The following is a 48396-nucleotide window of genomic DNA, read 5'->3' on the forward strand; positions in this document are numbered from 1 at the left end:
AACGGACGCTTCCTTTGTACTCACCCTCTCGGGCTTTCCTCCGGGCGCTTCCCTTCGGTCTTGCGTTTCCGACTCTATCAGACCGTTTCCGTATCTGATTTCCTCGGCGCTTTCCAGGTTTCCGCTTTCGCGTTTCCCTTTCCGGCGGTTCCGACTCTACCAGATCCTTTCGGGCCTGATTCCCAGTCAGCGGGTTTGTCTTTCGGCTTTGAATTCTTTCGCTTCTCGGCCTTTCGACATTCACTACGCTAGCCGATTCCCTCCGCAACTCATAATCGAGCATCGCGAGTTTGAATTCAGGCATGCGGACACGCCGAATCCGCCCCCGCTGAGGGGAGGTTGTAGGTAGTGGGTTGGCCACTTCCGGCTGCAGGCTGAACGCCGTACCCGGGTCAAGCGGCTCGGGCTACATTACGGACCCCCCAGAGGCGAGTCAAGTTGAGCGGCGGCGGGAGGTTTGGGCGCGACAAAGGCTCACGGAGGGGTCGCCGGCGCCCCGGAAGCGCCACGGGTGGACGCCATCATCGGCGGACACCCGGCACGTGGACCGTTGCCTACCTGGTCGGAGCCGACGGGTGCCCCCGTCAGCATGGTCAGCGGACCCCCCTCGGGGCGCGGGTACCGGCGCCGTCGAGGGACCGGCCCACGTCCGGCGCCGTAGCCAGGCGAACCGGCCCTTTGGCCAGTTCCTTGTCATGCGGGGCCGAGAGTCGACGTTTCACAGCGGCTCAGGCTCCTGCGGACGGCTTGGCTCTCGGGCTCAGTCGGTACGCCGAGACCGTTGGATCACCGGCGAGGTAGAAGCGGTGCTGCCAGTCGTGGGCTTTGCTCACGCCTACCCGGGGACCAGCCCGGATGAGTGCGGCGGGTACCGGCTCTCCCTCGGACAGCGCGACCGGGGCGCCTGTCAGCAGGTCTGTGCCGTTGTGCTCTGCCGTGATGCCGAGCGCCTGGCAGAAGTTCCCCGGACCCCGCGCGAGACGTGGACTCTCGACCTTGCTCCCGCGCCGCTCGCGGGCCAGGTCTTCCCCTTCGATGACCCTGCCTGCCCGGATGAGGACAGCTGTAGCGACGCCGTCCGCCCCGGTGACGATGTTGGAGCACCAGTGGAGTCCGTGGGACCGGTAGACGTACAGGTGTCCCGCGGATCCGAACATGACGGCGTTTCGGGGTGTCCTGCCTCGGTAGGCGTGGGAGGCGGGGTCGGCCGAACCGGAGTACGCCTCGGTCTCCGTGATGATGATGCTCACGGTTCCCTCGGGGGTGTGGTGGGTGAGGACGGCACCGAGCAGCCTGGGGGCGACCTCCTCAGCGGGGTGCGCAAGATCCATGAGGTTCATGCCGACCGCCTTGACATGCCGTGGGTGAAGGAGACGTGCGGACAGGACATCACGCCGTTGCGGGCCGTGCGTCCGCGATACGCGTGGGGGCCGGGGCCGTCCGGGCCGTCGTAGGACTCGGCCTCCGTGAGGCGGAGCTCGATCGGACCGTCCGGTGTGGTGCGCGAGAGAACGCGCCCCAGGAGACCGGGGGCGACCTCCGGTGCGGGGCGGTCGAAGAACTCACGCGTCAGGGGCGTACGGTCAGGGGCCGCGATCATGGCGTACGAGCGTAGTCCGGCGACACGGGCACGTGGGTACGTGTGGGTGCCGACGGGTGGTCAAGGAGCGTTCCCCTTGCAAGGGTGAGAACGCGGAACCGGCCGCGGTCGGATCGCGTTGGTAGGGATCAGGAATCCAGAAGCAGTACTACGGAGCACAGGCGTTGCCTGGGGAGGTTTGAGACATGGGGTTCAAGCGACTGCTTGCGAGCCTGGGAGCCGGTGGGGCTTCGGTCGAGACGGTGCTGACCGAGGTCAACGTCGTTCCGGGCGGTGTCGTGCAGGGTGAGGTGCGGATCCAGGGCGGATCCGTGAACCAGGCCATCGAGGGGCTGTCGGTGGGGCTCCAGGCCAAGGTCGAGGTCGAGGGGCACGACGACCAGGAGTACAAGCAGGACATCGAGTTCGCGAAGCTGCGGCTCGGCGGGGCCTTCGAACTGCAGGCCGGTGCCGTGCACGCCGTTCCCTTCGGGCTCGACATTCCGTGGGAGACCCCGATCACCACGATCGACGGGCAGAGCCTGCGCGGTATGCACATCGGTGTGACCACGGAGCTGGAGATCGCGCGCGCCGTGGACTCCGGGGACCTCGACCCCATCAACGTGCACCCGCTCCCGGCGCAGCAGGCCATCCTGAACGCCTTCATCCAGCTCGGCTTCCGCTTCAAGAACGCGGACATGGAGCGCGGCCACATCCGGGGCAGCCGGCAGAAGCTGCCGTTCTACCAGGAGATCGAGTTCTTCCCGCCGTCGCAGTACCGCGGGCTGAACCAGGTGGAGCTGAGCTTCGTCGCGGACGACCGCGCGATGGACGTCATCCTGGAGATGGACAAGAAGCCGGGCCTCTTCAGCGAGGGCAGCGACTCGTACCGCTCCTTCCAGGTGGGCCTGCACGACTTCCAGGGCACGGACTGGGCCGGGTACCTGAACCAGTGGCTGTCCGAGGTCGGCAGCAAGCGCAGCTGGTTCTAGGGTCGGACCGAGAGATTCCGCCGTTCAGGAGGTACTGACGTGACCGAGCTCAAAAGGGCGCCGCTCCCGCACGACTTCCATCCGCCCGTGCCGGCTTTCACGGTCACCAGTGAGGACGTCGCGTCGGGCGCGGTATTGAAGGACGCCCAGGTCTACGCGGCCGGCAACACGTCGCCGCAGCTGAGCTGGGAGGGCTTCCCCGCCGGGGCCAAGAGCTTCGCCGTGACGTGCTTCGACCCGGACGCCCCGACGGGCAGCGGGTTCTGGCACTGGGTGGTGTTCGACATCCCGGCCTCCGTCACCGAGCTGGCGGCGGGAGCGGGCAGTGGCAAGTTCGAGGGCCTGCCGAAAGGTGCGGTCCAGGTGCGCAACGACTACGGGACCAAGGACTTCGGTGGCGCCGCGCCGCCGGCCGGGGACCCCGCGCACCGCTACCTCTTCACCGTGTACGCCGTGGATCAGGAGAAGCTCGGCCCGGACGCGGACGCGTCGCCGGCCTATGTCGGATTCAACCTGCGGTTCCACACGCTGGCCCGCGCCCATCTCATGGGCGAGTACGCGGCACCCGCGTAAAGCGTCGCAGACGGACGTTCACTGAACGTTTGCCCGCCTCTGGTCTTGGAAGTGATCAGAGGCGGGCATTTTTATTGCGTTGTCCATCTCGGCGTGCCCGGCCAGAGTTGATCCAAGCCCGCCAGGGGGTGGGCCGGTGCGTACGGGAGGTGGGCAGGATGCGGGACACGCTGGTTCTGAACGCGAGCTTTGAGCCACTGTCGACGGTGACGTTGAACCGAGCCGTCGTTCTGGTGCTCCAGGACAAGGCCGTCGTCGAGCAGGCCCACCCCGAACTGCGTATGCGCGGCGCCGCCCTCGACATACCCGTGCCGCGGGTGATCAGGTTGTGCAGATACGTCAGGGTGCCTTTCCGAAGACAAGCCCCGTGGTCGAGGCGCGGAGTCCTCGTGCGTGACCGCCACCGCTGCGCGTACTGCGGCAGGCGGGCCACGACGGTCGACCACGTGGTACCCCGCGCGCAGGGTGGCCAGGACTCCTGGCTGAACACGGTCGCGTCCTGCGCCGAGGACAACCACCGCAAGGCGGCCCGTACGCCGGAGGAGGCTGGGATGCCGCTGCTCAGGCAGCCGTTCGAGCCGACACCCGCCGACGCGATGCTGCTGACGCTGGACCGCGACGACCTCGACGCGCTGCCGGAGTGGCTGGTGCAGCCCGCGGCCTAGAGCTGGTCGCGTCGGGCAGGTCGTACGACGAGGGGGCCCGTCTCCGGTCGGAGACGGGCCCCCTCGTCGTACGTCGTCATCAGTCGGTGACGGACGGCTTCTCGCGACGCTCAGAGCCGCCGCCGCCCGAACCGCCGCCCATGGGCCCGAAGTTGCCCATGGCGCCGCTCAGTCCCTTGAGGGCGTCGCCGATCTCGCTGGGCACGATCCAGAGCTTGTTGGCGTCGCCCTCGGCGATCTTCGGGAGCATCTGGAGGTACTGGTAGGCGAGGAGTTTCTGGTCCGCGTCGCCGGCGTGGATGGACTCGAAGACCGTGCGGATCGCCTGGGCCTCGCCCTCGGCGCGCAGCGCGGCGGCCTTGGCCTCACCCTCGGCGCGCAGGATCGCGGACTGCTTCTCACCCTCGGCGGTGAGGATCTGGGACTGGCGGATGCCCTCGGCGGTGAGGATCGCGGCGCGCTTGTCGCGGTCGGCGCGCATCTGCTTCTCCATCGAGTCCTGGATGGAGGTGGGCGGCTCGATCGCCTTCAGTTCCACGCGGTTGACGCGGATGCCCCACTTGCCGGTCGCCTCGTCGAGGACACCGCGCAGGGCCGCGTTGATCTCCTCGCGGGAGGTGAGGGTCCGCTCCAGGTCCATGCCGCCGATGATGTTGCGCAGCGTGGTGACGGTGAGCTGTTCGATCGCCTGGATGTAACTGGCGACCTCGTAGGTCGCGGCGCGGGCGTCGGTGACCTGGTAGTAGATGACCGTGTCGATGTTGACGACCAGGTTGTCCTGGGTGATCACCGGCTGCGGCGGGAAGGGGACGACCTGTTCACGCAGGTCGATGCGGTTGCGGATCGAGTCGATGAACGGGACCACGATGTTCAGGCCCGCGTTGAGGGTCCGCGTGTACCGGCCGAAGCGTTCGACGATGGCCGCACTGGCCTGTGGGATGACCTGGATGGTCTTGATCAGGGCGATGAAAACCAGCACCACCAGAATGATCAGGACGATGATGATGGGTGCCATCGATTACTCCCCGTACCCTTCTCCGCCTCGGTGTTTCCGAAAGATCTTATGGTTGTTGAAGATCTTGCTGGACGAGTCTGACAGACCGTCGTCTGCCGCGTGGGGCGTTCGGTTCAGTTGGCGTCGCTCGAGGTCACATGACGATCGCCGTGGCTCCTTCGATGTCCACGACGTCCACCTCCTGGCCCACCTCGTAGGCCTGTCCGGCGTCCAGGGCGCGTGCCGACCAGATCTCTCCCGCGAGCTTGATCCGGCCGTCGCCCGAACCGTCGACCCGCTCCAGGACTACGGCTTGTCTGCCCTTCAACGCCTCGACGCCCGAGAGGAGTTGGGGCCGCTGGGAACGGTGCCGGGTCGCGATGGGGCGTACCACCGCGATGAGCGCGACGGAGACGGCGGCGAAGACGAGCACCTGGAGGACGACACCGCCGCCGAGGCCGGCCGTGACCGCGGCCGCCGCGGCGCCCGCGGCGAGCATGCCGAACTCCGGCATCGCGGTCACCACGAGCGGGATGCCCAGCGCGGCCGCGCCGACCAGCCACCACACCCATGCGTTGATGTCGTTCACGTGGTCATGGTAGGTCCGGGGTCCGTCCGGCGACAGGGCGCGGATCGGGCGGAGAAGGGGCTCGTACCGGGTCCCGCGGAGCGGATGCTTCCCACGGGGCGGTTCGGGCCGGCCGATCCGTGCGGGTCAGGCCATCGGGAGTCCGTGCGCGGTCCAACGCTCGCCGACCTGCTCGACGATGAGGGGGAGACCGAAGCAGCGGGAGAGGTTGCGGGAGGTGAGTTCGAGTTCCAGTGGGCCCGCCGCGAGCACCTTGCCCTGGCGGATCATCAGGACGTGGGTGAAGCCCGGGGCGATCTCCTCGACATGGTGCGTGACCATGATCATGGACGGGGCGATCGGGTCGCGGGCGAGGCGGCCGAGGCGGCGTACGAGGTCCTCGCGGCCGCCGAGGTCGAGGCCGGCGGCGGGCTCGTCGAGAAGGAGCAGCTCGGGGTCCGTCATCAGGGCGCGGGCGATCAGGGTGCGCTTGCGCTCACCCTCGGAGAGGGTGCCGAACCTGCGGTCGAGGTAGTCGCTCATGCCCAGGCGGTCGAGGAAGGCGCGGGCACGCTGCTCGTCGATGTCCTCGTAGTCCTCGTGCCAGCCCGCGGTCATGCCGTAGGCGGCGGTGAGGACGGTCTGCAGGACGGTCTGGCGCTTGGGGAGCTTCTCGGCCATGGCGATGCCGGCCACGCCGATGCGCGGACGCAGCTCGAAGACGTCGACCTTGCCGAGGGTCTCGCCGAGGATGGTGGCGGTGCCCTGGCTGGGGAAGAGGTAGCTGGAGGCGAGGTTCAGGAGGGTCGTCTTGCCGGCGCCGTTCGGGCCGAGGATGACCCAGCGTTCCCCCTCCTTGACCGACCAGGAGACCTGGTCCACCAGAGCCCGGCCCTCTCGGACCACGGACACGTCCTCCAGCTCCAGTACATCGCTCATGAGCGCGTTGTCTCCCATTGCAGTCTCGGCCGTCGCTTACGTCTGTGGACGCAGCCCCCAGGGAAAACCTACGCCACCGGTCGGGCGCTCCTGTCCATCGGCCGGTCCTTAGGGTGGAGGCATGCTCTCGGAACCACGCTCAGGACGCTTGGCCTCATGGGGAAATGCCCTTTTGGCCGGTTTTGTATCTCCGGATGACGCGGTCCTCGCCATCGTCGGCGAGGACGCGGTGCACCGGGTCGAGGGGCTGCCGGGCGAGGCGGGGCCCGTCGGGCTCACGCTCGCCCTCGGCCGACTGCGGGCGCTCGGGGTCACCGGGCTGCGGGTCGCGCTGCCCGCGCCGGGACACCCGCTCGGGCTCAGCGGGCCGCCGGACTTCAACGCGCGCGCCCTCGACGCCGAGGAGGCGGTCGTCTGCCACGGCGCCGCGCTGGGGCTCGTGCCGGAGGTGTCCGAGGCCGGGCCCGTCGGTGACGTCCATGTCGAGGTCGTCTGGCACTGCCTCCCGGTGCGGGAGGCGCCGCCCGCCGACGTGCCGTCCCTCGGTGAGGCCGAGCGGGAACTCGCCGAGGCGCTGCGCGAGGCGACGGAGGTGTTGTCGCGGCTGGACGTGGCCGGGTCGGGGCCGGTCGCGGAAGCGGCGATGGACGCGTACCGGGCGCGGGCCGAGCGGGGTCGCGAGGTGCTGGCGCCCGGGTATCCGCCGCGTGCGGTGCGGGTGCTGGAGCTCGCCCAGCGGGTGGGTCTGCTGGTCTCCGTCGCGTACGAGAACGGGCACGGCGGGGCGGTGAGCGCCTCGGAGATGGCGGCTCGGACCGAGGCGCTGCGGCCGGTGGAGCGGACGGCCCGGCGGGCGCAGGTGGCGGCGTACAACGCGTACGTGGAGGAGCGCGAGCGGGGCACGTGCTGAACGCGGCACGTGCTGAGCGGAGGGGAGTGGCGCGTCCGGAGGGGGCGCCTGTCCGGCGCGAGCCGACCGGCCGGGGCGTACGCCCGGTTCGGTGCGAACCGTCTGGTCGGCGCGAGCTCCCTGTTCCGCGCGGGCCGCGGCTTCGGCGCGTGCGCCGGGCGGCTCGGGTGGTACGGACGGCGCAGGGGCCCGCGGGTGTCCGCGGGGCCCTGCGTGGCGGGGTGCGTCAGCCGTTCGCGCCCCAGTTGCCGAACGCCGGGTTCAGGAGGCCGATCACGTTCACGCTGTCGCCCACGACCTTGACGGGGATGTGGACCGGGACCCGTACCACGTTGCCCGGGACGACGCCCGGCGACTGCACGACCGCGCCGGCCGAGGCTCACGCGGGCCGACAACACCTGACCGGCCCCTCAGAAGCGCCTGAGGGGCCGGTGGTCATGACGAGTGCGGCACGGACCTCAGTGGTTGAGGCCGAGGTTGCCGAAGGCCGGGTTCAGAACCCCGATCACGTTCACGCTGTTGCCGACCGCGTTCACGGGGATGTGGATCGGCGCCTGGATGACGTTCCCCGACACGACACCGGGCGAACCCGCGGCCTGGCCCCCCGCCCACGAGCCGTCCGTCGCGGAAGCCATACCGGCACCGGCGGCGACCAGGCCGCCCGCCACCATCGCGACAGCCGTGGCCTTCTTCAGGTTCTTCACTTCTGAGCCCTCCCTAGCGATCACCGCGGCAGATCACCGCGGCACGCACTGGAGAACGGCCGTGATCCCAGGAGGATGCGCCATCCGGGTGACATACACCCGACGGTATGAATCTCAGCCCGGAGCGGAACCTTTCGTATTGTCGTGCCCGGTCAGCCCGCCGCTCCATGCCGCACGGCCCACAGCGCGGCCTGCGTCCGGTCGGCGACGTCGAGCTTCATCAGGATGTTCGAGACATGTGTCTTGACGGTCTTCTCGGAGAGGACGAGCGCGCGGGCGATCTCCCGGTTGGACCGGCCGTCGGCGATCAGGCCCAGCACCTCGCGTTCCCGCTCGGTGAGCGAACCTCCCCTTCCCTGGCCCGAGCCGGCCTCCTCCTGGGACAGCAGGACGCCCGCCACCTCGGGCTGCAGCAGAATGTGCCCGGCGTGCACGGAGCGGATGGCTCCGGCGAGGGCGTCGGGATCCACGTCCTTGTAGACATAGCCCGCGGCGCCGGCGCGCAGGGCCGGGACCACCGTGCGCTGCTCGGTGAAGCTGGTGACGATCAGCACGCGCGCGGGGTTGGCGAGTTCACGGAGTCTGCGGAGCGCGTCGATGCCGTCCATGCCCGGCATCTTGACGTCCATGAGGACGACGTCGGGCTTCAACTCCTCGGCGCGGTCGACCCCTTCGGCGCCGTCGGACGCCTCTCCCACGACCTCGATGTCGTCCTGCACCTCGAGGAAGGTGCGCAGGCCCCGGCGGACCACCTGGTGGTCGTCGACGAGCAGCACCTTGATTGCCTCAGCCACCAGGGACCTCCATCTCGATCGTGGTGCCCTTTCCGGGCGCCGATTCCACGGTCAGCGTGCCGCCGACCCCGCTCGACCGGTCGCGCATGGAGACCAGGCCGAGGTGGCGTCCCGCGTTGCGTATCGCCGTCGGGTCGAAGCCGTCGCCGTCGTCGCTGACGCGGAGCACGGCGCCCGGTCCGCGTTTCTCCAGGAGGACGTCGACGCGGGCCGCCCCGGAGTGGCGCAGCGCGTTGTGGAGGGCCTCCTGGGAGACGCGCAGCATGGCCTCCTCCTGGGCGGCGGGCAGGGCGCGCACGCCCCTGCCGGTGAAGGTCACGCGCGCGGAGTGGGCGCGGTCGAGCACCTGGATCTGGGTGCGCAGCGTGGCCACGAGACCGTCCTCGTCGAGGGCGGCGGGGCGCAACTCGATGACGGCGGCGCGCAGTTCCTCGGTGGCCTCGGCGGCGAGCGCGGCCACCTGGTGCAGTTCGCCCTTGGCGCGTGTGGGGTCGCGGTCGACGAGGGCGGCGGCGGCCTGCGCCGTCAGGCGCAGGGAGAACAGCTTCTGGCTGACGGCATCGTGCAGTTCGTGCGCGAGCCGGGAGCGCTCCTCGGCGATGGTGAGTTCGCGGCTGCGCTCGTAGAGGCGGGCGTTGGTCAGGGCGATCGCCGCGTGCTGGGCGAGGATCGTGAGGAGTTCCTCGTCGTCCTCGGTGAAGCCGCAGGCGCCGTCGGGCCCGGTGCCGTTCTTGTTGGCGAGGAACAGGGCCGCGATGGTCTCGTCGCCGTCGCGGACGGGCAGGCCGAGGAAGTCGGACATGTCGGGGTGGGCGGCGGGCCAGCCCTCGAAGCGGGGGTCCCTGCGTACGTCGTCGAGTCGCTCGGGGCGGGCCTCGTGCAGCATCGCGGCGAGGATGCCGTGCTGGCGCGGGAGCGGGCCGATGGCCTTCCACTGGGCGTCGCTGACGCCGTCGACCACGAACTGGGCGAAGCCGCCGTGGTCGTCGGGGACGCCGAGCGCCGCGTACTGGGCGTCGAGCAGCTCGCGGGCCGAGGCGACGATCGTCTTGAGGACGTCGCGCACCTCCAGGTGCCTGCTCATGGCCAGCAGCGCGGAGCTCACCGCGTACAGACCGGACCGGGGACCTTGGCTCATGACCCCAACGTACCCGTGGGCTGTGACAGCGCGTATCCGACCTGCGGTGGCCCCCTCTGGGCCGGTGGGCCTAGGACGAAGGGCCCCCGGTCGCCGGGACCCGCGTACGAGGCGGCGGGAGCGGTCCGGTTCCTGGGTTGACGACGCCCGGCGGAAGCGGCGGGCCGGGACGAGGGGACGGACGTCATGCCGGTAGCGGTCATCACGGGGGCTTCGAAGGGGCTGGGGCGGGCGCTCGGCGCGGCCCTGGCGCGGCGCAGCCCTGGCGCGGCGCGGCTGGGATCTGGTGCTCGATGCCAGGACCGCCGGGGTTCTGGAGGAGACGGCGGAGTCGCTGTCCGACCCATGAACCGCCCTCCATGGAGTGGTACCAGGTGCCGGAGGCGTCGGCGCGGCTGATCAACGCGGCGAGGGCGGGCGGCGGGCGGATCGTCGCGGTCGGTACGACGGCGGTGCGGGCGGTCGAGTCGGCGGCGGGCCCCGACGGTGTGGTCCGCGCCGCCCGGGGGCGGACGGATCTCGTGGTGACCCCGCGGCGGGGCGTGCGGGTAATCGACGGGCTGCTGACCGGGCTGCACGAGCCGGAGGCCTCCCCTCTGCTGATGCTGGAGGCCGTCGCGGGAAGGGCCTCGGTCGAGTGCGCCTACGCCACGGCGGTGAGGGGGCCCTACCTGTGGCACGAGTTCGGGGATGCCCACCTCATCCTCCCGGAGGAGAACGCTCACCCTGGGAGTTGCTCCAGCAACTAGGGGTGAGAACGATCTAAGCGCCGTGTGAGCCCGCACATAGGGCGCACATCACGTACGAACGGACATAGGAGATAAACGGTGCCGTGATGAGCGGGGCAGACGTGCCACTATGTCCCGTTTTGCCCCTCCGGGATCTACTACTCGGCGTCGTACGTCACACCTTTGCCACACGATTTTGCGGCCGCTAACAATGGCTCCAGTCGCTCAACGCCGCAGGTTCCTACCCGCAGCGTTTGATCCGGAAACGAAGTGTCCCCACCGGACCGAGAGCGGCATCCGCGCTATTCGAAGAGGTCCATCAGTTATGCCCAAGAACATCATCACTCCTGGTCATAGTCCGAAGCTGACCAAGGTCCACAAGCTTTCGATCGCCGGTATCGCCACCCTCGGTGCAGCGGCCCTGGCGTTCACCGCGGCGCCCCACGGCGCCCAGACCACCACGAACGACGCCGCCGTCTCGCAGGCCCCGGTCGCCTTCGGTCAGCAGCCCATCAAGGACGTCAAGGCCAGCATCACCGACCAGATGGCCGGCGCCAGCCTGAAGGCCCAGAGCATCGCGGCGAAGAAGGCGGCCGACGCGGCCGTCACCAAGAAGAACGCCGAGCTCGCCAAGAAGACCGCCGCCGCGAAGGCCGCCCAGGACACGCGCACGAAGGAGCAGGCCGCGAGCCGCTCCGTGCAGCGCATCCAGGTCGAGACCGTCGCCGCGAAGACGTACACGAACAACGTCGACGGCTGGATCCACGAGTCGCTCGACATCATGAAGAAGCACAAGATCCCCGGCTCGTACCACGGGCTGTACAAGAACATCATGCGTGAGTCCTCGGGCAACCCCCAGGCCATCAACGACTGGGACATCAACGCCATCAACGGCATACCCTCGAAGGGCCTGCTCCAGGTCATCCCGCCGACCTTCAAGGCCTACCACGTGGCCGGTACCTCGTGGAACATCTACGACCCGGTCGCCAACATCACCGCCGCCTGCAACTACGCGGCCGACAAGTACGGCTCGATGGACAACGTGAACAGCGCGTACTGAGGCAGGGCGCGGACCTCTCCGCCGTACGCCGAAGGGCGGCACCCCCACCGGGGTGCCGCCCTTCGCGCACATCCGCGCGACTACTTGCGCATGACCTCGGGCTCGTGGCGGCGCAGGAAGCGGGCCACGAAGAACCCGCACAGCACGCCGAGGGCGATCAGGGCGACCATGTCGATGACCCAGGCCCCGGCCGTGTGGTTCCACAGCGGGTCCGTGCTGGTCGGATCGTCCTGGTTCGGGAAGATGTTGTTGAAGTCCAGCGTGGCACCGGACGCGGCGACGGCCCAGCGGGCCGGCATCAGGTACGAGAACTGGTTGACGCCGATCGTGCCGTTCAGGATGAAGAGGCAGCCGGTGAACACGACCTGGACGATCGCGAACATGACCAGCAGCGGCATCGTCTTCTCCGCGGTCTTCACCAGCGAGGAGATGACCAGGCCGAACATCATCGACGCGAAGCCCAGCGCCATGATCGGCAGGGTGAGCTCGACCTTGGGCAGGCTCTTGAGGATCAGGCCCTCGTCCGGAACCGTGCGGCTGCCGAAGCCGATCGCGCCGACCAGAGCACCCTGGAACAGGGTGACCACGCCGAGGACGATCACCTTGGACATCAGGTACGCGGAACGCGACAGCCCCGTCGCCCGTTCCCGCTCGTAGATCACCCGCTCCTTGATCAGCTCACGGACCGAGTTGGCGGCGCCCGCGAAGCACGCGCCGACCGCGAGGATCAGGAGCACCGTCGTCGCCGTGCCGTTCGCGACGTGCACGCCCGACTTGGTGATGATCGGGTTGACCAGCAGGGTCTTGTCCGAGTCGATGAGCAGGCTCACCGAGCCCAGCACCGCCGGCAGGATCACCGTCAGTGCCAGGAAGCCCTTGTCGGACGCGATCACCGAGACGTACCGGCGGACCAGGGTCGTCAGCTGGGAGCCCCAGCTCTGCGGCTTCGGTGGCTTCATCGCCTGCTGCGGCGGCACGTTCACCGACTGCGGGGCGACCGCGTCGATGTCCGCGGCGTACATCTGGTAGTGCTGCGAGCCCTTCCAGCGGCCCGCCCAGTCGTAGTCGCGGTAGTTCTCGAAGGCGGAGAAGACGTCGGCCCAGGTCTCGTAGCCGAAGAAGTTCAGCGCCTCCTCGGGCGGCCCGAAGTACGCCACCGAACCGCCGGGGGCCATCACGAGCAGTTTGTCGCAGATGGCCAGTTCCGCCACGGAGTGCGTGACCACCAGGACCGTACGGCCGTCGTCGGCGAGACCGCGCAGCAACTGCATGACGTCGCGGTCCATACCCGGGTCGAGGCCGGAGGTCGGCTCGTCCAGGAAGATCAGCGACGGCTTGGTCAGCAGTTCGAGGGCCACCGAGACGCGCTTGCGCTGGCCACCGGAGAGGGAGGTGACCTTCTTCTCCTTGTGGATGTCCAGCTTCAGCTCGCGCAGCACCTCGTTTATCCGTGCCTCGCGCTCCTCGCCCGTGGTGTCGGCGGGGAAGCGCAGCTTCGCAGCGTACTTGAGGGCCTTCTTGACGGTCAGTTCCTTGTGCAGGATGTCGTCCTGCGGGACCAGACCGATGCGCTGGCGCAGCTCGGCGAACTGCTTGTACAGGTTGCGGTTGTCGTAGAGGACGTCGCCCTGGTTGGCGGGGCGGTAGCCCGTGAGCGCCTTCAGGAGCGTCGACTTGCCGGAGCCGGACGGGCCGATGACCGCGATCAGCGACTTCTCGGGCACGCCGAAGGAGACGTCCTTGAGGATCTGCTTGCCGTCGTCGACCGTGACGGTCAGATGACGGGCGGAGAAGGACACCTCGCCGGTGTCGACGAACTCCTCGAGACGGTCGCCGACGAGACGGAACGTCGAGTGGCCGACGCCCACGATGTCGTTCGGGCCGAGCAGCGCCGAGCCGCCCTTGGCGATCGGCATGCCGTTGACGTACGTGCCGTTGTGCGAGCCCAGGTCGCGGATCTCGAAGCGGCCGTCCGGCGTCGCGTGGAACTCGGCGTGGTGGCGCGAGACCTGGAGGTCGGAGACGACCAGCTCGTTCTCCAGCGCACGGCCGATGCGCATCACCCGGCCGAGGTCCAGCTGGTGGAAGGTCGTCGGGCTGCGGTCTCCGTAGACCGGTGGCGCCCCCGCGGCTCCACCGGGTCCCTGCTGCCGCGGCACCTGCCCCGCGGGCCGCGGCGGCTGGTGACCCTGCTCGGGCCCCTGCTGCTGCGGTGCCGGCTGGGCCCAGCCGGGGCCCACGCCCTGCGCGGCGTACGGCTGTTGCTCGGGCTGTACGGCCGGGGCCGCGGCGCCGGACAGCTTCAGCCGCGGACCGTCGGTCGCGTTGCCGAGGTGCACGGCCGAACCGGGCCCGATCTCCAGCTGATGGATCCGCTGCCCCTGCACGAACGTGCCGTTGGTGCTGCCGTGGTCCTCGATGACCCAACTACGGCCGCTCCAGCTGATCGTGGCGTGACGCCAGGACACCCTGGCGTCGTCGAGCACGACGTCCCCCTGCGGATCTCGTCCGAGGGTGTATGGCCTGGCCGCATCGAGCGTCCAGGTCCGTCCGTTCAATTCCAGTACGAGTTCCGGCACTCCATGCCCCACTGAGTTGTCCCCCGAGTTACCCCCATCACAGGGAGTCTAGAGATGTCGAACATCGGGGGGAACTATTTCAGGAGCAGGCCCCTGACCGAAAGCCGGGCCCCGCGTGGACCGGGTACGGGTGGGTTGCCCGTTTCCGTTGACGGGGTTGATACCGGACCGGAGAGTGGTAATCCCACGCGAGGGGGACATCCATGGTGGTGGGATCGCGGCGCGGATCGGGGGGTCTGACGATGAGCATCGACACCGTGGGGCGCGGCAGGCGCGTGCCGTGGGGGGATGTGCTGCTGGCCGCGATCGCCTCGGTGAGCTGGGCGTTGATCGCGATGGCGGGCACGGCCGCGCTCGGCCTCCATCTGGTGGGCGCGGACGAGGCCGGCTCGCTCGGGCCGATGACCGCGGCCGTCGTGGCGCTGGGGGCGAACGGCGCGGTCGAACCGTCCGGCAACGTGTCGGCCTTCGGGCTGAAGGGCGCCGAGGCGCACACGGCCGTCCAGATCACGCCACTGGGTGTGGGACTGGTCGGCGCGCTCCTGCTCTCCTCCTTCTTCCTGCGCTCCCTGCGCGGAGCGGGAGTTGTGATCGCGCCGTCCGAACTCCTGGCGCGCGCGGGCGCGGTGGTCGTCCTGTTCGTGGCGACCCTGGGCGGACTCGCCTGGGCCGGTCACGACGTCATCACCCTCGACGGGAACAAGCTCGGACTCGACAGGGTGACGGGCGGCGGCGGGCTCGGGAAGATCACCGACAAGCTGCCTGGCGGGCTCGGTGACCTCGGTGGACTGCTGCCGGGCAGGATCGACGACCTCGTGGACGCGAAGGCGGCGGTGGGATTCACCGTGGACACGGTGCCCACACTGCTCGGCGGTGCCGCCTGGGCCGCCGGAGTCCTGGTGATCTCCCTGCTGGCCTCCCGGCGCGCTCCCCTGCCGCGTGGCTGGGAGGGGGTGCACCGGACGGTGCGGCCGGCCGCGTCCGCGCTGGTCACGGTGGCGCTGGTGGCGGTCGTCGCGGGGCTCGCGGCGGCGGCGTACGCGGCGATCGGTGACCCTCATCCCAAGCTGATCGCGGGCGCGGCGCTGCTCGGCGCGCCCAACGGGGTGTGGCTCGGTGTGCCGATCGGTCTCCTCGTCCCCTGGGACGGCAGGGCCACCGGCGAACTCGCCAAACTGCTCCCCGACCCCCTGGACAGGCTGCTGAGTGTCGACTCCGGCCGGCCCGTGACCCTGGGCCGTCTCGCCGAACTCGACGGGCGGGTATGGCTGTTGGGGGTGGCGGCCGCGCTCTTGATGCTCTTCGCGGGCGTCCTCGCCGCCGCGCGTACGCCTTTTGTACGGCGACGGGATGCCGCTTCCGGGGGGATCCCGGATGCCCCCGATGTACGAGGCGTGGGCGCCCTCGGGTTCGCCGGTCGCTGCGCTCTTCGGCTGGGGATCGTCACGGCGCCGGCACTGCCGCTGCTGGCGTGGCTGACGGACGTGTCCGTGGACGCCTCGCTGTCGGTGTTCGGCATCGACGCGTTCGGCGCCGGGATCCGGCTGCACGGCCGACTGGGCATCGCACTGCTGTTCGGCGCCGCGTGGGGCGCGGGCGCGGGGGCGGCCGGCGCACTGCTGGCGTACGCGAGCGGCGCCGCGGGACGGCGGGCCGCGCCCCTGGCACTGGGTGACGCCGGTGCCCCGGGGCCGCCGCCCCACGCCGGTCTCCCGCCGCGGTCGGGACCGTACGTGCCGAGCGCGCCGTACCGGCCCGCGAACCCCGACACCAATCCCTATCTGCGGCTGCCCGACGAGCTGCGGGAGCCGCGCGGGGGGCAGCCGCCCGAGCGCGGGCGGGCGCCCGACGACGTGTACGGCGCGCCGACGGTCGTCCGGCCGCTGCCACAGCCGCCGGGACCGCGCAGGCGGCCACCGGGGCAGAGCGTGCCCCCTCCCCCGCAGCCCCCGCCCGACCAGGGGCAGCCACCGCCGCCCGGCCCCCGGCGGCGTGACTGAGCCCCGCCGCCCACCGCGTGGCGGGGCTGGGCGTCGACTCGGGGAAACGCGCGCGACACCACTCCGACACCCAGAGTTCCCTGTCCGCTGGACGGACCGCGGGGGCGGAAGGCACTGGGTGCCGGATACGGTGGAAGCACCATGAGCGCTACGCAGACCCCCGATATCCCCACCCTCCTTGTCAAGATCTTCGGCAAGGACCGGCCGGGCATCACGGCCGGACTCTTCGACACCCTCGCCGCCTTCTCCGTCGACGTGGTCGACATCGAGCAGGTCGTCACCCGTGGCCGGATCGTGCTGTGCGCCCTCGTGACCGAGCCGCCCTCCGGTCTGGAGGGCGATCTGCGGGCCACCGTGCACAGCTGGGCGGACTCGATGAAGATGCAGGCGGAGATCATCTCCGGCCTCGGCGACAACCGGCCGCGCGGCATGGGGCGTTCGCACGTCACCGTGCTCGGGCATCCGCTCACCGCCGAGTCGACGGCCGCGATCGCCGCGCGGATCACCAAGACCGGCGGGAACATCGACCGTATCTTCCGGCTCGCCAAGTACCCGGTGACGGCGGTGGAGTTCGCCGTGTCCGGTGCGGAGACCGAGGCGCTGCGCACCACGCTGGTGACGGAGGCCTCGGCGCTCGGGGTGGACATCGCCGTGGTCGCGTCGGGGCTGCACCGGCGGGCCCAGCGGCTGGTCGTCATGGACGTGGACTCGACGCTGATCCAGGACGAGGTGATCGAGCTCTTCGCCGCGCACGCCGGGTGCGAGGACGAGGTCGCCGAGGTGACGGCCGCCGCGATGCGCGGGGAGCTGGACTTCGAGGAGTCGCTGCACGCGCGCGTGGCGCTGCTGAAGGGGCTGGACGCCTCGGTGGTGAAGAAGGTGCGCGAGGAGGTACGGCTGACGCCCGGCGCGCGCACCCTGATCCGTACGCTGAAGCGCCTCGGCTTCCAAGTCGGTGTCGTGTCGGGCGGATTCACCCAGGTCACGGACGACCTGAAGGAGCGGCTCGGGCTCGACTTCGCGCAGGCCAACACGCTGGAGATCGCCGACGGGAAGCTGACCGGCCGGGTCACCGGGGAGATCGTGGACCGCGCGGGCAAGGCGCGACTGCTGCGCCGGTTCGCGGCGGAGGCGGGGGTGCCGCTCGTCCAGACCGTGGCGATCGGCGACGGCGCCAACGACCTCGACATGCTCAACGCGGCGGGTCTCGGTGTCGCGTTCAACGCCAAGCCCGTCGTCCGGGAGGCCGCGCACACCGCGGTGAACTTCCCGTTCCTGGACACCGTGCTGTATCTGCTGGGAGTCACCCGCGAAGAGGTCGAGGCCGCGGACATGCATCTGGGCGACCACTGACCGCGCGTTCCTGACGCCCGCCGGACGCGCGCCGGGATCCTGGCCGGTATGACGGGGGCCCGGCACCGTCGAGACGGTGCCGGGCCCCCGTGCCGTCCGCACGTGGTGGGGTTACTCGCTCGGTGCCCAGTAGTCGATCAGCGTGGTCACGCCCGGCTCCAGTGATTTCCAGGAACCGTCGAAGGACAGCACGGCGAAGGCGGCGGTGGGGAAGCCGCGCTCGGTCATCCGGGCGCGGGCCTCGCCCTCGGCCTCGCCGGCCAGTACCTCGGCGAGGCCCTGGATGCTGGGATTGTGCCCGATCAGGAGCACGTCCTGCGCGTCGTCCGGGGTCTCGTTGAGGACGGCGATCAGCTCGCCCGGCGAGGCCTCGTAGAGCCGCTCCTCGTAGACCGTTTTCGGCCGGTGCGGGAACTCGTGGACGGCGAGCTTCCAGGTTTCACGGGTCCGGGCCGCGGTGGAGCAGAGGGCCAGATCGAAGGGGATGCCGGTGTCGGCCAGCCTGCGTCCGGCGACGGCGGCGTCCGTACGGCCCCGGTCAGCGAGCGGCCGCTCATGGTCGGACACCTGTGGCCAGTCGGCTTTCGCATGCCGGAAGAGGACGATCCTGCGAGGTTCTGCGACGCTCATGAGTCCCAGCTTCGCACGAAACACGCCATGTGGCTCAAGGAGTTGACGGGCTCCTTCACCAGGGCACACCCGACTTTCGGCACAGTGTGCGAGGGGTGCGGCACCGTGCGTGAAGGCGGCTCAGGAGGCCTGGTGCTGCACGGTCTGCTGGAGGCGCTCGAAGAGGTGGGTGAGCGCGGGGTCGCCGGCCGCGGCATGCGCGTCCGCCGGGTTCAGCAGCAGGAGCAGCAGCGTGGCGAAGGCGAGGGCCGGCAGGGCGACGGCCCACCAGGGCAGACGGATCTCGACGCGGCCCGGGGTCACCGGGTGGGGCCGGGTGTGCGTACGGGCCGACATGCCGCCTCCGTGGGTCTTCGCGTGGTCCGTGTTCCGCGTCCTCGCGGCCACACTTCGAAGTTACGGAATCCGGGGACGTCAACCCATCCGGTGATCCACCCACTTGACCCTGACACTCACCCCCTAGGGGACAGGGGGGCTAGCCCCACCATCGCCGTCCCCGGGGGGTCGCGGGCGGGGTCACGGCGAGGCGATGGTCGCGATGACGGCGATGATCACGGTGATGGCGAGGAACGTGCCGAAGATGACCAGCATCTTCTTCTGGCCGTTCTGGGGGTTCGGATCGAGCACTGGCATTCGCCCAGTCTCGCACCCTTCGCCCGGTCTCCGGCGGGTGGGGTCGGCCGTCCCGCCGCGTGTCGCCCGGCCGCCCCGCCACGCCCCACCGCCCGGGGTCCCGGTCGACCGCGCTCGCCGTCGGGCCGAGTCGGGCCGGGCCGGGCCGGGGGCGGCCGTCGGTCCGGTCGGGGCGCCTGGAGACCCGTCCCCACGACACACCCGGGCCCGCCCCCCACGCCGTACCGGTGGCCCGCCCGCGGGCTCCTCGCGGCCCGGCTCCACGCGGCCCGGCTCCACGGGTACCCCGGGGCTCCGCGTACGGCCGCCGACGCCCCGAGTCCCCCCGTCCAGCGGTGCCGGACCCGCGTCCGCCGTCCCACCCGGGTCCCGCCCGCCGGCACCCCGGGCCCGTGTCCTCAGGGGCGGGGTACGGGGGCGGCCTCGTCCTCGACCGTGCGGTCGCGGCCCGCCAGGACGCCCACCGCGATCTGCGGGACCATCAGCGCGGCCATGAGCGCGATCGGCAGGCCCCAGCCGCCGCTGTGCTGGTAGAGCACGCCGACGAGCAGGGGTCCCGGGATCGAGAGCAGATAGCCGGTGCTCTGCGCGAAGGCCGAGAGCTGGGCGACACCCGCTCCGGTCCGGGCGCGCATGCCGACCATGGTGAGGGCGAGCGGGAAGGCGCAGTTGGAGACGCCGAGCAGCACGGCCCAGGCCCAGGCGCCGCCGGCCGGCGCGGCGTAGAGACCCGCGTATCCGGCGAGTCCGCAGGCGCCGAGCGCGACCACGATGGGCCCCTGGTGGGGCAGCCGGGTGGCCAGGCGGGGGATGACGAAGGCCAGCGGCACGCCCATCACCATCGTGACGGCGAGCAGCAGTCCCGCGGTGCCCGCCGAGACGCCCGCGTCGCGGAAGATCTGCGGCATCCAGCCCATCGTGATGTAGGCGGCGGTGGCCTGGAGTCCGAAGAAGACGGCGAGGGCCCAGGCGGTCCGGCTGCGGGTGACGCGCAGCCCGTCGGGCTCGGGCGGGGCGGTGTCCGCGGCGGGCGGGCGCACGCCACCCGGGGAAGCGGCCCCCCGGGTGCGGACGAGCGCGATCCACGGCAGTACGGCGACCCCGGCGAGCCCCGCCCACACGGCGAGCCCCGAGCGCCAACTGCCGCCCAGTGCGTCGGTCATGGGCACGGTCAGGGCTGCCGCGGCCGAGGTGCCCAGGGCGAGCGCCATCGAGTAGAGGCCGGTCATGGAGCCGACCCGGTCCGGGAACCAGCGCTTGACGATCACCGGCATGAGCACGTTGCTGACGGCGATGCCCATGAGCGCGAGGGCACTGGCGGCCAGGAAGCCGGCCGCACCCCCGGTGTACGGGCGGATCGCGAGCCCCGCCGTGATGGCGACCATCCCGGCGCAGACGACCGCGCCGGGCCCGAAACGGCGGGCGAGCCGCGGAGCCATGACGCCGAAGACGGCGAAGCAGAGCGGTGGCACGGAGGTGAGCAGTCCGGCGACGCTGCCGCTCATGCCGAGTCCGTCGCGCACCTCTTCGAGGAGGGCGCCGAAGCTGGTGATGGCGGGACGCAGGTTGAGGGCCGCGAGGACGATGCCCACGATCACCAACCGCGTCGTCCACGCGCGCGGGGGAACTCGCGGGGATGCCGTCCCGCTGCTGGGCTCCCGATCCGCGCGGTCGCGTATCGGTGGGGACGTGGTGGTCCGGGATTCCTCGATGGCCATGGCGTCATCATAGAATCATGGGATGATTGGCTGTCCACTCCCGCTGCGTTAATCTCCGGAATCTCCGGCCCCGCGCGAACGACCGCACCCGGGCCCGTACGAAGGACCGCCATGCCGCTGAGCCACCCCCGCCGTTCGGCGCTGTCCGAGCAGGTCATCGCCGAGCTGCGGAACCAGATCACCTCCGGCGAGTGGCCGGTCGGCTCCCGCATCCCGACCGAACCCGAGCTCGTCGAACAGCTGGGCGTCGCCCGCAACACGGTCCGGGAGGCCGTCCGGGCGCTCGCCCACAACGGCCTGCTCGACATCCGCCAGGGTTCGGGCACCTACGTCGTCGCCACCAGCGAACTCGCGGGCGTGATGCACCGCCGCTTCGCCGACGCCGATCCCCGGCACATCGCCGAGCTGCGCTCCACGCTGGAGTCGAGCGCCGCGAAGCTGGCCGCCGAGCGGCGCACCGAGCGCGATCTCAAGCAGCTCGACGCGCTGCTCGTCCGCCGCGAGGACGCCTGGGAGTCGGGCGACACGGAGGCCTTCGTGACCGCCGACGCGACCTTCCACCTCGCGGTGGTGGCCGCGTCGCACAACGACGTCATGACGGCGATGTACGCGGACCTGGGCGAGGTGCTGCGCGACTGGCTGCGCGACGACGTCGGCGAGGAGCTGACGCCGGAGGCGTACATGGACCACGCGCGGCTCGTCGACGCGATCCGCGGGGGTGACACGGAGGCGGCGGCCGCGGAGGCCGCGGACTACCCGTTCCAGTGCCGCCCGTGGCTCAGGCGTCCCGCTTGCGGTGGCTGACCCACACCGAGCGGATCTCCTTCCAGCACCGGCCCTCCATCCGCACCGTCATCGCGGGTCCCGCCTCGACCGCGGTGCTGTCGGTGTCGATGTCCCACCAGCGGTCGCACTCGATGTGCAGACTGACCAGGTCCGTCCCCGGATAGGGGTTGTGGCAGTACGCGACCGCGTGGGAGCCGGCGACCGAGGTGCGGCAGGCCGCGCCGAACGGCTGGGGCACGGCGGTGCTCTCGTGGCGCCCGCGCCCGCTGGGCATCGCGTCGTACGGCAGCGCGACCATCAGCGTGACGGCGGCGAACACCGGGGCAAAACGGCGGGACAGGCGCACAAGGGGGACCTCCTCGGCCGTACGGCTGCGGGGCGGTGCGTACGCCAATCGTGCGTGGTGGGGTGCCCGTGCCGCCCGGCCGACTGGGCCGAACGGGCGACGCCCCGCTCCCCGCGCGAGGCGGGAAACGGGGCGTCACGGCCGTGCCGGAGCGGTGCTCTTCGCAGGTGGTGCGGGACGGTCGCCTCCGTACAGGACGGTCGCTCCGTACGAGAACGCCGGTGCGCGCGCCTACGCGCCGATCGCGTGCAGACCGCCGTCGACGTGGATGATCTCGCCGGTGGTCTTCGGGAACCAGTCGCTCAGCAGGGCGACGACACCGCGGCCGGCCGGCTCGGGGTCCTTGAGGTCCCACTCCAGGGGCGCGCGGGAGTCCCACACCGCGGCGAGCTCGCTGAAGCCCGGGATGGACTTGGCGGCCATGGAACCGATGGGGCCCGCCGAGATGAGGTTGGAGCGCACGTTCTGCTTGCCCAGGTCACGGGCCAGGTAGCGGTTCGTGGCCTCCAGGGCGGCCTTGGCCGGGCCCATCCAGTCGTACTGCGGCCACGCGAACGAGGCGTCGAAGGTGAGGCCGACGACCGAGCCGCCGTTCTGCATCAGCGGCAGGCAGGCCATGGTCAGCGACTTCAGGGAGAACGCCGAGACGTGCATGGCGGTGGCGACCGACTCGAACGGCGTGTTGAGGAAGTTGCCGCCGAGGGCGTCCTGCGGGGCGAAACCGATGGAGTGCACGACGCCGTCCAGGCCGCCCAGCTCCTCGCCGACGATGTCGGCCAGCCGCCCGAGGTGCTCGTCGTTGGTGACGTCGAGCTCGATGACCTTGGTCGGCTTGGGGAGCTTCTTGGCGATGCGCTCGGTCAGCGTGGGCCGCGGGAACGCGGTCAGGATGATCTCGGCGCCCTGCTCCTGGGCCAGCTTGGCGGTGTGGAACGCGATGGAGGACTCCATCAGCACACCGGTGATCAGGACGCGCTTGCCCTCGAGGATTCCACTCATGGTGATCAGTGACCCATTCCCAGTCCGCCGTCAACCGGAATGACGGCTCCAGTGATGTACGAGGCGTCGTCCGAGGCGAGAAACCGCACCGTGGCGGCGATCTCCTCGGGCCGCGCGTACCGGCCGAGCGGCACCTGGGCGACGATGCCCGCGCGCTGCTCGTCGGTGAGCACCTTGGTCATGTCGGTGTCGACGAAACCGGGCGCGACGACGTTGAAGGTGATGTTCCGCGAGCCGAGCTCCCGCGCGAGCGACCGCGCGAAGCCGACCAGGGCGGCCTTGGAGGCGGCGTAGTTCGACTGTCCCGCGGAGCCCAGCAGCCCCACGACCGAGGAGATGAGGACGACGCGCCCCTTCTTGGCGCGGAGCATGCCGCGGTTGGCGCGCTTGACGACCCGGAAGGCGCCGGTGATGTTCGTGTCGAGGACGGAGGTGAAGTCCTCCTCGGACATGCGCATCAGGAGCTGGTCCTTGGTGACGCCGGCGTTGGCGACCAGGATCTCGACGGGACCGTGCTCGGCCTCGATCTCCTTGTAGGCCTGCTCCACCTGCTCGGAGTCGGTGATGTCGCACTTGACGGCGAGGCAGCCCAGGGCGGTGAGGGCGGCCGGCGGCTCACCCGAGCGGTATGTGATCGCGACCTTGTCGCCGGCATCGGCGAACGCGCGGGCGATGGCGAGGCCGATGCCCCGGTTGCCTCCGGTGACGAGAACCGAGCGGCTCAACGGATCACCCTTTCGATAGCAGTCTGAAACCCCTGCAGGACAGGCGCCTTCCCCGAAAACCTATCGGTCCGGTCCGTCTCCCGGAGAATCCGTCCCCGACAGTGGCGCGGGGGGCTCGCTGTCGGATCCCTACAGAAAGCCGGCTTCCACCAACGGAAAGATCCGGCCTCGGCCGATGCAAAGCCGTGGCCGCCGGACCCGCCCGCGCGACATGATCGGACCCGACAGGCCACGACAGCAGGGAGACCTCCGTGCCTCATTCCATCGACGAAGCCTTCACGGCACTGCCGCTGCGCGCCCTCGCCGACGCCGCGCTGGCGCGCGCCCGTGCCCTGGGCGCCGAGCACGCGGACTTCCGGTTCGAACGGGTGCGCAGCGCGTCCTGGCGGCTGCGCGACGCCAAACCCGCCGGATCGTCGGACACCACCGACCTGGGGTACGCGGTGCGGGTGGTGCACGGCGGGACCTGGGGGTTCGCGTCGGGCGTGGATCTGACGATGGACGCGGCCGCGAAGGTCGCCTCGCAGGCCGTCGCGATGGCGAAGCTGTCCGCCCAGGTGATCAAGGCGGCGGGTTCCGACGAGCGCGTGGAGCTGGCCGGCGAACCGGTGCACGCCGAGAAGACCTGGGTCTCGTCGTACGACATCGACCCCTTCTCCGTGCCCGCCGAGGAGAAGGCCGGGCTGCTCTCCGACTGGAGTGCCCGGCTGCTGGCGGCCGACGGCGTCAACCACGTCGACGCCTCGCTGCTGACCGTGCACGAGAACAAGTTCTACGCCGACACCGCGGGGACCGTCACCACGCAGCAGCGCGTCCGGCTGCACCCGCAGCTGACCGCCGTCGCCGTCGACGAGTCGAGCGGCGAGTTCGACTCGATGCGCACCATCGCGCCGCCGGCCGGGCGCGGCTGGGAGTACCTGACGGGCACCGGCTGGGACTGGGACTCCGAACTGGAGCGGATCCCCGAGCTGCTCGCCGAGAAGATGCGGGCACCGAGCGTCGAGTCGGGGCTGTACGACCTCGTGGTCGACCCCTCCAACCTGTGGCTGACCATCCACGAGTCCATCGGCCACGCCACCGAGCTGGACCGCGCGCTGGGCTACGAGGCGGCGTACGCCGGCACCTCCTTCGCCACCTTCGACCAGCTCGGCAAGTTGAGGTACGGCTCCGAGCGGATGAACGTCACCGGTGACCGCACCGCCGAGCACGGCCTCGCCACCATCGGGTACGACGACGAGGGTGTCGAGGGCCAGTCCTGGGACCTGGTGAAGGACGGCACGCTCGTCGGATACCAGCTCGACCGCCGTATCGCCAGGCTGACGGGCTTCGAGCGCTCCAACGGATGCGCGTACGCCGACTCCCCCGGGCACGTGCCCGTGCAGCGGATGGCCAACGTGTCGCTGCGGCCGGACCCCGCGGGGCTCTCCACCGAGGACCTCATCGGGGGTGTGGACCGCGGCATCTACGTCGTCGGCGACCGGTCCTGGTCGATCGACATGCAGCGCTACAACTTCCAGTTCACCGGGCAGCGGTTCTACAGGATCGAGAACGGCCGGATCGCCGGTCAGCTGCGCGATGTCGCGTACCAGGCGACGACGACGGACTTCTGGGGATCCATGGCCGCGGTGGGCGGTCCGCAGACGTACGTCCTGGGCGGCGCCTTCAACTGCGGCAAGGCCCAGCCCGGCCAGGTCGCGGCCGTCTCGCACGGCTGCCCGTCCGCCCTCTTCAAGGGCGTCAACATTCTGAACACGACGCAGGAGGCCGGTCGATGAGCGCCCGTACCAGCAAGCCGCACGAGGTCGTCGAGCGCGCCCTCGAACTCTCCCGCGCCGACGGCTGTGTGGTGATCGCCGACGAGCACTCGACCGCGAACCTGCGCTGGGCGGGCAACGCGCTGACCACGAACGGGGTGACGCGGGGGCGCACGCTCACCGTCGTCGCGACCGTCGACGGCCGTGAGGGCACGGCGTCCGGGGTCGTCTCGCGCGCGGCGGTGACCTCGGACGAGCTGGAGCCGCTGGTGCGGGCCGCGGAGGCGGCGGCACGCGGCGCGGGCCCCGCCGAGGACGCCCAGCCGCTGGTCACGGGGGTACCGGAGTCCCCGGACTTCACGGACGTGCCCGCCGAGACCTCCTCCACCGTCTTCGCGGACTTCGCCCCCACGCTCGGTGAGTCGTTCGCCCGCGCGCGTGCGGGCGGCCGTGAGCTGTACGGCTTCGCCAACCACGAGCTGGTCTCCAGCTATCTCGGTACGTCGACAGGGCTGCGTCTGCGGCACGACCAGCCGAACGGGACTCTGGAGCTCAACGCCAAGTCGCCGGACCGTACGCGCTCGGCGTGGGCGGGGCGCTCCACCCGTGACTTCAAGGACGTCGATCCGGCGGCGCTCGACGCCGAGCTGGCCGTCCGGCTGGGCTGGGCCGAGCGGCGCGTCGGCCTCCCGGCGGGGCGCTACGAGACGCTGCTGCCGCCGACCGCCGTCGCGGACCTGCTGATCTACCAGATGTGGTCGGCGGCGGCCCGGGACGCGGCCGAGGGCCGGACGGTCTTCAGCAAGCCGGGCGGCGGCACCCGCGTCGGCGAGAAGCTCACCGACCTGCCGCTGACGCTGCGCAGCGACCCGAACGAGCCGGGGCTGGAGTCCACGCCCTTCGTGCTCACGCACTCCTCGGGCGACGACGCGTCCGTGTTCGACAACGGGCTCCCGCTGTCCGCGACGGACTGGATCAGCCAGGGCACGCTGGCCCGTCTCTCCACCACCCGGCACAGCGCGGGCCTGACCGGGCTGCCCGTCGCGCCGACGATCGGGAACCTGATCCTGGACGGCGGCGAGGACCGCTCCCTGGAGGAGATGGTCGCCGCCACCGGGCGCGGTCTGCTGCTGACCTGTCTCTGGTACATCCGCGAGGTCGACCCGGCCACGCTCCTGCTGACCGGCCTGACCAGGGACGGTGTCTACCTCGTGGAGAACGGCGAGGTCGTCGGCGAGGTCAACAACTTCCGGTTCAACGAGTCGCCGGTGAGCCTGCTGGGACGGGCGACGGAGGCCGGGCGTACGGAGAAGACCCTGCCCCGCGAATGGAGCGACTGGTTCACCCGTGCCGCGATGCCCGCGCTGCGGGTGCCCGATTTCAACATGAGCTCTGTCAGCCAGGGCGTATAACCTCGTACCTGATTCACGAGACCACCCAAGGAGATACGAGAACCGTGACGGACATCGTCGACGAACTGAAGTGGCGGGGGCTGATCGCCCTCTCCACGGACGAGGACGCATTGCGCAAGGCGTTCGCGGACGGTCCCGTCACGTTCTATTGCGGCTTCGACCCGACCGCGCCCAGCCTGCATCTCGGCAACCTCGTGCAGATCCTCACGATGCGCCGGATCCAGCGGGCGGGCCACCGTCCGCTGGGCCTGGTGGGCGGTGCCACCGGTCTGATCGGCGACCCGAAGCCGAACTCCGAGCGCACGCTGAACTCGCCCGAGGTCGTCGCCGAGTGGGTGGAGCGGCTGCGCGCGCAGATCGCCCCGCTGCTGGACTTCGAGGGCCCGAACGCCGCGGTGATGGTCAACAACCTGGACTGGACCCAGGGCATGTCGGCCATCGAGTTCCTGCGCGACATGGGCCAGCACTTCCGGGTCAACAAGATGATCGCCAAGGAGGCCGTCTCGCGGCGGCTCAACTCCGACGCGGGCATCAGCTACACGGAGTTCAGCTACCAGATCCTGCAGGGCATGGACTTCCTCGAGCTGTACCGGAGGTTCGGCTGCACCCTGCAGACCGGCGGCAGCGACCAGTGGGGCAATCTCACCTCGGGCACGGACCTGATCCACCGGGTCGAGCCGGAGGCCGTGGTGCACGCGCTCGGCACGCCGCTGATCACGAAGGCGGACGGCACCAAGTTCGGCAAGACGGAGTCCGGCACGGTCTGGCTGGATCCCGAGATGACGACGCCGTACGCGTTCTACCAGTTCTGGCTGAACGCGGACGACCGGGACGTCTCCAAGTTCCTGCGCATCTTCAGCTTCCGGTCCCACGAGGAGATCGAGGACCTGGAGCGGCAGACCGAGGAGCGCCCGCAGGCGCGCGCCGCCCAGCGCGCGCTCGCCGAGGAGCTGACCACGCTGGTGCACGGCGCCGGCCAGACGGCCGCCGTGATCGCCGCCTCCCGGGCCCTGTTCGGCCAGGGCGAGCTGGCGGAGCTCGACGCGAAGACGCTGGCCGCGGCCCTCTCCGAGGTGCCGCACATCCAGGTCGCCGAGCTCGGCCCCGCGGTGGACCTCTTCGCGGAGGTCGGCCTGGTCGCCAGCAAGTCCGCGGCGCGCCGCACGGTCAAGGAGGGCGGTGCCTACGTGAACAACACGAAGGTCACCGCCGAGGACGCCGTCCCCGCCCAGGAGGACCTGCTGCACGGGCGCTGGCTGGTACTGCGCCGCGGCAAGAAGAACCTGGCCGCGGTGGAGGTCACGGGCGCCTGAGCGCGCGTGCGTACGCACGGCTGAGGGGGCGGCTCCGTCAAGGGGCCGCCCCCTCCTTCGTACGGTCAGGGCGCCGTGCCCTCAAGCCCGCTGCCTGTTGCCGCGCAGTGACATGTAGACCATGTCGCCGAGGAAGACGATGACGATGGCGGCCACCAGTTGCAGCGCGTGCCGGCCCCAGTCGATGCCCCTGGTCTCGGCGATGCCGAGCCAGCCCGCGATGGCGTTGCCGACGATCGCGCCGATGATGCCGAAGATCGTGGTCAGCCAGAGCGGGCTGTGCTGCTTGCCCGGAAGGATCGCCTTGGCCAGCAGACCGAGCACGAAGCCCACGATGATCGCCCACAACCAGCCCATGTCTGCCTCCTAGTACGGCTCCGCGTGAGCAGTACGCCCAGTCTCGGTCCGGCCGTCGTACGGCGCATGTCGGGCTCGGCCATACGCGGGACGGCGCATCAGGTCCCCTCGGGCAGGACCCGCCCCGGTCTCGAAGGCGGCGCAGGCGCGGCGTAACGTGGAACCCGTTCGGGCCCGCGTCCCTGACCGGGTCCGCGCGGGTACGGGCCGGGGAGAGTCCGACACAAACAGGTGGTGGCACATGCTGCGGAAGCAGAGCGGCGGTCAGGTCTTCCGGATCACCGGAGCCAGGCAGGGGCTCGACGAGGACGTCCGCGGCAGACAGCGCCGTTACATCATCTCGATGTCCGTCCGCACGCTCTCCGTGATCCTCGCCGCCACCCTGTGGAACGTCGAACGGCACGTCGCGCTCGTGGCGCTGGTGCTCGGGATCCTGCTCCCCTATGTCTCCGTGGTGATCGCCAACGCCGGCCGCGAGAACGCGCCGTCGCTCCCGTCCACCTTCGTCACTCTCCCCGGCCCCGCGATGATCTCCCCGCCCCGGCCGGACGCCTTCGCGAAGCCGGTCCCGGAGGATGTGGCCGCCGACGCGGGGACGGGACCGGGGGCCGCCCGCGCGAGCGCGCAGGACTCCGAATCGCCCCTCGCCTGACCACGGACGATCCGCCGAAAACGGAATCCGGCCGCGCGCCAAGCTCAAGAAAAGCTCAGATCAATCATGTTGTTCCGGTGCCGGGCAGCGGGTCACCCGTGACATACTTCGTACGCGCTCCGCATCCCCCGTCGGAGCGACAGACCGACGCCGGGCAGCTCCCCCCGTGGCTGCTCGGCGTCGCCTTTTGGGAGCTGTTTCCGGGACCGGATCAGGCTCGGATCGACGAACGGAAGAACGGTTCGGGGCCCGTTCGAACGCTGCGCGAGAGACCGCGCGGGAGTCCCGGTCGAAGGCCGATCGAAAGCCGGTTCACGGCCGTCCACGGAGTCGTACGAGGTGCGTTCGTGGTGTGTGCGGAGCGGGTCTCGGGGCCGCCTAGGGTTGAGTCGTGAACCTCCCGCTCTTCGACCCGCCGTCCGCTCCCGCCACTCCGCAGTGCTCCGCCAAGGCCTGCCGCGCCGACGCGGTGTGGGTGCTCGCCTGGAACAACCCGAAGCTGCACACACCGGAGCGCCGCAAGACCTGGCTCGCGTGCGACGAGCACCGCGAGCACCTGTCCCAGTTCCTCGGCGTGCGAGGGTTTCTGAAGGACGTGGTCCCGCTGGCGGACTGGGTGGCCCCCGGCGCCTGAGCGCGCGCCCCGGTGCCCCGGCGGGGCCGTCTCAGCCGCCGATCGCCGACATCGGACGCTCCGGCTGCAGGAACGACGGATCGTCCAGGCCCGAGCCCGCCTTCTTGCCCCACATCGCCAGGCGCCAGACGCGGGCGATCTCCTCGTCCGGAGCCTGCGAGCGCAGCGCGGCGCGCAGGTCGGTCTCCTCGGTGGCGAACAGACACGTGCGTATCTGGCCGTCGGCCGTGAGGCGCGTACGGTCGCAGGCCGCGCAGAACGGGCGGGTGACGGAGGCGATCACGCCCACGCGGTGCGGGCCGCCGTCGACGAGCCAGCGTTCGGCCGGGGCGGAACCGCGCTCGCCCGCGCCCTCCTCGGTGAGCTCGAAGCGCGTACGCAGCGATTCGAGGATGTCGCCGGCGGTGACCATGCCCTCGCGCTTCCAGCCGTGCTGGGCGTCCAGGGGCATCTGCTCGATGAACCGCAGCTCGTAGTCGTGGGCGACGGCCCAGGCGAGCAGGTCCGGGGCCTCGTCCTCGTTCAGGCCCGGCATCAGGACCGTGTTGACCTTGACCGGGGTCAGGCCCGCGTCGCGGGCGGCTTCGAGGCCCGCGACGACGTCGTGGTGACGGTCCCGGCGGGTGAGGGTCTTGAAGACCTCCGGGCGCAGCGTGTCCAGTGACACGTTCACCCGGTCGAGCCCCGCCGCCTTCAGGGCGGCGGCGGTGCGCTTGAGGCCGATGCCGTTGGTGGTCAGGGACATCCGCGGACGGGGTGTGAGGGCGGCGACCCGCTCCACGATGCCCACCAGGCCGGGGCGCAGCAGGGGCTCACCGCCGGTGAAGCGGACCTCGGTGATGCCGAGACGGGTGACGGCGATGCCGATGAGGCGGACGATCTCGTCGTCCGTGAGCAGATCGGGCTTGGACAGCCACTGCAGGCCCTCTTCGGGCATGCAGTACGTGCACCTCAGATTGCACTTGTCCGTCAGGGAGACGCGCAGGTCGGTGGCTACTCGGCCATAGGTGTCGATGAGCATGTGGGCCCCCTCCCTCGATGCGGATCATCCTTACCCGGCACGATCGAGCCTACGTGACGGGACGGACATCCAGCGTGGCCGGATCCCACGAGGTACGGCGCGGCCGCGTCGTAGGGATCTACGGCGCGGCCGACGGCGAGGGGCGTCAGTGCGCTCCGGTGCCCGTCAGGGAGCGGACCTCCAGCTCGGCGTACTTGCCGGCGTCGGGCTCCTCCTTGGACAGCAGGGTGCCCAGCCAGCCCAGCAGGAAGCCGACCGGGATCGAGATGATGCCGGGGTTCTCCAGCGGGAACCAGTGGAAGTCGACGTCCGGGAACATCGAGGTGGGCTTGCCGGAGACGACGGGCGAGAACAGCACCAGACCGACCGCCGTGACCAGACCGCCGTAGATCGACCAGAGGGCGCCCGGGGTGGTGAAGCGCTTCCAGAAGAGGCTGAAGAGGATCGTCGGCAGGTTGGCGGACGCGGCGACCGCGAAGGCGAGGGCGACCAGACCGGCGACGTTGAGGTCACGGGCGAGGGCGCCCAGGAGGATGGACACGGCGCCGATGCCGACCGTCGCGTACCGGGCCGCCCTGATCTCGTCCTTCTCTTCGGCCTTCCCCTTCTTGATGACGTTCGCGTAGATGTCGTGCGCGAACGACGAGGAGGAGGCGAGCGTCAGGCCCGCGACGACCGCGAGGATCGTGGCGAAGGCGACGGCGGAGATGGAGGCGAGCAGGATGGCGCCCCAGTCGGAGTCGACGCCTCCCAGGTGCAGCGCCAGCAGGGGCGCGGCCGTGTTGCCCGCCTTGTTGGAGGCGATGATCTCGTCGGGTTTGATCAGCGCGGCGGCGCCGAAGCCGAGGGCCAGGGTCATCAGGTAGAAGGCGCCGATGAGGCCGATCGCCCAGTTCACGGACTTCCGCGCGGTCTTCGCCGTGGGCACGGTGTAGAAGCGGATCAGGATGTGCGGAAGACCGGCGGTGCCCAGCACCAGGGCCATGCCCAGGGACAGGAAGTCCAGCTTGGTGGTGGAGGTGGCGCCGTACTTCAGGCCGGGCTCCAGGAAGGGCGCGCCCTTGCCGCTGTTGTCGGCCGCCTTGCCGAGCAGGTCGGAGAGGTTGAAGTGGAACTTCAGCAGGACCAGGAAGGTGAGCAGCAGCGCGCCGATGATCAGCAGGACGGCCTTGACCATCTGCACCCAGGTGGTGCCCTTCATGCCGCCGATGGTCACGTACACGATCATCAGGACGCCGACGAGCGCGACGATGGCGACCTTGCCGCCGTCACTGGTGATGCCGAGGAGCAGCGAGACCAGAACGCCCGCGCCGGCCATCTGGGCCAGCAGGTAGAAGATCGACACGACGATCGTGGAGGTGCCGGCGGCGGTGCGTACCGGGCGCTGGCGCATGCGGTACGCCAGGACGTCGCCCATGGTGTAGCGGCCGGAGTTGCGCAGCGGTTCGGCGACCAGGAGCAGGGCCACCAGCCAGGCGACGAGGAAGCCGATGGAGTACAGGAAGCCGTCGTAGCCGAAGAGGGCGATGGCGCCGGCGATGCCGAGGAACGAGGCCGCGGACATGTAGTCGCCGGAGACGGCCAGGCCGTTCTGGAATCCGGTGAACTGGCGGCCGCCCGCGTAGAAGTCGGCGGCGTCCTTGGTCTGGCGGCCCGCCCAGACGGTGATGACGAGGGTCGCGGCGACGAACACCGAGAACAGCGTGATGATCAGTGGCCGGTGCTGACTTGCTTCACCGGCCGCGAGCAGGATCGGTGCGGAGTTCATGCGCCGCCCTCCATCCGGGACTTGATCGCATCGGCCTTGGGGTCGAGCTGCGCGGCGGCGTGCCGCGAGTACCACCAGGCGATGAGGAACGTGGTGAGGAACTGGGCGAGCCCGAGGACCAGGGCGACGTTGACGTTGCCGGCCACCTTGGTGCCCATGAAGTCGCCCGCGTAGTTCGAGAGCAGGACGTACAGCAGGTACCAGGCGATGAAGCCGACGGTCAGGGGGAAGGCGAAGGAGCGGTGCGAGCGGCGCAGTTCGGCGAACTCGGCGCTCTGCTGCACCTCCGTGAACTCCTCGGTCGAGGGCAGTCCTGGATCGGCCTTCGAGGGGGGCGGTGCGTCGGTGGCCACGGAGTCTCCTCGCGTTGCGGGTGCGGATGTGACGGTGGACGGGGCGAGTTCGGGCTCGCGGACCGGGACGGGTCGGGTACGGACTTTGTGCGAACCTCACAGTGGCACGGATCACGTTGACCGGGTGGCGACGTTGTGCTTCGGATGTGATCCGCCGGGGGCCCGAGCGGGCTCGCGCTCCCGTCCAAGGTCACGGCGCCGCGCGTGGACCGGTTCAACTCCCCTGGGTTCTTTCGGAAGTCGGCTCCCGGTTGTTTCGGAAGTCATCTCCGGAAATCGTTGCTGGCCAGCTCGGACGGGGGATAGCTTCGGCCTGCACCACTCGTCATGTACCTGCCCGAGCGCCCCGTGTGTTCGGGCGGCTTTCGTTCCGGATGATGTGGAGATCCCATGGCTCATCTGCGATCCAGACGCCGGCTCGCCCTCGCGGTACCGGTCGTCCTGTCGCTCACCGCCTCGCTCGGCTTCCTGCCCGGCGCCGCGTCGGCCGCACCACTCACCGCGTCCGCCGCCACCCGCGCGGACGGCCCCGCTCTGGCCTACGTGGTCAACACCAGGACGGACCACCGCACGATCGCGTCGGTGAAGAGGGCGATCGCCGCGGCCGGCGGCAGTGTCGTCATCGCCTACGAGCAGATCGGCGTGATCGTCGTCCACTCCGCCGACCCGGACTTCGGCAGCCGGATCCGCGCCGTGCGCGGGGTGCAGTCGGCGGGTGCGACACGGACGGCGCCGCTGGCGGCCGCGGGGACCACGGACGAGGGCGCGGTGAAGGTGCTGTCGGCCGCGGAGGCCGCCAAGGTCTCCCGGAGCGCCGCGGCGGGCCAGGAGCCCCTGGAGGCCGACCAGTGGGACCTGCGCGCGATAGGCGCCGACCGGGCGGCGAAGAAGGACCCGGGCAGCAGGAAGGTGACGGTGGCCGTGATCGACGTGGGCGTCGACGACACCCACCCGGACATCGCCCCGAACTTCTCCGCCTCCCAGTCCGCGAACTGCGTGGGCGGCAAGCCGGACACCACGTACGGCGCCTGGCGCCCGGTGGACGCCGACCACTACCACGGCACGCATGTCGCGGGTGAGATCGCCGCCGCCCGCAACGGCGTCGGTGTCGCGGGCGTGGCGCCGGGCGTGAAGGTCTCGGGCATCACGGTGGCCGAGCCGGACTCCACCCAGCTGTTCTACCCGGAGAGCGTCGTCTGCGCCTTCGTGTTCGCCGCCGACCACGGCGTGGAGATCACCAACAACAGCTACTACGTGGACCCGTGGCTCTACAACTGCATGGACGACCCCGACCAGCGGGCGATCGTCGACGCGGTCGACCGGGCCCAGCGGTACGCCCAGCACAAGGGCACGCTCAACGTCGCCGCGGCGGGCAACTCCAACGACGACCTCGACGCGGACGCGCTCTCCGACGCGTCCAGCCCGGACGACTCGACACCGGTCCCGCGCACCGTCGACCCGCACAAGTGCTTCGACGTGCCGACCCAGCTGCCGGGTGTCGTCACGGTGAGCTCGACCGGTGTCACCGGGGCCAAGTCGTACTTCTCCAGCTACGGCAAGGGCGTCATCGACGTCGCGGCGCCCGGCGGTGACCGGTTCCAGATCCCGGACACGCCGTCGAAGAACGGCCGCATCCTGTCCACCCTGCCGAACAACCAGTACGGCTTCCTGCAGGGCACCTCGATGGCGACACCGCACGTGGCGGGCGTGGCGGCGCTGCTGAAGTCCAAGTACCCCTGGGCCGGACCGGCCACGCTCCAGCGGCTCCTGAAGGCCGAGGCGGACAACCCCGGTTGCCCGGCCGGCCCGTACGACGGGAACGGCGACGGCGTCGTCGACGCCACCTGCGTCGGCGACAAGCACCTGAACGGGTTCTACGGAGCCGGGATCGTCAACGCGCTGCGAGCGGTCAGGTAGCCAGGGCCGCGAGGTCTCCGGCAGGCCTGCCGGAGCCTCCGACGCATCGGTGACACAGGTGTGGTGACAGTGCCTCACCCGCACCGCCGGTGCCATGGCCGTCCGCCGAGGACGGCCATGGCACCGGGGCGGAAGCCGCCGCCGGACAGGCCCGTTCCGGAGTCGGCGGCGACGGGTTCCACGCCCTCGGCGCGCGGAACCCGCCTGGCATAGTGCCCGTATGACGCGATCGGCCACTGGTACGGAGTTCGTGTGGGCGGCGCTGGGCGGGGACCCCGCGCTGCTGTCCCGGCTGTCGACGGTCGTCCGGCCGGGAACGCTCGACGCCCGTCTGCCCGTACGGGAGTTGGCACGGGCGTGCGTGGGCGCGTGCGCGCTCGCGGGCGCCGAGCTGACCGCCGTCCGCACCGGAGGGAACGTTCCCCGGGTGCTGGTCGACGACGGGGCCGTCGCCACCGCGTTCGCCGGCGAGCGGCATCTGCTCGTGGACGGACGAGCGCCCGTGAACTTCGCGCCGCTGTCCCGGTTCTGGAGGACCGCCGACGGCTGGGTGCGCACGCACGCCAACTATCCCCACCACCGGGCGCGGCTGCTGGAGGCGTTGGGACTGGCCGCGGACGCGTCCGTGGAGACGGTCGCCGCCTGCCTCGGCGAGCGGTCCGCCGCGCAGGTGGAGGACACCGTGTACGCGGGCGGGGGCCTGGCCGTCGCCCTGCGTACGCCCCTGGAGTGGGCGGCGCACGAACAGGGAGCGGCCGTCGCACGCCACCCCTTGCTGAGCCGGGAGTCCGTCGCCGGGGCGGACCGGTCCGCGCCGAGCGCACCGACACGGCTCTGCGGTGATCCGCTGCGGCCCGCCGCCGGCGTGCGGGTGCTGGACCTCACCCGGGTCATCGCCGGACCGGTCGCCACCCGCACCCTCGCCCTGCTGGGCGCCGACGTCCTGCGCGTGGACACACCATGGCTGCCCGAGGACCCCGACGCGCACGCCGACACGGGCTTCGGGAAACGTTCCACCAGGCTCGACCTGGGCGTGCGCGCGGACCGCCGTACCTTCGAGGACCTGCTCACCGGGGCCGACGTCGTGGTCACCGGGTACCGGCCCGGCGCCCTCGACCGCTTCGCGCTCGCACCGGAGGCACTGGCCGTGCGGCGGCCCGGCCTGGTGGTCGCGGAGTTGTCGGCGTGGGGCAGGTACGGGCCGTGGTCCGGGCGGCGGGGCTTCGACAGTCTGGTGCAGGTCGCCACCGGGATCGCGGCGATCGAGGGGTCCGCCGAGCGGCCGGGCGCGCTGCCCGTGCAGGCCCTCGACCACGGCACGGGGTATCTGCTGGCCGCCGCGGTGCTCCGGTCGCTCACCGAGCGGTCCCGGGACGGCGGGACGCGGATCGTCCGGCCGGCGCTCGCCCGGACGGCCGCGTGGCTGGTCGACGGGCTCGGGCGCCCGGACGAGGAGCGCTCGGAGGCCTCGTACGACCCGGAGCCCTGGCTCGCCGAGACGGACAGTGACCTGGGCCGGCTCAAGTACGCCAGGACACCCGTCTCCTTCACCGGCGGGCCGGCCGACTGGGCGCGGCCGCCGGGGCGTTGGGGGACGGACGCGGCCCGGTGGGCCTGAGCCCCCGGGGCGCCCGGCGGGAGCGAGCGAGGGTCCGGCCGGACACGTACCTGCGGGCGGAATGCCGAACCACCGCTTGTTTCCCCGCACTTGCCCGGGTCTGTGCCCGCTGGCGAAGATCTCGGGATGAACTCGACACCACCGACGGCCGAGGCGGCGGGCACGAGGGGTCCGGCGCGGCGCCCCGCGGCCGGACCGGCCGTCGCCCTGCTCGTCCTGGTGGCCCTGGCCGCCCTGATCCCGCTGCTCGGCCCGCGCCCCGCGCTGGACGGCACCGGCGAGGCCGCCGCCCCCGGAGTCGGCGGCATCGCCCTGCTGCGTACGGTCCTGTTCGCGGCGCTGTGTGTCCCCGCGGGCGAGCTGTTCGCGGCCCGGCTGGCCCACCGTGTGCCGGGCGCGCCCTCGCTGGTGGCACCGCGCAGTTGGGCACCGTACGCCGCCGCCGCGGGCTTCGTCGCGGCGCTGGGGCTCGCCTCGGTGGTGGCCACCGGCAATCTGCTGCCGCACCACCTCTCCGACGTGGACGTCGGCGGCCTCTACCGGACCCGGGACGGCAAGCTCGCGCTCCTGGAGGTGAACGCGTTCGCGGTGGCGGGGCTGTGCGCCCTCTCGCGACGGCCGGCCGCCCAGATCTGGCCACTGGCAGTGGTCGCGGTCGCGGAGGCGCTGCGCGCCCATCCGCCGCCCGAGCAGGACCCGCTGATCGGATCCGGTCTGACCCTCGTGCACGTGACCTGCGCGGCCCTGTGGGCGGGCGGCCTGCCGCACGTCCTGCGGATGCTGCGCGCGTGGGGCGCGTGGGGCGCCGCCGAGGCCGGTGCGGCACTGCTCGGCCGCTACGCGCGTGTGGCCGCCGTCCTGTTCGCGGTGATCACCGCGACGGGCGTGGGGAGCACGCTGCGCCGGATGCCGTCCGGCACGGTCCTGGACCAGCTGACGTCGACGTCGTACGGGCGCGCCCTGCTGGCCAAACTGCTCCTGGTGGCCGCCGTCGCCGTCCTGGCCCTGCTCGCACGGCTGCGGCTGCGCCGGTCCGCGGACCGGCTCGGTGCCGGTGTCCCCGCGCGCGGGGAGGTGGCGGCACTGGGCCTGGTCGTCGCGGCGTCGGGGCTGCTGACGGCGCTGCCGCTGCCCATCAGATGGTCATGAACGGTCGGCGGTCGGCGGGCAGCGGGCAGCGGGCAGCGGGCAGCGGCTGACGGTCGGTCGGCCGGCGGATCGTCAGCCGCCGCACCGTCGCCTGCCGCCGGGGCACCCGCGGCCTTCGGACCGTCAGCAGCCGTTGGTGACGAGCACCTTGAGGGCGGTGCGCTCGTCCATCGCCTTGTAGCCGCCGGGCACGCCCTCCAGGTCGACGGTCCGGTCGAAGACGGGCGACGGGTCGATGGTGCCGTCGAGGACGTCGGGAAGCAGCTCCGGGATGTACGCGCGCACCGGTGCGACACCGCCGCGCAGCGCGATGTTCCGGTCGAACATGACGCCCAGGTCCAGGCCCGTACCGCTGCCGTGCGGCACGCCGACGAAGCCGATGGCGCCGCCGTCGCGGGTGATGTTCACGGCCGTGCGCATGGACTGCTCGGTGCCGACCGCCTCCACGACGGCGTGCGCGCCCTGCCCCCGGGTCAGCTCGCGCACGGCCTCGACCGCCGCCTCGCCGCGCTCGGCGACGACGTCCGTGGCGCCGAAACGGCGCGCGATGTCCGTACGCGCCTCGTGGCGTCCGAGCGCGATGATCCGCTCGGCGCCGAGCCGCTTGGCGGCCAGGACGGCGCACAGGCCCACGGCGCCGTCCCCGACGACCGCGACGGTGGCGCCCTTGCGGGCTCCCGCGCCGAGGGCCGCGTGGTGGCCGGTGCCCATGACGTCGGACAGCGTCAGCAGGGCCGACAGCAGACGGTCGTCCGAGGCCGCCTCCTTGGGCAGCTGGACGAGGGTGCCGTCGGCGAAGGGGACCCGCACGGCCTCGCCCTGTCCGCCGTCGTAGCCCACGGCGCCCCAGAAGCCGCCGTGCTCGCACGAGGTGGTGAGCCCCTCGCGGCAGTAGTCGCAGACGCCGTCGGACCACATGAAGGGCGCGACGACGAGGTCCCCGCGCCGCACCCCGGTCACGTCGGAGCCGGCCTCCTCGACGATGCCGAGGAACTCGTGCCCGATCCGCTGCCCCGCCTTGCGCGCCGCCTCACCCCGGTAGGCCCACAGGTCACTTCCGCAGATGCAGGACCGCAGCACCCGGACGACCGCGTCGGTCGGCAACTGCACCACGGGCTCGGGCACGTCCTCCACACGCATGTCGTAAGGGGCGTGGATGGTGGTGGCGCGCATGACGAGGATCCTTCTCGGCCGATCGGCTGGGGTGAGATGCGCTCAGGGGGTGGTTGAGCGCATCTCACCGTACGCCGCCCGCGGCGCGGGCCGCGCGCCGAGGGTGTTCGGTACTCCGCTGACCAGCAGGAACTGGGCGGCGGCATAGGTCGACATGATCCAGAAGGCCGGTCTCGGGAGCTGCGGCCAGTCGGCGACCCCGGTGGCGATGAGCGTGTCCGAGAGCATGAACAGCGCCCCGCCGGCGGCCGCGAGGCGTCCGAGTCCGGTGGCGCCGTACGCCATCGCGGTCAACAGCAGGCTGTAGCCCGCTACGGGGATCCGGAGACCGGCGGGCAGGCCGGGCCAGAGCAGGGTGACCGTGGCCGTCAGGGCGAGGACGTAGCCGGTGAGCAGTGCTCCCCGCGCGCGTGTGGCCGGCCGGAGCGCGGCGGCTCTCCGGAAGAGGACCAGATAGCAGACGTGTCCGGCCGCGAAGGAGGCCATCCCCACCAGGAAGGCCGGGTCGGCGTCGGACAGCAGCAGGAGGTCGCCGCCCCAGCCGCAGAGCAGCGCGGCGACCAAGAGGCGCGGTCCGCCACGGGCGACCGTGTGGGCGGCGAGCAGCGGCATCAGGAGGGGCTTGGCGACGAGGTGCCCGGGGGTGAACCCGGCGGCCAGCGAGACGAGGTCCACGAGGGCCGCCGCGCCGAAGGAGACGAGCAGCACGCGCGCGTGCCGTGCGCTCACGCGGCGGACTCCGTGACCGGCGCGCGCTCGGCGCGAGCCGGGGCCGGCTGCCAGCCGGGGCCGCGGAAGACCCGTCCCGCGCGCTCGCGCCAGCTCGCCGCCGCCCTCAGGTCCCGGGCGATGGCGGCGTACTCATGGGTGGCGACGCGCAGGGGGTTGTACGTGGCGATGTTCTTGGTGAGCCCGTAGACGGGCCGCTCGGTCTCCGCGACGAAGGACCCGAAGAGCCGGTCCCACACGATGAGGATCCCGCCGAAATTGCGGTCCAGGTAGCCGCCCTGGGAGGCGTGGTGCACCCGGTGGTGCGACGGCGTGTTGAAGACGAACTCGTACCAGCGGGGCATCCGGTCGATCCGCTCGGTGTGGATCCAGAACTGGTAGACGAGGTTCGCGGACGAGCAGAACGCGAGCGCCGCCGGGTGCACGCCGAGGGCGATCAGCGGCACGTAGAAGGGCCACACGGTCCAGGTGGTCCAGGGCTGGCGGAGCGCGGTGGTGAGGTTGAACTTCCGGCTGGAGTGGTGGACGACGTGGCAGGCCCACAGGATGCGGATGACGTGGTGTCCGCGGTGCGACCAGTAGTAGAAGAAGTCCTGCCCCAGCAGCATCAGCGGGACGGTCCACCACAGCACCGGCACCCGCAGCGGTGTCAGTTCGTAGATCGCCGTGTAGAGCGCGACGATCGGGATCTTCCACAGGAAGTCGAAGACGAGACTGCCGAGGCCCATGCCGACGCTGGTGGCGGCGTCCTTCGTCTCGTACCCCGCGTCCTCCTCGTCCGGATGGATCCTGACACTCACTATCTCGATGACGGTGAGCAGCACGAAGGCGGGTATCGACCACAGCACGGCATCGGGCAGGTTCGGCATGGATGCACCGTAGGACGGCGGACCGGCCGCGGCTAGACGTTGTTACCGACAAGTATTACCGGCGGTACGCGCTTGCTTCTTGGTGATCTCCGCCAATGGACGTCCGGCGCCGGAGGATGTGGGCGGGACGCGGAGGGCACCTTCACCGGTCGTCCACCGCCGCGGCCCCTCATGTCCCGGCCGCCCCCAGCAGCACTCCCGCCAGGTACGTCACCCCCATCGCCAGCGCCCCGCCCGCCACGTTCCGCAGGACCGCGTGGCGCGGGTCCGCCGCGCCAAGCCGGGCGCTCACCCAGCCGGTGACGAACAGGGAGGCGAGGACGGAGACCACGGTGACGGGCAGGCGCCAGCCGCCCGGCGGGAGGACGATCGCCAGCAGCGGCAGCAGGGCGCCCACGGTGAAGGACACGAGACTCGCCCAGGCCGCGTGCCACGGGTTGGTGAGATCGTCGGGGTCGATGCCGAGTTCCACGCGCGCGTGGGCCCTGAGCGCGTCCCGTTCGGTGAGCTGCTGTGCCGCCTCGCGGGCCACCTCGCGCGACAGGCCGCGCTGCTCCAGGAGGTCGGTCAGCTCGTCGAGTTCGGCCTCGGGCCGCTCCCTGAGTTCGCGTCGCTCCGTCGCCAGCGCGGCCTTCTCGGAGTCCAGCTGGGTGGAGACCGAGACGTACTCGCCCGCCGCCATGGACATCGAGCCGGCCAGCAGGCCCGCGAGGCCCGCCGTCAGCAGTGCGCCGCGGTCGTCCGTGGCGCCCGCGACCCCGACGACGAGACCCGCGGTGGAGACGATCCCGTCGTTGGCGCCCAGGACCCCGGCCCGCAGCCGGTTCAGCCGCGATCCGAGGGCTCCTTCGTGGGCCTCGTCGTGCGTCGCTTCGGTCACACGGCGAGGATCGCACCCGGTGCGTCACCACACGCGCACCGACCCTCCCTTCGCGAACGCCGGGCTCGTCGCGTCGGCGGGCGGTTCGCCGAGCGGCTCGGCGAGTTCCGCCACCGTCGGTCCCGCCTTGGCCGCGAGCGGGGCGAGACGCTCCAGGTCGAAGCCGTACACCCGGGCCGCGTTGCCGCCGACCATGGCCGCAACCTCCTCCCGCGGCAGGCCCGCGTAGGCGACCCGCAGCCCCTCGCGCGAGTAGGGATGGGTGCCCTCGTCGTGCGGGTAGTCGCTGCCCCACATGATCTTGTCGAGGCCGATGCGGTCGCGCAGCGGCACCTCGTGCGGGCGCATGAAGCTCGCGCCGACCCAGCAGTTCTCGCGCCAGACCTGGGAGGGCCGCTCACCCATCGAGGCCCCGAGTCCCGCGCCGAACCTGGCTTCGGCGGTGGACACCTTCGTCCCGGCGGCGACCAGTCGCCCGTGGTAGTAGTCCAGCATGTCGAGCACCCCGGGGATCCAGCCCGAACCCTGCTCGGTCAGCACCAGTCTCAGACCGGGATGCCTGCGGAACGCGCCGCCGAACACCAGGTGCCACAGCGCCCGGTGCGAGAACCATGTCGTCTCCACCATGAAGACCGCCCGCGCGGCCGGCTCGTCGCCCAGCGGCGGGGACGCGGAACCCGCGTGGTGGTTCACGGGCACGCCCAGCTCGGCGCAGGCCGCCCAGATCGGGTCGTACGCCGTCGAGTACAGCTCGGGCAGGCCCGACCCCGGGGGCGTGCCGGGCAGCAGGAGGCCGCCGGTGAGCCCCGCGCCGGCCGACCGGCGGATCTCCCGCACCGCCTCGTCGACGTCGTTCAGGAGGATCTGGAACACGCCCGCCCGGCGGCCCGGCGCGGCCGCGCAGAAGTCCGCCAGCCAGCGGTTGTGGGCGCGCAGCCCGGCCCACCGCTGGGCGAACTCCCGTGCCGTCGGCGCCGGTGCCGTCAGGGACGCCGACGGGAAGAAGGGCGGGACGGTGTTCGGGAAGACGACCTCGGCGACGATCCCGTCCCGCTCCAGCTCCGCGAGGCGCCGCTCGGAGTTCCAGTTCCTGTCCGCGGTGTCGGCGAGCAGGTCCTGGTAGGGGTTGACGTACGTGGCCGCCCACGCGTCGAACTCGTCGTGGTGCTCCTTCGCCAAGTAGGGCCTGTAGTCGAGGAGATCGGCGCCCGCGTGGCAGTCGGCCGAGATCACCGTGTACCGGTCGTCCTCCGGGGGCGCCGCGGGGGTGCCGGGGGCCGACGGGGTCGAGAGGGTCATGGTGTGGCCCCCAGTACGGGGAAGTCGTGGTCCGTGAGCCAGTGGCGGCCCACCTCGCGCGAGCGTGCCCAGGACGCCGTCACGGCCGCCTGGTCCTCGGACTGGCCGAGGTCGGCCGGGGTCGGGCCGATGCGCCGGGCGAGCGGGGCCAGTTTCCCGGTGTCGAAGCCGAAGACCTCGGCGGCCGCGAGACCGAGCATGCGGCGGGTCTCCGCCACCGGGATGTCGTGGAACGTCCTCGACAGCCACGCGCGCGTGTCGGGCCAGGTGCCCTCGGGATGCGGGAAGTCGCTGCCCCACAGGATGTTGTCGACGCCGATCTCGTAGCGCTGGGCGAGCTCGCGCCGCTTGGTGTTGGTGGCGCAGACGAACACCTGGCGGTCCAGGTACTCGTGCGGCGGCCGCTTCAGCTCCGCGAAGGGCGAGAGCTTCTTGCCGCCGTGCGCGCCGAGGTAGAGGCGGTCCATGAACCACAGGAGGTTCGGCAGCCACCAGCAGCCCGACTCCGCGACGCCGAACCTGAGCCCCGGGTGCCGCTCGAAGACTCCCGACCAGAGCAGGAACCACAGCGGACGCGCCGGCCACCAGGTCACCTCGCTCACGTAGATGCCGAGGTGGTCGCCGTACTCGTGGCGGGGCGCCGCCCCGGAATGGGTGACCACCGGGAGCCCGCACTCGGCGGCCGCCGCCCACACGGGGTCGTAACGGCGGTCGTGGTAGGGCTCCTTGCCGACCCACATGGCGGGGATCATCAGGGCGCCGAGCCCCGACTCCTTGGCGCGGTACACCTCCGCGACGACCCGGTCGGTCTCCGCCGTGACGGGCAGCAGCGCGACCCCGCGGTGCCGTTCGGGGTTCTCGCCCACGAACTCCGCGAGCCAGCGGTTGTGCGCCTGCGCGCCCGCCATGCCGAGCACCGGGTCCTGGTCGCCGGAGAGGCCGAGGCCCACGCCGAAGGGGGCGGCCGTCCGGCTGTCCACGGCGTCGGCGTCCGGGAAGACCACCTCCCCCGCCACCCCGTCGCCGTCCAGTTCCTTCAGGCGCTGCCCGGTGTCCCAACCGCCGCGCAGGCCCTCCTCATTGTCCCGGAACCACTTGTCCGCGAACGCCTCGTTGCGGACGCCGAGCCGTGTCATCTCCTCACGGCGCCGGTCTCGGCCCGCGAGGAACTCGTCGAAGTCCCGGTGGAAGCGGGAGTCGAGATAGGGCCGGTACTCCTCGGTGGGGAGCCCGGCATGGCAGTCGGAGGAGATGATCAGGTAGGGATCCAGGTCGGTCATCGGCCGCCTCCTCAGTCCAGGACGAAGTGTTCGAGGTACGAGGGGTCCGCGCGGTCGAGCATCGACTGCGCGCGTGCCCGGATCTGGCGGTCGCTGTGCTCGCTCTCCGGAAGCAGCCAGAAGCGGTCCGCGCCGATGCCTTCCGCCACCAGACCGGCGACCTCCTCGACCGGCGTGAACCGCACCTCCCGCCCCGCCTCCCTCATCGCGGCCTCCCACTGGTCGAGGCCGCGGTACGGGGTCCTGCGCGGGCGCTGCTTCGCGTACCGCGACGGCCGGTTGCGGTGCGACTCCCACAGCCCGGTACGGAGCATGTGCGGCCCGGGGAAGAGCACGGAGGCCCCCACGCGCGCGTGCTCCGCCTTCAGATGCGCGTAGAGGGACTCGGTCATCGTCACGACGGCGGCCTTGGTGACGGCGTATACGGAGGCCGTGGGCAGCGGGGCGATCCCGCCGTCGCCGGACGAGGTGTTGACGACGTGACCGGGCTCTCCGCCGGCGATCATCCTCGGCACGAACGCCTGGATGCCGTGGAAGACACCCCAGACGTTGACGGCGAAGGCCCACTTCCAGTCGTTCGGGTCGTGCTCCCACATACGGCCCTCGGCGCCGGAGCCGACCCCTGCGTTGTTGCACAGGACGTGTACGGCGCCGTACCTCCCGTAGACGTCCTCGGCGAGTGCGACGACGTCCGCGCGCTCCCCGACGTCGACCACGCGCGCGTGCACGTCGGCCCCGTCCTGGCGCAGCGCGCCCGCCGCCTTCTCCAGGGCATCCTCCTCGACGTCCGCGAGGACCACCTTCAGACCGTCGGCCGCGAACCGCCGCGCCATGGCCAGTCCGATGCCGCTCGCGGCGCCGGTGACGACGGCGACCTGTCCCGCCCGCAGGCGCATCAGACGCTCCCCTCGGGCGGCCCGTCGAGGAGCTGCCGCGGATCGTCGTAGCGCTGGTGGACGTAGGGCAGCAGGGCCCGCGCGTCGACGCGCTCGACGACCCTGCCCCGCTGGCCGGTGGTCTTCTCGCCGAGGGTGATCCCGACGAGCTCACGGACGGGGAGGTCGGCCACCGGGTCGTACATCGACTCGCGCAGGACGACGTCCCCGGTGACGCGCTCCAGCCGGCGCGCCCTCTCCTCGCGCACGCAGTGCACCAGGACGGGGTCGGCGTCGAAGCCCGAACCGTCCACCGCGGGAAGGAACTTGAAGTAGAAGTCGGTCTTGCGGACGGGCTCGGGCAGCGGCAGGTCCCCGCTCACCGCGCCGCGCACCTCGACGAACGCGATGCCGTGCCGGGCGAGCGCGGCACGCACCACGAGACCGTCGCGCTCGACGGTCACCTCGCCCAGCTTCTTGGGCTCGCCGAAGACCTCCCGGCCGCCGGTCAGGGCGCGTTCGTGGGTCATGGGCATCACGAGCGGATACCAGCCCTCGACCCCGTCGTGCGCCGCGGCGACGGCGAACGAACCGGCACCCAGCGGGTAGCCGGGCAGGTCGACCTTGCTGATGTTCACCCGGACCAAGGGCCGCCCGGTGGGTTCGAGCGGCGGCGGCAGGACCGCCGCGACCGCGTCCGGATCGCTCTCCCAGACGGCCACCACACCGGTGGACCAGATGTCGGGGAGCCCGGCGCTCGCGGTACGCGCCGCGGCGATCTCCGCCTCGCTGCGCGCGCCGTACCTCACTCGTGCCATGTCGTACCGCCCTTCTCTGATGGGCTGTCAGCTGTAACACAGTTACAGCAGACCTCGCGAAGGGTAAATACACGTGCACGTAACGGACTTGGGGGCGCCATGACGAGACCGGCAGTCAGCCGCGAGACGGTCCTCGACGCCGCCGGGGCCCTGGTGAGGGAGCACGGCCCGGACTCCCTGACGATGCGCAGGCTCGCGGCCGAACTGGGCACGGCGGTCACCTCGATCTACTGGCACGTCGGCAACCGCGAGTCACTGCTCGACGCGCTGGTCGAGCGGACCGTCGCCGACCTCGGCGAGATCCGGCCCACCGGACGCACCCCGGCGGCCCGTGTCGTGTCGGTGGCCCGCGTCCTGCGCCGGCAACTGCGTGAGCATCCGCATCTCATCGCGATGGTGCACGAACGCGGGCTGACGGAACGGATGTTCCTGCCCGCGCAGCAGGCGCTGGTGCGCGAGGTGCACGCGGCGGGGCTGCGGGGCGCGCGCGCCGCCCGGGTCGTCCGTGCCGTGCAGTTCCAGGTCGTCGGACACGTCCTGGTCGAGCGCAACCGCGAGCGCGCTCCGGCGCAGCGTCCCGGCGAGGAGGAGCTGTGGGGGGCGTGCACCGCCGAGCGCGACCCGGCGCTCGCGCGGGCGCTGGCGGGACCGGTCGACACCGAGCGGCTGTTCACGGCATCCGTCAAGGCGCTGGTGGCCGGGTTGTTGACGCCGTAGGGGGCGGCCCGGCCCCGGCGGGCGCACGGAGTCCGGGGACGGGGCTGTCGGTCGTGGCCCGTATCCTCAATGACCATGCTCGAAGACCTGACGACCGCAGCGTCCCCAGCCTCCTGGCCGGCCGCGTATCCGCAGGGGTACGCGGTCGTCGACGTGGAGACGACCGGCCTGGCCCGGGACGACCGGATAATCTCGGCCGCCGTCTACCGGCTGGACGCGCGCGGCGAGGTCGAGGACCACTGGTACACGACGGTCAACCCGGAGCGGGACCCGGGCCCGGTGTGGATCCACGGTCTGACGAGCGACGTGCTCGAAGGCGCCCCGCTCTTCCAGGACATCGCCGAGGAGTTCGCCGCCCGGCTCGACGGCCGCGTCCTGGTCGCGCACAACGCCGTCTTCGACTGGTCGATGATCGCGCGGGAGTACGCGCGCGCCGCGAGCGAGGCGCCGGTGCGTCAGCGGCTGTGCACCATCGCGCTCTCCAAGGAACTGGGCCTTCCGCTGCCCAACCACAAGCTGGCGTCGCTGGCCGCGCACTTCGGCGTCGTGCAGCAGCGCGCGCACCACGCGCTGGACGACGCGCGGGTGCTGGCCGAGGCGTTCCGGCCGAGCCTGCGGGCGGCCGCGCGCGAGGGGATCCGGCTGCCGTTGCTGGAGTGCCGCCCGCTCAAGGAGTGGTCGGATAGTCCTGCCGCGCCCCGCATCGGTCGGCAGTCCGGCGGGTACGGGGGCGGGTCCTCCGGAGGGGAGTACGGCGGCGGGTACGGGTCCGGGGGCGGCTATCCGTCGGGGAGTTGGCGCCCGTCACGCAAACGTCCCACATGCCCCTATCCCAACCCAGGACGTTACGAACCGGGTGAACCACTCAAGCAGGGCATGCGGGTGGCGTTCTCCGGGGACACGTCCGTCGACCGCGAGCTGCTGGAGGACCGTGCCGTCGAGGCCGGGCTGCATGTGGCGACGAGCCTGTCCCGGCTGACCAGCCTGCTCGTCACCAACGATCCGGACTCCAGCACGTCCAAGGTGGTCAAGGCCGGCCAGTTCGGCACGCCGGTGATCGACGAGGCGGCGTTCGGCCAGTTGCTGCGGGACGTGGAACCGGCGCCGGGGAAGTGACGGGCACGGTCGGCTCACCTTCGGGTGACCGGCGCACGGGTGACTGACGGACAACGGACATACGGGTGACCCACCGGCGCACGGGTGACTGACCGACGTACGGGTGATTGGCGCGCGACTCGCCCGGCGCCCGCTCGCCGGTGCCGCGTCCGCCCCGCACCCTGTGGCGCATGGCGAACTGCGAAGTATGCGGCAATGACTACGGCATGACGTTCGAGGTGCACGCGCAGGGCGCCGTGCACGTCTTCGACTGCTTCTCCTGCGCGATCCACCGGATGGCCCCGATCTGCGAGCACTGTCGTGTCCAGATCATCGGCCAGGGGGTCGAGGTCGAGGGCCACTGGTTCTGCGGAGCCCACTGCGCCCGCGCGGAGGGGAGGGCGGGGATCGTCGACAAGGTGTGAGCGGGCACGGCCCTCGGCGGGACCCTCCCGTCGAGGGCCGAATCGTGCCGAGTACCGTCAATGGGGTGTACCGCTTCCTGTTGTCACGGCAGTGGGTGATTCTCACCCTCGTGGCCCTCGCCCTCATCCCGACGATGATCAAGCTGGGCTTCTGGCAGCTGCACCGGCATGAGCACAAGGTCGCGCTGAACGCGGTGATCTCCGCCTCGCTGTCCGCGAAGCCGGTGCCCGCCGAGTCACTCACCGCGCCGGGGCAGCGCGTCGCGCACGACGATCTGTACCGCCGGGTGACCGCCAAGGGGACCTACGACACCGCGCACGAGGTCGTCGTACGGCGCCGCACCAACGCGGACGGCGAGGTCGGCTTCCACGTCCTGACCCCCTTCGACCTGGACGACGGCCGGGTGCTGATGGTCAACCGGGGCTGGATCCCGGCGAACGGCGCGCAGACCGATTTCCCGAAGGTCCCGGCGCCCGCGAAGGGCGAGGTCACCGTCACCGGACGGCTGATGCCCGACGAGACGACCGGCGCCAGCGGGATCAAGAACGTCGCGGGGCTGCCCGACCGCCAGGTCATGCTGATCAGCAGCGGGCAGCAGGCGAAGAGCCTCGGCAAGCAGGCCCTGGGCGGTTACATCGAGCAGACCGCGCCCGCGCCCAAGGGCGACTCGCCCGAGCTGCTGCCCGATCCCGAGCACAACGACATCGGCCCCCACATGGCGTACGCGATCCAGTGGTGGCTCTTCTCCGCGGGCGTTCCCGTGGGCTGGGTGGTCCTGGCACCCGCTTCACGGTCACCCCGCACGAGGGCGACCAGATGGCGATCAGCAACCTGATCTTCCCGTACGACCGTGCCGCCGACGTGCTGCACGGGG

Annotated in this window: 48 protein-coding genes and 3 pseudogenes; 21 read left to right on the plus strand and 30 right to left on the minus strand. The window is 71.3% G+C overall.

Going from position 1 to position 48396, the window contains the following annotated elements:
* Positions 1-433 precede the first annotated feature (433 nt).
* The 3 genes and pseudogenes from ABZV34_RS29695 to ABZV34_RS29705 form a co-directional block, all read right to left on the minus strand.
* Positions 434-719 (minus strand): annotated as a pseudogene (locus tag ABZV34_RS29695) (DNA-3-methyladenine glycosylase); the annotation flags it as partial.
* Between the two features lie 9 nt (positions 720-728).
* Positions 729-1340, minus strand: a complete 612-nt coding sequence (locus ABZV34_RS29700) for a DNA-3-methyladenine glycosylase (RefSeq protein ID WP_356283226.1) — start codon at positions 1338-1340, stop codon at positions 729-731.
* 14 nt (positions 1341-1354) lie between these two features.
* Positions 1355-1600: pseudogene (locus ABZV34_RS29705) on the minus strand (DNA-3-methyladenine glycosylase); the annotation flags it as partial.
* Positions 1601-1785: 185 nt separating this feature from the next.
* Between ABZV34_RS29705 and ABZV34_RS29710 the strand changes: the two are divergent.
* The 3 genes from ABZV34_RS29710 to ABZV34_RS29720 all read left to right on the plus strand — a co-directional run bounded on the left by ABZV34_RS29710 (position 1786) and on the right by ABZV34_RS29720 (position 3809).
* Positions 1786-2571 carry a sporulation protein gene (locus ABZV34_RS29710; RefSeq protein WP_356283228.1) on the plus strand — a complete coding sequence of 262 codons (786 nt, stop codon included), beginning with the start codon at positions 1786-1788 and terminating at the stop codon, positions 2569-2571.
* Between the two features lie 39 nt (positions 2572-2610).
* The gene (locus tag ABZV34_RS29715; protein WP_356283231.1) at positions 2611-3144 is read left to right on the plus strand and encodes a YbhB/YbcL family Raf kinase inhibitor-like protein; all 534 of its coding nucleotides are present in this window, start codon (positions 2611-2613) and stop codon (positions 3142-3144) included.
* Between the two features lie 158 nt (positions 3145-3302).
* Positions 3303-3809 carry an HNH endonuclease gene (locus ABZV34_RS29720; protein WP_356283234.1) on the plus strand — a complete coding sequence of 169 codons (507 nt, stop codon included), beginning with the start codon at positions 3303-3305 and terminating at the stop codon, positions 3807-3809.
* A 79-nt stretch (positions 3810-3888) separates the two neighbouring features.
* On the opposite strand, the gene ABZV34_RS29725 is transcribed toward ABZV34_RS29720, so the two are convergent.
* From ABZV34_RS29725 to ABZV34_RS29735, 3 genes are all read right to left on the minus strand, one after another.
* Complete coding sequence (locus tag ABZV34_RS29725) at positions 3889-4824, minus strand: SPFH domain-containing protein (protein WP_356283237.1); 936 nt, start codon at positions 4822-4824, stop codon at positions 3889-3891.
* A 133-nt stretch (positions 4825-4957) separates the two neighbouring features.
* Positions 4958-5392, minus strand: a complete 435-nt coding sequence (locus ABZV34_RS29730; RefSeq protein WP_356283240.1) for an NfeD family protein — start codon at positions 5390-5392, stop codon at positions 4958-4960.
* 126 nt (positions 5393-5518) lie between these two features.
* Positions 5519-6310: an ABC transporter ATP-binding protein gene (locus ABZV34_RS29735; RefSeq protein ID WP_153291365.1), complete on the minus strand. Its 792-nt coding sequence runs from the start codon at positions 6308-6310 to the stop codon at positions 5519-5521.
* Between the two features lie 121 nt (positions 6311-6431).
* On the opposite strand from ABZV34_RS29735, the gene ABZV34_RS29740 reads away from it, so the two are divergent.
* Positions 6432-7220: a hypothetical protein gene (locus ABZV34_RS29740; RefSeq protein ID WP_356283244.1), complete on the plus strand. Its 789-nt coding sequence runs from the start codon at positions 6432-6434 to the stop codon at positions 7218-7220.
* A 226-nt stretch (positions 7221-7446) separates the two neighbouring features.
* Here the strand turns inward: ABZV34_RS29740 and ABZV34_RS29745 are convergent.
* The 4 genes and pseudogenes from ABZV34_RS29745 to ABZV34_RS29760 form a co-directional block, all read right to left on the minus strand.
* A pseudogene (locus tag ABZV34_RS29745) lies at positions 7447-7590 on the minus strand (chaplin); the annotation flags it as partial.
* Positions 7591-7678: 88 nt separating this feature from the next.
* On the minus strand, positions 7679-7924 hold the full coding sequence (locus ABZV34_RS29750; RefSeq protein WP_168527425.1) for a chaplin: 246 nt from the start codon (positions 7922-7924) through the stop codon (positions 7679-7681).
* A 152-nt stretch (positions 7925-8076) separates the two neighbouring features.
* Positions 8077-8718: a response regulator transcription factor gene (locus ABZV34_RS29755; RefSeq protein ID WP_356283247.1), complete on the minus strand. Its 642-nt coding sequence runs from the start codon at positions 8716-8718 to the stop codon at positions 8077-8079.
* On the minus strand, positions 8711-9856 hold the full coding sequence (locus ABZV34_RS29760) for a GAF domain-containing sensor histidine kinase (protein ID WP_356283250.1): 1146 nt from the start codon (positions 9854-9856) through the stop codon (positions 8711-8713). Before ABZV34_RS29760 ends, ABZV34_RS29755 begins: the two co-directional genes overlap by 8 nt.
* 359 nt (positions 9857-10215) lie before the next feature.
* On the opposite strand from ABZV34_RS29760, the gene ABZV34_RS29765 reads away from it, so the two are divergent.
* Both ABZV34_RS29765 and ABZV34_RS29770 read left to right on the plus strand, forming a co-directional pair.
* Positions 10216-10605: an S-adenosylmethionine:tRNA ribosyltransferase-isomerase gene (locus ABZV34_RS29765; protein WP_356283253.1), complete on the plus strand. Its 390-nt coding sequence runs from the start codon at positions 10216-10218 to the stop codon at positions 10603-10605.
* A 304-nt stretch (positions 10606-10909) separates the two neighbouring features.
* Positions 10910-11644, plus strand: a complete 735-nt coding sequence (locus tag ABZV34_RS29770; protein ID WP_356283256.1) for a transglycosylase SLT domain-containing protein — start codon at positions 10910-10912, stop codon at positions 11642-11644.
* Between the two features lie 80 nt (positions 11645-11724).
* Here ABZV34_RS29770 and ABZV34_RS29775 read toward each other — a convergent pair whose 3' ends face one another.
* On the minus strand, positions 11725-14223 hold the full coding sequence (locus ABZV34_RS29775) for an FHA domain-containing protein (RefSeq protein WP_356283259.1): 2499 nt from the start codon (positions 14221-14223) through the stop codon (positions 11725-11727).
* A gap of 242 nt (positions 14224-14465) precedes the next feature.
* Here ABZV34_RS29775 and ABZV34_RS29780 point away from each other — a divergent pair, with 242 nt between their 5' ends.
* A complete protein-coding gene (locus tag ABZV34_RS29780; protein WP_356283261.1) occupies positions 14466-16223 on the plus strand; it encodes a streptophobe family protein in 1758 nt (585 codons plus the stop codon).
* 141 nt (positions 16224-16364) lie between these two features.
* Positions 16365-17576, plus strand: a complete 1212-nt coding sequence (serB, locus tag ABZV34_RS29785; protein ID WP_356283264.1) for a phosphoserine phosphatase SerB — start codon at positions 16365-16367, stop codon at positions 17574-17576.
* Between the two features lie 111 nt (positions 17577-17687).
* Here the strand turns inward: serB and ABZV34_RS29790 are convergent, their stop codons facing one another.
* From ABZV34_RS29790 to ABZV34_RS29805, 4 genes are all read right to left on the minus strand, one after another.
* Entirely contained in the window at positions 17688-18206 is a 519-nt protein-coding gene (locus tag ABZV34_RS29790) for a histidine phosphatase family protein (protein ID WP_356283266.1), read from the minus strand.
* 120 nt (positions 18207-18326) lie between these two features.
* On the minus strand, positions 18327-18542 hold the full coding sequence (locus ABZV34_RS29795; protein WP_356283350.1) for a hypothetical protein: 216 nt from the start codon (positions 18540-18542) through the stop codon (positions 18327-18329).
* Positions 18543-18722: 180 nt separating this feature from the next.
* Positions 18723-18839, minus strand: a complete 117-nt coding sequence (locus tag ABZV34_RS29800; protein WP_356283269.1) for an SGM_5486 family transporter-associated protein — start codon at positions 18837-18839, stop codon at positions 18723-18725.
* Positions 18840-19237: 398 nt separating this feature from the next.
* On the minus strand, positions 19238-20557 hold the full coding sequence (locus tag ABZV34_RS29805) for a CynX/NimT family MFS transporter (protein ID WP_356283272.1): 1320 nt from the start codon (positions 20555-20557) through the stop codon (positions 19238-19240).
* A 111-nt stretch (positions 20558-20668) separates the two neighbouring features.
* Here ABZV34_RS29805 and ABZV34_RS29810 point away from each other — a divergent pair, with 111 nt between their 5' ends.
* Positions 20669-21361 (plus strand): FadR/GntR family transcriptional regulator, encoded by a 693-nt coding sequence (locus ABZV34_RS29810; protein ID WP_356283275.1) that lies wholly within the window; start codon positions 20669-20671, stop codon positions 21359-21361.
* Here ABZV34_RS29810 and ABZV34_RS29815 read toward each other — a convergent pair.
* The 3 genes from ABZV34_RS29815 to fabG form a co-directional block, all read right to left on the minus strand.
* A complete protein-coding gene (locus ABZV34_RS29815) occupies positions 21336-21689 on the minus strand; it encodes a hypothetical protein (RefSeq protein WP_356283353.1) in 354 nt (117 codons plus the stop codon). The two genes, ABZV34_RS29810 and ABZV34_RS29815, sit on opposite strands and share 26 nt — an antisense overlap.
* A gap of 231 nt (positions 21690-21920) precedes the next feature.
* Positions 21921-22688 (minus strand): enoyl-ACP reductase FabI, encoded by a 768-nt coding sequence (gene fabI / locus ABZV34_RS29820; RefSeq protein WP_356283278.1) that lies wholly within the window; start codon positions 22686-22688, stop codon positions 21921-21923.
* 5 nt (positions 22689-22693) lie between these two features.
* A complete protein-coding gene (gene fabG, locus ABZV34_RS29825; protein WP_356283280.1) occupies positions 22694-23413 on the minus strand; it encodes a 3-oxoacyl-[acyl-carrier-protein] reductase in 720 nt (239 codons plus the stop codon).
* Between the two features lie 251 nt (positions 23414-23664).
* Between fabG and ABZV34_RS29830 the strand changes: the two genes are divergently transcribed.
* Genes ABZV34_RS29830 through tyrS form a run of 3 tightly spaced genes read left to right on the plus strand, consistent with a single transcriptional unit; the run spans position 23665 to position 27892 of the window.
* Positions 23665-25188: a TldD/PmbA family protein gene (locus ABZV34_RS29830; protein WP_356283283.1), complete on the plus strand. Its 1524-nt coding sequence runs from the start codon at positions 23665-23667 to the stop codon at positions 25186-25188.
* On the plus strand, positions 25185-26579 hold the full coding sequence (locus tag ABZV34_RS29835) for a metallopeptidase TldD-related protein (protein WP_356283286.1): 1395 nt from the start codon (positions 25185-25187) through the stop codon (positions 26577-26579). The genes ABZV34_RS29830 and ABZV34_RS29835 overlap by 4 nt, the downstream gene beginning before the upstream one ends.
* A 44-nt stretch (positions 26580-26623) precedes the next feature.
* Complete coding sequence (gene tyrS / locus ABZV34_RS29840; RefSeq protein ID WP_356283289.1) at positions 26624-27892, plus strand: tyrosine--tRNA ligase; 1269 nt, start codon at positions 26624-26626, stop codon at positions 27890-27892.
* A gap of 81 nt (positions 27893-27973) precedes the next feature.
* On the opposite strand, the gene ABZV34_RS29845 is transcribed toward tyrS, so the two are convergent.
* Complete coding sequence (locus tag ABZV34_RS29845) at positions 27974-28249, minus strand: GlsB/YeaQ/YmgE family stress response membrane protein (RefSeq protein ID WP_168527439.1); 276 nt, start codon at positions 28247-28249, stop codon at positions 27974-27976.
* A gap of 241 nt (positions 28250-28490) precedes the next feature.
* Between ABZV34_RS29845 and ABZV34_RS29850 the strand changes: the two genes are divergently transcribed.
* On the plus strand, positions 28491-28901 hold the full coding sequence (locus ABZV34_RS29850) for a DUF3099 domain-containing protein (RefSeq protein ID WP_356283292.1): 411 nt from the start codon (positions 28491-28493) through the stop codon (positions 28899-28901).
* Between the two features lie 391 nt (positions 28902-29292).
* On the plus strand, positions 29293-29535 hold the full coding sequence (locus tag ABZV34_RS29855; protein ID WP_356283295.1) for a hypothetical protein: 243 nt from the start codon (positions 29293-29295) through the stop codon (positions 29533-29535).
* A 31-nt stretch (positions 29536-29566) separates the two neighbouring features.
* Here the strand turns inward: ABZV34_RS29855 and moaA are convergent, their stop codons facing one another.
* The 3 genes from moaA to ABZV34_RS29870 form a co-directional block, all read right to left on the minus strand.
* Positions 29567-30556 (minus strand): GTP 3',8-cyclase MoaA, encoded by a 990-nt coding sequence (gene moaA, locus ABZV34_RS29860; RefSeq protein WP_356283298.1) that lies wholly within the window; start codon positions 30554-30556, stop codon positions 29567-29569.
* Between the two features lie 145 nt (positions 30557-30701).
* Positions 30702-32324, minus strand: coding sequence for a cation acetate symporter (locus tag ABZV34_RS29865; RefSeq protein WP_356283301.1), 1623 nt, complete (start codon positions 32322-32324; stop codon positions 30702-30704).
* Complete coding sequence (locus ABZV34_RS29870; protein WP_356283304.1) at positions 32321-32677, minus strand: DUF485 domain-containing protein; 357 nt, start codon at positions 32675-32677, stop codon at positions 32321-32323. The genes ABZV34_RS29865 and ABZV34_RS29870 overlap by 4 nt, the downstream gene beginning before the upstream one ends.
* Positions 32678-33067: 390 nt before the next feature.
* Here ABZV34_RS29870 and ABZV34_RS29875 point away from each other — a divergent pair, with 390 nt between their 5' ends.
* The 3 genes from ABZV34_RS29875 to ABZV34_RS29885 all read left to right on the plus strand — a co-directional run bounded on the left by ABZV34_RS29875 (position 33068) and on the right by ABZV34_RS29885 (position 37361).
* The gene (locus ABZV34_RS29875; protein ID WP_356283306.1) at positions 33068-34594 is read left to right on the plus strand and encodes a S8 family serine peptidase; all 1527 of its coding nucleotides are present in this window, start codon (positions 33068-33070) and stop codon (positions 34592-34594) included.
* A gap of 220 nt (positions 34595-34814) precedes the next feature.
* Positions 34815-36212, plus strand: coding sequence for a CoA transferase (locus ABZV34_RS29880; RefSeq protein ID WP_356283309.1), 1398 nt, complete (start codon positions 34815-34817; stop codon positions 36210-36212).
* A gap of 126 nt (positions 36213-36338) precedes the next feature.
* The gene (locus ABZV34_RS29885) at positions 36339-37361 is read left to right on the plus strand and encodes a CopD family protein (RefSeq protein ID WP_356283312.1); all 1023 of its coding nucleotides are present in this window, start codon (positions 36339-36341) and stop codon (positions 37359-37361) included.
* Positions 37362-37484: 123 nt separating this feature from the next.
* On the opposite strand, the gene ABZV34_RS29890 is transcribed toward ABZV34_RS29885, so the two are convergent.
* The 8 genes from ABZV34_RS29890 to ABZV34_RS29925 all read right to left on the minus strand — a co-directional run bounded on the left by ABZV34_RS29890 (position 37485) and on the right by ABZV34_RS29925 (position 45284).
* Positions 37485-38534, minus strand: a complete 1050-nt coding sequence (locus tag ABZV34_RS29890) for a zinc-dependent alcohol dehydrogenase family protein (protein WP_356283314.1) — start codon at positions 38532-38534, stop codon at positions 37485-37487.
* Between the two features lie 42 nt (positions 38535-38576).
* The gene (locus ABZV34_RS29895; RefSeq protein ID WP_356283317.1) at positions 38577-39263 is read right to left on the minus strand and encodes a lysoplasmalogenase; all 687 of its coding nucleotides are present in this window, start codon (positions 39261-39263) and stop codon (positions 38577-38579) included.
* Positions 39260-40132: a sterol desaturase family protein gene (locus ABZV34_RS29900; RefSeq protein WP_356283320.1), complete on the minus strand. Its 873-nt coding sequence runs from the start codon at positions 40130-40132 to the stop codon at positions 39260-39262. The genes ABZV34_RS29895 and ABZV34_RS29900 overlap by 4 nt, the downstream gene beginning before the upstream one ends.
* A 169-nt stretch (positions 40133-40301) precedes the next feature.
* On the minus strand, positions 40302-41012 hold the full coding sequence (locus tag ABZV34_RS29905) for a VIT family protein (protein WP_356283323.1): 711 nt from the start codon (positions 41010-41012) through the stop codon (positions 40302-40304).
* A gap of 24 nt (positions 41013-41036) precedes the next feature.
* Entirely contained in the window at positions 41037-42311 is a 1275-nt protein-coding gene (locus ABZV34_RS29910; protein ID WP_356283326.1) for an amidohydrolase family protein, read from the minus strand.
* Positions 42308-43591, minus strand: a complete 1284-nt coding sequence (locus ABZV34_RS29915; protein ID WP_356283329.1) for an amidohydrolase family protein — start codon at positions 43589-43591, stop codon at positions 42308-42310. The genes ABZV34_RS29910 and ABZV34_RS29915 overlap by 4 nt, the downstream gene beginning before the upstream one ends.
* Before the next feature lie 11 nt (positions 43592-43602).
* Positions 43603-44487, minus strand: a complete 885-nt coding sequence (locus ABZV34_RS29920; RefSeq protein ID WP_356283332.1) for an SDR family NAD(P)-dependent oxidoreductase — start codon at positions 44485-44487, stop codon at positions 43603-43605.
* Positions 44487-45284, minus strand: a complete 798-nt coding sequence (locus tag ABZV34_RS29925) for an acetoacetate decarboxylase family protein (protein ID WP_356283335.1) — start codon at positions 45282-45284, stop codon at positions 44487-44489. Before ABZV34_RS29925 ends, ABZV34_RS29920 begins: the two co-directional genes overlap by 1 nt.
* Before the next feature lie 99 nt (positions 45285-45383).
* On the opposite strand from ABZV34_RS29925, the gene ABZV34_RS29930 reads away from it, so the two are divergent.
* The 4 genes from ABZV34_RS29930 (at position 45384) to ABZV34_RS29945 (ending at position 48357) form a co-directional block, all read left to right on the plus strand.
* Entirely contained in the window at positions 45384-46001 is a 618-nt protein-coding gene (locus tag ABZV34_RS29930) for a TetR family transcriptional regulator (protein WP_356283338.1), read from the plus strand.
* 75 nt (positions 46002-46076) lie between these two features.
* Positions 46077-47117, plus strand: a complete 1041-nt coding sequence (locus tag ABZV34_RS29935) for a DEDDh family exonuclease (protein WP_356283341.1) — start codon at positions 46077-46079, stop codon at positions 47115-47117.
* A gap of 170 nt (positions 47118-47287) precedes the next feature.
* The gene (locus ABZV34_RS29940; RefSeq protein ID WP_356283344.1) at positions 47288-47521 is read left to right on the plus strand and encodes a hypothetical protein; all 234 of its coding nucleotides are present in this window, start codon (positions 47288-47290) and stop codon (positions 47519-47521) included.
* A 65-nt stretch (positions 47522-47586) separates the two neighbouring features.
* Entirely contained in the window at positions 47587-48357 is a 771-nt protein-coding gene (locus ABZV34_RS29945) for an SURF1 family protein (protein ID WP_356283347.1), read from the plus strand.
* The last annotated feature ends 39 nt before the right edge of the window (positions 48358-48396 follow it).

Origin of the sequence: Streptomyces sp. NPDC005195 (genome assembly GCF_040608315.1) — a bacterium.
In the GTDB taxonomy this organism is placed as follows: Bacteria; Actinomycetota; Actinomycetes; order Streptomycetales; family Streptomycetaceae; genus Streptomyces; species Streptomyces kaempferi.

Coding starts and splice junctions, on each gene's coding strand:
- ABZV34_RS29700 (WP_356283226.1), bottom strand. CDS start 1,340: ATGAACCTCATGGATCTTGCGCACCCCGCTGAGGAGGTCGCCCCCAGG.
- ABZV34_RS29710 (WP_356283228.1), top strand. CDS start 1,786: ATGGGGTTCAAGCGACTGCTTGCGAGCCTGGGAGCCGGTGGGGCTTCG.
- ABZV34_RS29720 (WP_356283234.1), top strand. CDS start 3,303: ATGCGGGACACGCTGGTTCTGAACGCGAGCTTTGAGCCACTGTCGACG.
- ABZV34_RS29725 (WP_356283237.1), bottom strand. CDS start 4,824: ATGGCACCCATCATCATCGTCCTGATCATTCTGGTGGTGCTGGTTTTC.
- ABZV34_RS29735 (WP_153291365.1), bottom strand. CDS start 6,310: ATGAGCGATGTACTGGAGCTGGAGGACGTGTCCGTGGTCCGAGAGGGC.
- ABZV34_RS29740 (WP_356283244.1), top strand. CDS start 6,432: ATGCTCTCGGAACCACGCTCAGGACGCTTGGCCTCATGGGGAAATGCC.
- ABZV34_RS29760 (WP_356283250.1), bottom strand. CDS start 9,856: ATGAGCCAAGGTCCCCGGTCCGGTCTGTACGCGGTGAGCTCCGCGCTG.
- ABZV34_RS29765 (WP_356283253.1), top strand. CDS start 10,216: ATGGAGTGGTACCAGGTGCCGGAGGCGTCGGCGCGGCTGATCAACGCG.
- ABZV34_RS29770 (WP_356283256.1), top strand. CDS start 10,910: ATGCCCAAGAACATCATCACTCCTGGTCATAGTCCGAAGCTGACCAAG.
- ABZV34_RS29780 (WP_356283261.1), top strand. CDS start 14,466: ATGAGCATCGACACCGTGGGGCGCGGCAGGCGCGTGCCGTGGGGGGAT.
- serB (WP_356283264.1), top strand. CDS start 16,365: ATGAGCGCTACGCAGACCCCCGATATCCCCACCCTCCTTGTCAAGATC.
- ABZV34_RS29790 (WP_356283266.1), bottom strand. CDS start 18,206: ATGAGCGTCGCAGAACCTCGCAGGATCGTCCTCTTCCGGCATGCGAAA.
- ABZV34_RS29795 (WP_356283350.1), bottom strand. CDS start 18,542: ATGTCGGCCCGTACGCACACCCGGCCCCACCCGGTGACCCCGGGCCGC.
- ABZV34_RS29800 (WP_356283269.1), bottom strand. CDS start 18,839: ATGCCAGTGCTCGATCCGAACCCCCAGAACGGCCAGAAGAAGATGCTG.
- ABZV34_RS29805 (WP_356283272.1), bottom strand. CDS start 20,557: ATGGCCATCGAGGAATCCCGGACCACCACGTCCCCACCGATACGCGAC.
- ABZV34_RS29810 (WP_356283275.1), top strand. CDS start 20,669: ATGCCGCTGAGCCACCCCCGCCGTTCGGCGCTGTCCGAGCAGGTCATC.
- fabI (WP_356283278.1), bottom strand. CDS start 22,688: ATGAGTGGAATCCTCGAGGGCAAGCGCGTCCTGATCACCGGTGTGCTG.
- ABZV34_RS29835 (WP_356283286.1), top strand. CDS start 25,185: ATGAGCGCCCGTACCAGCAAGCCGCACGAGGTCGTCGAGCGCGCCCTC.
- ABZV34_RS29845 (WP_168527439.1), bottom strand. CDS start 28,249: ATGGGCTGGTTGTGGGCGATCATCGTGGGCTTCGTGCTCGGTCTGCTG.
- ABZV34_RS29850 (WP_356283292.1), top strand. CDS start 28,491: ATGCTGCGGAAGCAGAGCGGCGGTCAGGTCTTCCGGATCACCGGAGCC.
- moaA (WP_356283298.1), bottom strand. CDS start 30,556: ATGCTCATCGACACCTATGGCCGAGTAGCCACCGACCTGCGCGTCTCC.
- ABZV34_RS29865 (WP_356283301.1), bottom strand. CDS start 32,324: ATGAACTCCGCACCGATCCTGCTCGCGGCCGGTGAAGCAAGTCAGCAC.
- ABZV34_RS29875 (WP_356283306.1), top strand. CDS start 33,068: ATGGCTCATCTGCGATCCAGACGCCGGCTCGCCCTCGCGGTACCGGTC.
- ABZV34_RS29880 (WP_356283309.1), top strand. CDS start 34,815: ATGACGCGATCGGCCACTGGTACGGAGTTCGTGTGGGCGGCGCTGGGC.
- ABZV34_RS29885 (WP_356283312.1), top strand. CDS start 36,339: ATGAACTCGACACCACCGACGGCCGAGGCGGCGGGCACGAGGGGTCCG.
- ABZV34_RS29890 (WP_356283314.1), bottom strand. CDS start 38,534: ATGCGCGCCACCACCATCCACGCCCCTTACGACATGCGTGTGGAGGAC.
- ABZV34_RS29900 (WP_356283320.1), bottom strand. CDS start 40,132: ATGCCGAACCTGCCCGATGCCGTGCTGTGGTCGATACCCGCCTTCGTG.
- ABZV34_RS29910 (WP_356283326.1), bottom strand. CDS start 42,311: ATGACCCTCTCGACCCCGTCGGCCCCCGGCACCCCCGCGGCGCCCCCG.
- ABZV34_RS29915 (WP_356283329.1), bottom strand. CDS start 43,591: ATGACCGACCTGGATCCCTACCTGATCATCTCCTCCGACTGCCATGCC.
- ABZV34_RS29920 (WP_356283332.1), bottom strand. CDS start 44,487: ATGCGCCTGCGGGCGGGACAGGTCGCCGTCGTCACCGGCGCCGCGAGC.
- ABZV34_RS29925 (WP_356283335.1), bottom strand. CDS start 45,284: ATGGCACGAGTGAGGTACGGCGCGCGCAGCGAGGCGGAGATCGCCGCG.
- ABZV34_RS29930 (WP_356283338.1), top strand. CDS start 45,384: ATGACGAGACCGGCAGTCAGCCGCGAGACGGTCCTCGACGCCGCCGGG.
- ABZV34_RS29935 (WP_356283341.1), top strand. CDS start 46,077: ATGCTCGAAGACCTGACGACCGCAGCGTCCCCAGCCTCCTGGCCGGCC.
- ABZV34_RS29940 (WP_356283344.1), top strand. CDS start 47,288: ATGGCGAACTGCGAAGTATGCGGCAATGACTACGGCATGACGTTCGAG.